Origin of the sequence: Metabacillus sp. KUDC1714, from assembly GCF_014217835.1 — a bacterium.
Taxonomy (GTDB): domain Bacteria; phylum Bacillota; class Bacilli; order Bacillales; family Bacillaceae; genus Metabacillus; species Metabacillus rhizosphaerae.
Genome location: NZ_CP055263.1, coordinates 2,062,501 through 2,120,171, shown reverse-complemented (window position 1 = coordinate 2,120,171; position 57,671 = coordinate 2,062,501). Strand labels below are relative to the sequence as shown.

Annotated in this window: 68 protein-coding genes, 2 rRNA genes, 2 pseudogenes and 2 other annotated features (2 of these 74 only partly in view); of the genes and pseudogenes, 1 reads left to right on the top strand and 71 read right to left on the bottom strand. The window is 38.0% G+C overall.

Going from position 1 to position 57,671, the window contains the following annotated elements:
- Positions 1–59 (top strand): annotated as a pseudogene (locus tag HUW50_RS10085) (tyrosine-type recombinase/integrase) (its annotated part extends 106 nt beyond the left edge of the window); the annotation flags it as partial.
- Positions 60–164: 105 nt separating this feature from the next.
- Here the strand turns inward: HUW50_RS10085 and rpsI are convergent.
- From rpsI to HUW50_RS09735, 71 genes and pseudogenes are all read right to left on the bottom strand, one after another.
- Positions 165–557, bottom strand: coding sequence for a 30S ribosomal protein S9 (gene rpsI / locus HUW50_RS10080; protein ID WP_066330395.1), 393 nt, complete (start codon positions 555–557; stop codon positions 165–167).
- 20 nt (positions 558–577) lie between these two features.
- The gene (rplM, locus tag HUW50_RS10075; protein WP_066330396.1) at positions 578–1,015 is read right to left on the bottom strand and encodes a 50S ribosomal protein L13; all 438 of its coding nucleotides are present in this window, start codon (positions 1,013–1,015) and stop codon (positions 578–580) included.
- Between the two features lie 153 nt (positions 1,016–1,168).
- On the bottom strand, positions 1,169–1,909 hold the full coding sequence (gene truA / locus HUW50_RS10070; protein ID WP_066330397.1) for a tRNA pseudouridine(38-40) synthase TruA: 741 nt from the start codon (positions 1,907–1,909) through the stop codon (positions 1,169–1,171).
- A gap of 9 nt (positions 1,910–1,918) precedes the next feature.
- Positions 1,919–2,716, bottom strand: coding sequence for an energy-coupling factor transporter transmembrane component T family protein (locus HUW50_RS10065; RefSeq protein WP_066330398.1), 798 nt, complete (start codon positions 2,714–2,716; stop codon positions 1,919–1,921).
- Entirely contained in the window at positions 2,713–3,579 is an 867-nt protein-coding gene (locus HUW50_RS10060) for an energy-coupling factor ABC transporter ATP-binding protein (protein ID WP_185653870.1), read from the bottom strand. The genes HUW50_RS10065 and HUW50_RS10060 overlap by 4 nt, the downstream gene beginning before the upstream one ends.
- Entirely contained in the window at positions 3,555–4,394 is an 840-nt protein-coding gene (locus HUW50_RS10055) for an energy-coupling factor ABC transporter ATP-binding protein (protein WP_066330400.1), read from the bottom strand. Before HUW50_RS10055 ends, HUW50_RS10060 begins: the two co-directional genes overlap by 25 nt.
- Before the next feature lie 246 nt (positions 4,395–4,640).
- A complete protein-coding gene (gene rplQ, locus HUW50_RS10050) occupies positions 4,641–5,036 on the bottom strand; it encodes a 50S ribosomal protein L17 (protein WP_066330401.1) in 396 nt (131 codons plus the stop codon).
- A gap of 118 nt (positions 5,037–5,154) precedes the next feature.
- Positions 5,155–6,099 (bottom strand): DNA-directed RNA polymerase subunit alpha, encoded by a 945-nt coding sequence (locus tag HUW50_RS10045; protein WP_066330402.1) that lies wholly within the window; start codon positions 6,097–6,099, stop codon positions 5,155–5,157.
- A 180-nt stretch (positions 6,100–6,279) separates the two neighbouring features.
- Entirely contained in the window at positions 6,280–6,669 is a 390-nt protein-coding gene (gene rpsK, locus HUW50_RS10040; protein WP_066330403.1) for a 30S ribosomal protein S11, read from the bottom strand.
- Between the two features lie 21 nt (positions 6,670–6,690).
- A complete protein-coding gene (rpsM, locus tag HUW50_RS10035) occupies positions 6,691–7,056 on the bottom strand; it encodes a 30S ribosomal protein S13 (protein ID WP_066330404.1) in 366 nt (121 codons plus the stop codon).
- Between the two features lie 22 nt (positions 7,057–7,078).
- The gene (gene rpmJ / locus HUW50_RS10030; protein WP_003156543.1) at positions 7,079–7,192 is read right to left on the bottom strand and encodes a 50S ribosomal protein L36; all 114 of its coding nucleotides are present in this window, start codon (positions 7,190–7,192) and stop codon (positions 7,079–7,081) included.
- 36 nt (positions 7,193–7,228) lie between these two features.
- A complete protein-coding gene (infA, locus tag HUW50_RS10025; protein ID WP_010191517.1) occupies positions 7,229–7,447 on the bottom strand; it encodes a translation initiation factor IF-1 in 219 nt (72 codons plus the stop codon).
- Positions 7,425–7,594: pseudogene (locus HUW50_RS27510) on the bottom strand (KOW domain-containing RNA-binding protein); the annotation flags it as partial. The pseudogene HUW50_RS27510 and the gene infA, both read right to left, overlap by 23 nt.
- 161 nt (positions 7,595–7,755) lie before the next feature.
- The gene (map, locus tag HUW50_RS10020; protein WP_066330405.1) at positions 7,756–8,502 is read right to left on the bottom strand and encodes a type I methionyl aminopeptidase; all 747 of its coding nucleotides are present in this window, start codon (positions 8,500–8,502) and stop codon (positions 7,756–7,758) included.
- Positions 8,489–9,151 carry an adenylate kinase gene (locus HUW50_RS10015; protein ID WP_066330406.1) on the bottom strand — a complete coding sequence of 221 codons (663 nt, stop codon included), beginning with the start codon at positions 9,149–9,151 and terminating at the stop codon, positions 8,489–8,491. Before HUW50_RS10015 ends, map begins: the two co-directional genes overlap by 14 nt.
- 59 nt (positions 9,152–9,210) lie before the next feature.
- The gene (gene secY, locus HUW50_RS10010) at positions 9,211–10,506 is read right to left on the bottom strand and encodes a preprotein translocase subunit SecY (RefSeq protein ID WP_066330407.1); all 1,296 of its coding nucleotides are present in this window, start codon (positions 10,504–10,506) and stop codon (positions 9,211–9,213) included.
- Positions 10,506–10,946, bottom strand: a complete 441-nt coding sequence (gene rplO, locus HUW50_RS10005) for a 50S ribosomal protein L15 (protein WP_066330408.1) — start codon at positions 10,944–10,946, stop codon at positions 10,506–10,508. Before rplO ends, secY begins: the two co-directional genes overlap by 1 nt.
- Positions 10,947–10,977: 31 nt before the next feature.
- Entirely contained in the window at positions 10,978–11,160 is a 183-nt protein-coding gene (rpmD, locus tag HUW50_RS10000; protein ID WP_066330409.1) for a 50S ribosomal protein L30, read from the bottom strand.
- Between the two features lie 13 nt (positions 11,161–11,173).
- Positions 11,174–11,674: a 30S ribosomal protein S5 gene (gene rpsE, locus HUW50_RS09995; protein WP_066330410.1), complete on the bottom strand. Its 501-nt coding sequence runs from the start codon at positions 11,672–11,674 to the stop codon at positions 11,174–11,176.
- 23 nt (positions 11,675–11,697) lie between these two features.
- The gene (rplR, locus tag HUW50_RS09990) at positions 11,698–12,060 is read right to left on the bottom strand and encodes a 50S ribosomal protein L18 (RefSeq protein ID WP_066330411.1); all 363 of its coding nucleotides are present in this window, start codon (positions 12,058–12,060) and stop codon (positions 11,698–11,700) included.
- A 33-nt stretch (positions 12,061–12,093) separates the two neighbouring features.
- Positions 12,094–12,633: a 50S ribosomal protein L6 gene (rplF, locus tag HUW50_RS09985; protein ID WP_066330412.1), complete on the bottom strand. Its 540-nt coding sequence runs from the start codon at positions 12,631–12,633 to the stop codon at positions 12,094–12,096.
- A gap of 29 nt (positions 12,634–12,662) precedes the next feature.
- Positions 12,663–13,061, bottom strand: a complete 399-nt coding sequence (gene rpsH / locus HUW50_RS09980; RefSeq protein WP_066330413.1) for a 30S ribosomal protein S8 — start codon at positions 13,059–13,061, stop codon at positions 12,663–12,665.
- A 31-nt stretch (positions 13,062–13,092) separates the two neighbouring features.
- Entirely contained in the window at positions 13,093–13,278 is a 186-nt protein-coding gene (locus tag HUW50_RS09975) for a type Z 30S ribosomal protein S14 (RefSeq protein ID WP_066330414.1), read from the bottom strand.
- Positions 13,279–13,302: 24 nt separating this feature from the next.
- On the bottom strand, positions 13,303–13,842 hold the full coding sequence (gene rplE, locus HUW50_RS09970) for a 50S ribosomal protein L5 (RefSeq protein ID WP_066330415.1): 540 nt from the start codon (positions 13,840–13,842) through the stop codon (positions 13,303–13,305).
- 25 nt (positions 13,843–13,867) lie between these two features.
- On the bottom strand, positions 13,868–14,179 hold the full coding sequence (gene rplX / locus HUW50_RS09965; protein WP_066330416.1) for a 50S ribosomal protein L24: 312 nt from the start codon (positions 14,177–14,179) through the stop codon (positions 13,868–13,870).
- Between the two features lie 36 nt (positions 14,180–14,215).
- Positions 14,216–14,584 (bottom strand): 50S ribosomal protein L14, encoded by a 369-nt coding sequence (gene rplN, locus HUW50_RS09960; protein WP_066330417.1) that lies wholly within the window; start codon positions 14,582–14,584, stop codon positions 14,216–14,218.
- A 39-nt stretch (positions 14,585–14,623) separates the two neighbouring features.
- Positions 14,624–14,887: a 30S ribosomal protein S17 gene (gene rpsQ, locus HUW50_RS09955; protein ID WP_066330418.1), complete on the bottom strand. Its 264-nt coding sequence runs from the start codon at positions 14,885–14,887 to the stop codon at positions 14,624–14,626.
- A 20-nt stretch (positions 14,888–14,907) separates the two neighbouring features.
- Entirely contained in the window at positions 14,908–15,111 is a 204-nt protein-coding gene (gene rpmC / locus HUW50_RS09950; RefSeq protein WP_066330419.1) for a 50S ribosomal protein L29, read from the bottom strand.
- Positions 15,101–15,535, bottom strand: a complete 435-nt coding sequence (gene rplP, locus HUW50_RS09945) for a 50S ribosomal protein L16 (protein WP_003225801.1) — start codon at positions 15,533–15,535, stop codon at positions 15,101–15,103. Before rplP ends, rpmC begins: the two co-directional genes overlap by 11 nt.
- Before the next feature lies 1 nt (position 15,536).
- Positions 15,537–16,193, bottom strand: coding sequence for a 30S ribosomal protein S3 (rpsC, locus tag HUW50_RS09940; RefSeq protein WP_066330420.1), 657 nt, complete (start codon positions 16,191–16,193; stop codon positions 15,537–15,539).
- A gap of 3 nt (positions 16,194–16,196) precedes the next feature.
- On the bottom strand, positions 16,197–16,541 hold the full coding sequence (gene rplV / locus HUW50_RS09935; RefSeq protein WP_066330421.1) for a 50S ribosomal protein L22: 345 nt from the start codon (positions 16,539–16,541) through the stop codon (positions 16,197–16,199).
- A 17-nt stretch (positions 16,542–16,558) separates the two neighbouring features.
- Positions 16,559–16,837: a 30S ribosomal protein S19 gene (rpsS, locus tag HUW50_RS09930; RefSeq protein ID WP_066330422.1), complete on the bottom strand. Its 279-nt coding sequence runs from the start codon at positions 16,835–16,837 to the stop codon at positions 16,559–16,561.
- A 57-nt stretch (positions 16,838–16,894) separates the two neighbouring features.
- A complete protein-coding gene (gene rplB / locus HUW50_RS09925; RefSeq protein ID WP_066330423.1) occupies positions 16,895–17,725 on the bottom strand; it encodes a 50S ribosomal protein L2 in 831 nt (276 codons plus the stop codon).
- 28 nt (positions 17,726–17,753) lie between these two features.
- Positions 17,754–18,041: a 50S ribosomal protein L23 gene (rplW, locus tag HUW50_RS09920; protein WP_066330424.1), complete on the bottom strand. Its 288-nt coding sequence runs from the start codon at positions 18,039–18,041 to the stop codon at positions 17,754–17,756.
- A complete protein-coding gene (rplD, locus tag HUW50_RS09915; protein WP_066330425.1) occupies positions 18,041–18,664 on the bottom strand; it encodes a 50S ribosomal protein L4 in 624 nt (207 codons plus the stop codon). Before rplD ends, rplW begins: the two co-directional genes overlap by 1 nt.
- A gap of 27 nt (positions 18,665–18,691) precedes the next feature.
- Positions 18,692–19,321: a 50S ribosomal protein L3 gene (rplC, locus tag HUW50_RS09910; RefSeq protein WP_066330426.1), complete on the bottom strand. Its 630-nt coding sequence runs from the start codon at positions 19,319–19,321 to the stop codon at positions 18,692–18,694.
- 41 nt (positions 19,322–19,362) lie between these two features.
- Positions 19,363–19,671, bottom strand: a complete 309-nt coding sequence (gene rpsJ, locus HUW50_RS09905) for a 30S ribosomal protein S10 (RefSeq protein ID WP_066330427.1) — start codon at positions 19,669–19,671, stop codon at positions 19,363–19,365.
- A gap of 457 nt (positions 19,672–20,128) precedes the next feature.
- Positions 20,129–21,319, bottom strand: coding sequence for an elongation factor Tu (gene tuf, locus HUW50_RS09900; protein ID WP_066330429.1), 1,191 nt, complete (start codon positions 21,317–21,319; stop codon positions 20,129–20,131).
- 113 nt (positions 21,320–21,432) lie between these two features.
- Entirely contained in the window at positions 21,433–23,511 is a 2,079-nt protein-coding gene (gene fusA, locus HUW50_RS09895) for an elongation factor G (RefSeq protein ID WP_185653869.1), read from the bottom strand.
- Positions 23,512–23,563: 52 nt separating this feature from the next.
- Positions 23,564–24,034, bottom strand: coding sequence for a 30S ribosomal protein S7 (gene rpsG, locus HUW50_RS09890; protein ID WP_066330431.1), 471 nt, complete (start codon positions 24,032–24,034; stop codon positions 23,564–23,566).
- Positions 24,035–24,081: 47 nt separating this feature from the next.
- Positions 24,082–24,504 (bottom strand): 30S ribosomal protein S12, encoded by a 423-nt coding sequence (rpsL, locus tag HUW50_RS09885; RefSeq protein ID WP_066330432.1) that lies wholly within the window; start codon positions 24,502–24,504, stop codon positions 24,082–24,084.
- A gap of 107 nt (positions 24,505–24,611) precedes the next feature.
- Positions 24,612–24,860 (bottom strand): 50S ribosomal protein L7ae-like protein, encoded by a 249-nt coding sequence (locus HUW50_RS09880; RefSeq protein ID WP_066330433.1) that lies wholly within the window; start codon positions 24,858–24,860, stop codon positions 24,612–24,614.
- Between the two features lie 120 nt (positions 24,861–24,980).
- Entirely contained in the window at positions 24,981–28,580 is a 3,600-nt protein-coding gene (gene rpoC, locus HUW50_RS09875) for a DNA-directed RNA polymerase subunit beta' (protein ID WP_066330434.1), read from the bottom strand.
- Between the two features lie 201 nt (positions 28,581–28,781).
- Positions 28,782–32,360, bottom strand: a complete 3,579-nt coding sequence (gene rpoB, locus HUW50_RS09870; protein ID WP_185653868.1) for a DNA-directed RNA polymerase subunit beta — start codon at positions 32,358–32,360, stop codon at positions 28,782–28,784.
- Positions 32,361–32,717: 357 nt separating this feature from the next.
- Positions 32,718–33,320 (bottom strand): class I SAM-dependent methyltransferase, encoded by a 603-nt coding sequence (locus HUW50_RS09865; protein WP_066330436.1) that lies wholly within the window; start codon positions 33,318–33,320, stop codon positions 32,718–32,720.
- A gap of 132 nt (positions 33,321–33,452) precedes the next feature.
- Positions 33,453–33,812 carry a 50S ribosomal protein L7/L12 gene (gene rplL / locus HUW50_RS09860; protein WP_066330437.1) on the bottom strand — a complete coding sequence of 120 codons (360 nt, stop codon included), beginning with the start codon at positions 33,810–33,812 and terminating at the stop codon, positions 33,453–33,455.
- Between the two features lie 64 nt (positions 33,813–33,876).
- On the bottom strand, positions 33,877–34,377 hold the full coding sequence (gene rplJ / locus HUW50_RS09855; RefSeq protein WP_066330459.1) for a 50S ribosomal protein L10: 501 nt from the start codon (positions 34,375–34,377) through the stop codon (positions 33,877–33,879).
- 49 nt (positions 34,378–34,426) lie between these two features.
- Positions 34,427–34,570, bottom strand: a sequence feature (ribosomal protein L10 leader region).
- 49 nt (positions 34,571–34,619) lie between these two features.
- Positions 34,620–35,318: a 50S ribosomal protein L1 gene (rplA, locus tag HUW50_RS09850; protein WP_066330438.1), complete on the bottom strand. Its 699-nt coding sequence runs from the start codon at positions 35,316–35,318 to the stop codon at positions 34,620–34,622.
- A gap of 111 nt (positions 35,319–35,429) precedes the next feature.
- Entirely contained in the window at positions 35,430–35,855 is a 426-nt protein-coding gene (rplK, locus tag HUW50_RS09845; RefSeq protein ID WP_026561207.1) for a 50S ribosomal protein L11, read from the bottom strand.
- 256 nt (positions 35,856–36,111) lie between these two features.
- Positions 36,112–36,645 (bottom strand): transcription termination/antitermination protein NusG, encoded by a 534-nt coding sequence (gene nusG / locus HUW50_RS09840; RefSeq protein ID WP_066330439.1) that lies wholly within the window; start codon positions 36,643–36,645, stop codon positions 36,112–36,114.
- A gap of 178 nt (positions 36,646–36,823) precedes the next feature.
- Positions 36,824–37,006, bottom strand: a complete 183-nt coding sequence (gene secE / locus HUW50_RS09835) for a preprotein translocase subunit SecE (RefSeq protein WP_066330440.1) — start codon at positions 37,004–37,006, stop codon at positions 36,824–36,826.
- A gap of 54 nt (positions 37,007–37,060) precedes the next feature.
- Positions 37,061–37,210 carry a 50S ribosomal protein L33 gene (gene rpmG, locus HUW50_RS09830; protein ID WP_083964568.1) on the bottom strand — a complete coding sequence of 50 codons (150 nt, stop codon included), beginning with the start codon at positions 37,208–37,210 and terminating at the stop codon, positions 37,061–37,063.
- A 95-nt stretch (positions 37,211–37,305) separates the two neighbouring features.
- Positions 37,306–37,962 carry an RNA polymerase sporulation sigma factor SigH gene (sigH, locus tag HUW50_RS09825; protein WP_066330441.1) on the bottom strand — a complete coding sequence of 219 codons (657 nt, stop codon included), beginning with the start codon at positions 37,960–37,962 and terminating at the stop codon, positions 37,306–37,308.
- 67 nt (positions 37,963–38,029) lie between these two features.
- Positions 38,030–38,539 carry an NYN domain-containing protein gene (locus HUW50_RS09820; RefSeq protein ID WP_066330442.1) on the bottom strand — a complete coding sequence of 170 codons (510 nt, stop codon included), beginning with the start codon at positions 38,537–38,539 and terminating at the stop codon, positions 38,030–38,032.
- 6 nt (positions 38,540–38,545) lie between these two features.
- Positions 38,546–39,289 (bottom strand): 23S rRNA (guanosine(2251)-2'-O)-methyltransferase RlmB, encoded by a 744-nt coding sequence (gene rlmB / locus HUW50_RS09815; RefSeq protein ID WP_066330443.1) that lies wholly within the window; start codon positions 39,287–39,289, stop codon positions 38,546–38,548.
- A gap of 18 nt (positions 39,290–39,307) precedes the next feature.
- Positions 39,308–39,715 (bottom strand): Mini-ribonuclease 3, encoded by a 408-nt coding sequence (locus tag HUW50_RS09810; RefSeq protein ID WP_185653867.1) that lies wholly within the window; start codon positions 39,713–39,715, stop codon positions 39,308–39,310.
- A gap of 158 nt (positions 39,716–39,873) precedes the next feature.
- A complete protein-coding gene (cysS, locus tag HUW50_RS09805) occupies positions 39,874–41,271 on the bottom strand; it encodes a cysteine--tRNA ligase (RefSeq protein ID WP_066330445.1) in 1,398 nt (465 codons plus the stop codon).
- On the bottom strand, positions 41,222–41,908 hold the full coding sequence (gene cysE, locus HUW50_RS09800) for a serine O-acetyltransferase (RefSeq protein ID WP_338789386.1): 687 nt from the start codon (positions 41,906–41,908) through the stop codon (positions 41,222–41,224). Before cysE ends, cysS begins: the two co-directional genes overlap by 50 nt.
- Positions 41,909–42,054: 146 nt before the next feature.
- Positions 42,055–42,309 (bottom strand) — a binding site (T-box leader).
- Between the two features lie 40 nt (positions 42,310–42,349).
- Positions 42,350–43,807, bottom strand: coding sequence for a glutamate--tRNA ligase (gene gltX / locus HUW50_RS09795; RefSeq protein WP_066330447.1), 1,458 nt, complete (start codon positions 43,805–43,807; stop codon positions 42,350–42,352).
- A 157-nt stretch (positions 43,808–43,964) separates the two neighbouring features.
- Positions 43,965–44,444 carry a 2-C-methyl-D-erythritol 2,4-cyclodiphosphate synthase gene (gene ispF / locus HUW50_RS09790; RefSeq protein WP_066330448.1) on the bottom strand — a complete coding sequence of 160 codons (480 nt, stop codon included), beginning with the start codon at positions 44,442–44,444 and terminating at the stop codon, positions 43,965–43,967.
- A 192-nt stretch (positions 44,445–44,636) separates the two neighbouring features.
- A complete protein-coding gene (gene ispD, locus HUW50_RS09785) occupies positions 44,637–45,311 on the bottom strand; it encodes a 2-C-methyl-D-erythritol 4-phosphate cytidylyltransferase (RefSeq protein ID WP_066330449.1) in 675 nt (224 codons plus the stop codon).
- A gap of 285 nt (positions 45,312–45,596) precedes the next feature.
- Positions 45,597–46,694, bottom strand: a complete 1,098-nt coding sequence (locus HUW50_RS09780; RefSeq protein WP_066330450.1) for a PIN/TRAM domain-containing protein — start codon at positions 46,692–46,694, stop codon at positions 45,597–45,599.
- 357 nt (positions 46,695–47,051) lie between these two features.
- On the bottom strand, positions 47,052–48,131 hold the full coding sequence (gene disA / locus HUW50_RS09775; RefSeq protein WP_066330451.1) for a DNA integrity scanning diadenylate cyclase DisA: 1,080 nt from the start codon (positions 48,129–48,131) through the stop codon (positions 47,052–47,054).
- A gap of 3 nt (positions 48,132–48,134) precedes the next feature.
- Positions 48,135–49,508: a DNA repair protein RadA gene (gene radA / locus HUW50_RS09770; RefSeq protein WP_066330452.1), complete on the bottom strand. Its 1,374-nt coding sequence runs from the start codon at positions 49,506–49,508 to the stop codon at positions 48,135–48,137.
- A 264-nt stretch (positions 49,509–49,772) separates the two neighbouring features.
- A complete protein-coding gene (gene clpC, locus HUW50_RS09765; protein ID WP_066330453.1) occupies positions 49,773–52,220 on the bottom strand; it encodes an ATP-dependent protease ATP-binding subunit ClpC in 2,448 nt (815 codons plus the stop codon).
- Positions 52,217–53,314 carry a protein-arginine kinase McsB gene (locus tag HUW50_RS09760; RefSeq protein WP_066330454.1) on the bottom strand — a complete coding sequence of 366 codons (1,098 nt, stop codon included), beginning with the start codon at positions 53,312–53,314 and terminating at the stop codon, positions 52,217–52,219. The genes clpC and HUW50_RS09760 overlap by 4 nt, the downstream gene beginning before the upstream one ends.
- A gap of 2 nt (positions 53,315–53,316) precedes the next feature.
- Positions 53,317–53,868 (bottom strand): protein-arginine kinase activator protein McsA, encoded by a 552-nt coding sequence (locus HUW50_RS09755; RefSeq protein WP_066330455.1) that lies wholly within the window; start codon positions 53,866–53,868, stop codon positions 53,317–53,319.
- Between the two features lie 15 nt (positions 53,869–53,883).
- Positions 53,884–54,345, bottom strand: a complete 462-nt coding sequence (locus HUW50_RS09750) for a CtsR family transcriptional regulator (protein WP_066330456.1) — start codon at positions 54,343–54,345, stop codon at positions 53,884–53,886.
- Between the two features lie 125 nt (positions 54,346–54,470).
- Positions 54,471–55,163: an MgtC/SapB family protein gene (locus HUW50_RS09745; RefSeq protein ID WP_157094362.1), complete on the bottom strand. Its 693-nt coding sequence runs from the start codon at positions 55,161–55,163 to the stop codon at positions 54,471–54,473.
- A 740-nt stretch (positions 55,164–55,903) separates the two neighbouring features.
- Positions 55,904–56,019 (bottom strand): 5S ribosomal RNA (gene rrf, locus HUW50_RS09740).
- Positions 56,020–56,099: 80 nt separating this feature from the next.
- Positions 56,100–57,671: ribosomal RNA gene (locus HUW50_RS09735) — 23S ribosomal RNA — on the bottom strand; it runs 1,359 nt beyond the window's last position.

The following is a 57,671-nucleotide window of genomic DNA, read 5'->3' as shown; positions in this document are numbered from 1 at the left end:
TAACAGATACGTTAAAAGAACAAACCGCCAAAAAATTTGAAAGGTACATTGAATTATAATATGTGGTCAAAAATTTTTCGTGGTCAAAATGTGGTCAAAACCACTTTTTAAGAATAAAAAAGACCCTTTCCACTAAGTGAAAAGAGCCTTCGAAACGTTGATAATTAACGTTTTGAGAACTGAGGTGCACGACGAGCGCCTTTAAGACCGTATTTTTTACGTTCTTTCATACGAGCGTCACGAGTTAATAGACCTGCACGTTTAAGAGTTGCACGGTATTCTGGATCTGCTTCTAATAAAGCACGAGAAATACCATGACGGATAGCGCCAGCTTGACCTGTAGTTCCACCGCCTGAAACGTTAACAAGTACATCGTAGTTACCTACAGTTTCAGTTAAGTTTAATGGTTGCTTAATATCTTCGATTAATGCAGCTGATGGGATATAATCTTTAATTTCACGATTATTTACAACGATACGACCTTCGCCTGGTACTAAACGTACACGAGCTACTGAGCTTTTACGACGGCCAGTACCGTAATATTGAACCTGTGCCAAATTAATAACCTCCTTTATAATTATCCGCGAAGTTCGTAAACTTCAGGTTGTTGTGCTTGATGTTGATGCTCACTACCAGCATATACATGTAATTTTTTAGCCATTTGACGTCCTAAAGATCCTTTTGGAAGCATTCCCTTGATTGCTAATTCAAGCATTTTTTCAGGGTAGTTCGTACGCATTTCCAATGCAGTTCTTGATTTTAAACCACCAGGAAATTGACTATGACGGTAGTAAATTTTATCTGTTAATTTTTTACCTGTTAATTCAATTTTCTCAGCGTTGATAATGATCACATGATCTCCTGTATCAACATGTGGTGTATATGTTGGTTTATGCTTACCACGTAAGATAGATGCAATTTCACTTGAAAGACGACCTAAAGTCTTGCCTTCAGCATCCACTACGTACCATTTACGTTCGATAGTTCCAGCGTTTGCCATAAACGTTGTACGCATGTTTATTCCCTCCTAGTAAATTAAAATATATTGGTTCTTACTTCTATTTCATAACACGATAAGTTTCCGGGGCTTATTCGTGGGGTTGAAATACATACCATTAGATATGATATAACTTAAAGAGCATAATGTCAAGAAAATGTTACACCTGGTTTAGTTGTCATAATGAACTTTCCATAAATATAATCCATGACCAGGGACAGTTTTACCGCTTAAGCTCCTGTTACGCCCCTCAATTATTACAGGAATACTATTGGGATCTGTATAACCTTGCCCTACATCTAGCAATGTCCCTACTAGGATTCGTACCATATTATACAAAAAACCACTACCAATAAAACTAAAAATAATTTCTGAATCATCTTCAATAATCTCAATTGAATAGATCGTTCTTACTTTATCGTCTACCTCGGTTTTTGCCACACAGAAGCTTGTAAAATCATGTGTCCCACATAAATGGTTACAAGCTTGTCTAATCGCGCTCAAATCAAGCTTATACTGGTAATGGAAGCTATAATTTCTCTTAAAGACATCCTTCACCTTTTGTTGATTAATACGATAGCGATATTCCTTAGCAGTCGCATTAAAACGCGCATGGAAATCTGGATTTACATAGCTAGCTTCTATTATCACAACATCCTCAGGAAGTAAGCTATTCAAAGCATATGGCCACTTTTCCTCAGGGATGTTTAAACAGGAATCAAAATGAAATACTTGTCCATGAGCATGAACCCCTGCATCGGTTCTTCCTGATGCATGAACTTTTATAGGTTGTCCTTTATGGAGCTTTAGTAAAGCTTCTTCAATTTCGCCTTGAACCGTTCTTTTGTTTGGTTGGACCTGATATCCACTAAAATGTGTGCCGTCATAAGAAACAATACATTTTACTCTCATCTTCTGCTCCTATGTCCGTAAATAAATTAATACTAACCCTAAAGCGACTAGTAACGAAATTACTGAAGTGTCTAGAATGCCCCATTTTAACTGCCTCAGCTTAGTTCTGCCTTCTCCACCCTTATATCCTCTAGCTTCCATTGCTGTAGCAAGCTCCTCAGCCCGTTTAAATGCACTTATAAAGAGAGGAACTAGTAAAGGTACAACAGCCTTCAAACGGTCTTTAACGGGGCCGCTAGTGAAGTCTACGCCACGTGCCATCTGTGCCTTTAATATCTTATCTGTTTCTTCCATCAATGTCGGTATAAAACGTAATGAAATTGACATCATTAATGCAAGCTCGTGTACTGGCAACCCTAGTTTTTTAAGTGGAGCCAACAAGCTTTCCATTCCATCAGTAATTTCGATTGGTGTGGTTGTTAGTGTTAATATTGTTGTCATTAAAATCAAATATAAAAACCGTAGTGAAATATAAATCCCTTGTTTTAGTCCTTCTTCATATATACGAAAAAAACCTAAATCTAATAGGATTTCTCCTTCCTTTGTAACAAAAAGATGAAGAATAAACGTAAATAAAATGATCCATAATACAGGCTTAAGACCTTTTAGTAGAAAACTCACTGGTAATTTTGTGAGTGCCACTATAACCAATGTGAATATTCCGAGTACAAAGTAAGTTAAAAGATTATTCGCCAAAAATACAATAAAAACGAACACAAAAATCATCATTAATTTTGATCGTGGATCCATCCTATGAATAAGCGATTGACCAGGAACATATTTCCCTATAATAATACTATCCATCATAATGGGTTCACCTCACCCATTAAAGCCTTTATCTGAGCAACAGTATCATCAATTGTTAATGGAATCTCGTTAAATGATAAACCCCTATCGATTAATTGACGTTGAAGTTTAACTGTTTCAGGTAAATCCAGCCCTAGAGCTGACAACTTATCTGCTTTACTAAATATTTCTTTTGGAGTACCGTGCATTTCAATTGTTCCCTTATGCATAACAATGATCTCATCGGAATATTTAGCCGCATCCTCCATACTATGGGTAACAAGGATAATCGTTAGATTTTGCTCCTTTTGCAATCGATAGAATAGGTCCATAATCTCTTTTCTACCTCTAGGGTCCAGACCTGCAGTTGGCTCATCTAAGACAAGAACTTCAGGACCCATTGCCAATACACCGGCAATCGCAACCCTTCTCATTTGACCACCACTTAAATCAAAGGGTGATTTTTGCAGAATTGATTCTGGTAATCCAACAATTTCTAAAGTCTGTCGTGCTTTTATGATTGCAGCTTCTTCACTTACGCCAAAATTCATCGGGCCAAACGCAATATCCTTTTCAACTGTTTCTTCAAAAAGCTGATGCTCAGGAAACTGAAAAACAATCCCAACAAGGCTCCTTACTACCTTTAGATGCTTTTGTTTTTTTCCCGCCTCAATAATGTGTTCTCCAATTTGAATTGATCCCTTTGTAGGCTTTAATAGTCCATTCAAATGCTGAAGAATCGTTGACTTACCAGAACCAGTATGTCCAATGATCGATAAATACGTTCCCTTCTTAACCGATAGATTTACATCATAGAGAGCAAGTCTTTCAAATGGTGTTCGAGCCTGATAACGATATTCTAAGTTTTTGATTGTAATGTCCAAAGCTCATTCACCAGACCTTCCTCAGTTAAATGGTTGTTTTGAATAGGAACTCCTGCAGCTCTTAATTTCTTGCTTAACTGAAAAGGGAAAGGTAAATCTAGACCAATCTCTACAAGCTTATCATCAAGCATAAAAACCTCTTCAGGTGTACCTTCTGCGAACTTGTGTCCACCATTCATAACAATCATTCTATCAGCTTTTGATGCTTCTTCTAAGTCATGAGTAATTGATATAACAGTTAGATCTCCCTGATTATTTAACTCACGTACTGTTTGTATAACTTCACTTCTACCAAGTGGGTCTAACATAGATGTTGCTTCATCTAAAATGATGATGTCAGGTTGAACAGCAATTACCCCGGCAATCGCTACACGTTGTTTTTGCCCCCCTGAAAGATGATGTGGTTCATTCTCAAGAAAAGCGTCCATTTTCACCTGCTTAGTAGACCACTCAATTCTATTAACCATCTCATCTCGTGGTACACCATTATTCTCCAGACCAAAGGCAACATCGTCCTTAACGGTTGCACCAACAAACTGATTATCTGGATTTTGAAAAACCATGCCAACATGATTTCTAATGTCCCAAATCGTTTTATCAGATAGTTCAATCCCACAGACTTTAACCTTACCCTTATCAGGTATATATAGCCCGTTTAAAATACGTGCTAAAGTAGATTTACCAGAACCATTATGCCCAACAATAGCAAGCCACTCACCCTGTTTAACATTAAGCGAAACATTTTCTAGGGCAGGAGCAGCTTCCTGATGATAATGGAAGGTTACATTTTCTACATCTATGATTGTTTGACTCATTGCTCGTCTCCCCTAAACTCTTTCATACTAATATAAGCGCAAGCGCCTTACTCAGCCTCTATCAAAATAGACGACGTGAATAGAAGATTCGCGGCATGTTTCCCCCAATCCTATTCACGCGTCCTAAAGAGCTAGGCGCCTAAGCTAAGCACTGAAACTATGAATTAGAATGTAATTCTAATCCTATAAAAAAAGGGCATTGATCCAGTTTTGCAACTGTCACGCCCTTGTAGTAAAAAAGTAATATTAAACTAATTCAATGATAACCATTGGTGCACCGTCACCGCGGCGAGGTCCAAGTTTCATGATACGAGTGTAACCGCCTTGACGATCTTCGTATCGTGGAGCAATATCACTGAAAAGCTTTTCTAAAGCATATTTTGGTTTTTCCTTCTCTTTACCTTCTTCAGTTGTAGTAGTTACAACCTCTGCCACTTCGTTACGTACATAAGAAGCAGCTTGACGGCGAGCATGAAGATCTCCGCGCTTTCCTAATGTAATCATCTTTTCAACAGTAGAACGTAATTCTTTCGCACGAGCTTCAGTTGTTTCGATGCGCTCACTGATAATTAAATCAGTTGTTAAGTCACGTAGCATAGCTTTACGTTGAGCACTAGTACGACCTAATTTTCTGTATGACATGTGATGTCCCCTCCTTCGTTGTATAATGTATGTTTTTTAGAACATGTTAATATAACGTGATAGAAACAAATGATCTATTGAAACATACGAAAACGCTAGTTAATTTTCTAACTAGTCGTCAGTCGTCTTTTCGAAGACCTAAACCTAGTTCTTCTAATTTTGCCTTAACTTCTTCAAGAGATTTACGACCTAGATTACGAACCTTCATCATATCTTCTTCTGTTTTATGAGCAAGCTCTTGTACTGTATTAATACCAGCACGTTTTAAACAGTTGTAAGAACGAACAGACAAGTCTAGTTCTTCAATCGTCATCTCAAGAACTTTTTCTTTTTGATCCTCTTCTTTTTCCACCATAATTTCTGCATTTTGAGCTTCATCAGTAAGCCCAACAAAAATATTTAAGTGTTCTGTGAGAATCTTTGAACCTAAAGCAATTGCTTCTTTCGGTCCAGTACTACCATCTGTCCAAACATCAAGTGTCAGCTTATCATAGTTAGCAATTTGACCAACGCGTGTTTTCTCTACCTGGTAGGAAACACGTGCAACTGGTGTGAAGATTGAATCAATTGGAATAACTCCAATTGGTTGATCCTCTCTTTTGTTTGAATCAGCTGGAGTATAACCACGTCCACGCTTAGCTGTTAGTCTCATTCTAAAGCTAGCATCTGATGCAAGAGTTGCAATATGAAGTTCTGGATTTAGAATTTCTACATCACTATCATGAGTAATGTCAGAAGCTGTTACACTTCCTTCGCCTTGAACATCAATCTCAAGCGTCTTTTCTTCATCTGAATAGATTTTAAGAGCAAGCTTTTTAATGTTTAAGATAATCGAAGTAACATCTTCAACAACACCTTCGATCGTTGAAAACTCATGAAGTACGCCATCTATTTGGATCGATGTTACAGCGGCACCAGGGAGTGAGGATAAGAGGATACGACGTAAGGAGTTACCCAAAGTAGTACCATATCCACGCTCAAGTGGCTCGACGACGAATTTACCATATTTGGTATCATCGTTGATTTCAACCGTTTCGATTTTTGGTTTTTCAATTTCTATCATCTATAAACCCTCCTTCAAAACGTCGAAACCCCGGCTAGACTAGAAATTTGATAAAACGTCTAACCGAAATTCCCCATTCAAAAGTTCCCGAATGTGCACAACAACAAAGTGATTCTGCTAGAACTTATATACTGTATCATAACCCATTATAGACAGAGATACAAAATCTATACAGAAAATTTACACACGACGACGTTTTGGCGGACGGCATCCATTATGTGGAACTGGTGTAACATCTCTAATAGCAGTTACTTCTAAACCTGCAGCTTGAAGTGAGCGAATTGCTGCTTCACGTCCTGCACCTGGTCCTTTAACTGTAACTTCTAGTGTTTTTAAACCATGCTCCTGTGATGCTTTTGCTGCTGTTTCAGCAGCCATTTGTGCAGCGAAAGGAGTAGATTTACGAGAACCTCTAAAACCTAACGCACCAGCACTAGACCATGAAATTGCATTACCATGAGTGTCTGTAATAGTAACAATCGTGTTATTGAAAGTTGAACGAATATGAGCGATTCCACTCTCAATATTCTTTTTCACACGACGTTTACGAGTGTTCGTTTTACGTGCCATTACTGGTTAACCTCCTTTACATTATTTTTTCTTGTTTGCAACAGTACGACGTGGTCCTTTACGCGTACGAGCATTATTTTTCGTGTTTTGTCCACGAACTGGTAAGCCACGACGGTGACGAAGACCGCGGAATGAACCGATCTCGATTAGACGTTTAATGTTTAAAGAGATTTCACGACGAAGATCTCCTTCAACTTTAAGCTTATCGATTACATCACGAATTTTTCCTAACTCTTCTTCCGTTAAATCACGTACACGAGTATCTTCAGAAACTCCAGCTTGTGCTAGAACTTTCTCAGCAGTTGGACGTCCGATACCGAAGATATATGTTAATGAAATGACAACACGTTTGTCACGAGGAATATCAACACCTGCAATACGAGCCATTAAGCTTGCACCTCCTTATAGATTAACCTTGTTTTTGCTTATGTTTAGGATTCTCACAAATAACCATGACTTTGCCTTTTCTGCGAATGACTTTACACTTTTCACAAATCGGTTTAACAGATGGTCTGACTTTCATGATCTTAATACCTCCTTAGTAGTACGGAGTGCTAAATTATTTAAAACGGTACGTAATTCTTCCACGAGTTAAATCATATGGAGATAATTCTACCGTTACTTTGTCTCCAGGTAAAATACGAATGAAATGCATGCGAATCTTTCCAGAAACATGCGCTAATACCGTATGACCGTTCTCAAGTTCTACCTTGAACATTGCATTTGGCAATGTTTCAATGACAGTGCCTTCTACTTCAATTACATCGTCTTTCGCCATCGAACTGTTCTCCCTTCTCAAAATCAGTAACTTGCTCATTGACAAACTTAATGTTGAACTTCCATTTGTCACACGACCTGTTTCCACTATACTGTTCTGAACTTCCGGAGATACTCAGGTAAAGAATTCTAGATGATGAACATTCTTCTACTTGGAGAGTCAAATTATCACTTCTCTCCATAAGCATTTTAAACGAAATGACATCCGAAAATTCCAATCAATATGGCATATAGTACTTGACTAAATTAAGACAAATTGACATATGCATGGAATCGAATTAGGTTCGTTCAAGCAATGTCACCTTCTGGTTAGGCTTTTGTTAGGATTTCATAGCCATTTTCAGTAATAGCAACTGTATGTTCAAAATGAGCACACATCTTGCCATCAACTGTAACGACCGTCCAATCATCTGCCAATGTTTTAACATAACGGGTACCCGCATTTACCATTGGTTCAATAGCTAATACCATCCCAGGCTTAAGCCTTGGACCTTTATTAGGTGGACCATAATGGGGAATTTGCGGATCTTCATGTAATTCTTGCCCAACACCATGACCGACATATTCTCTAACAACAGAAAAATCATGTTCTTCAACATAAGTTTGAATTGCATGAGAAATGTTTGAAAGTCTTTCACCTGGTTTAGCTTCTTTAAGTCCTATATATAAAGACTTCTCAGTAACATCTAAAAGTTGCTGAGTTTCATCAGAAATTGTACCTACAGCATAGGTCCAAGCAGAATCACCATGATAACCATTGTATTTAGCACCAATATCGATGCTAATTATATCTCCTTCACGCAATACGCGATCACCAGGTATTCCATGAACGAGCTCTTCATTAACAGAAGCACAAATGCTCCCGCGGAAACCATTATACCCTTTAAAAGATGGAATTGCATCACATCCGAGAATATACTTTTCGGCAATTGCATCCAATTCTTTTGTAGAGATACCAGGTTTTATATATTTTTGCAGCTCTTGGTGTGTTAAAGCAACAATTCGACCAGCTTCTCGCATAATCTCAAGTTCACGCTGAGTCTTACAAATGATCATGCACTAATCCTCCAAGCAGCTGATTAACGTCAACAAAAACTTTATCTATATCCTGTTCACCATTAATATTTCTTAAATAGCCTTTATCGTTATAAAAGTTTAATAATGGCTCAGTTTGCTTAAGGTTAACTTCTAAACGATTTGCAACCGTTTCTTCGTTATCGTCTGCACGTTGGTAAAGCTCTCCACCACATTTATCACATTCACCTTGAGATCCAGGCGGATTGAATATTAAGTGATAAGTTGCTCCACAGTCTTTGCAAATACGACGACCCGTTAAGCGCTCCATAAGGATATTTTTATTTACTTCAATGTTGACTACATAATCAATCTGTTTGCTTAGTTCTGCTAGAATACCCTCAAGCGCATCTGCTTGAGCAACAGTTCTAGGAAAACCATCTAAAAGGAACCCATTTTGGCAATCATTCTTTCCCAAACGTTCACGAACAATACCTATGGTCACTTCATCTGGTACAAGTTCACCTTTGTCAATAAATGACTTAGCTTGTAAACCTAGTTCTGTTTCTTCTTTCATAGCAGCTCTGAACATATCTCCTGTTGAGATATGAGGGATGTCGTATTTTTCGACAATACGTTCAGCCTGAGTACCCTTACCAGCACCTGGAAGGCCCATCAATACTAAATTCATTTGTATTCCCCCCCTCAGTCTCTATTTTGAGGGAATGGGAAGTGTTTCCCATAACCTCATTACTTAATAAAGCCTTTATAATGACGTTTCACTAACTGACTTTCAAGCTGTTTCATTGTCTCAAGGGCAACCCCAACAACAATCAACAAACTTGTTCCACCAATCTGAGCAGATTGAGGAAGATCAGCAAACTTAATGAAGAAAACAGGAAGAACAGCTATAGCTGCTAAGAAAAGAGAACCGACAAAAGTTAGACGATATAATACCTTTGTAACATATTCCTGCGTACTCTTACCTGGACGAATACCAGGTATATAGCCGCCTTGCTTCTTCAAGTTTTCTGCCATTTGTTCCGGGTTAACTTGAACAAATGTATAGAAGTATGCGAAAGCAATAATTAATGCTATATAGATAATCATCCCAATAGGCTGTGTGTAATCAAATGTTTTCTGGATCCAATCAGTCACATCATTAGGGCCAAAAAATGCTGCAATCGTTGGTGGTGTAATGATGAATGACACCGCAAAGATAACAGGGATAACGCCAGCGGGATTAACTTTCAATGGAAGATGAGTCGATTGACCACCAGCCATATTGTTATTATTCCCAGAACGCTTAGCGTATTGAATTGGTATCTTACGAAGTGCTTGTTGAATGAAGATAACTCCAACCACAACTGCTAATATTGCCAATAAAAGAATGACGACTGTGACTATTCTAATAAATAGTTGGTCACCCGCATCTTCAAATTGTTGTGCATAGATTTGGTTAATTGTTGAGGGAATTCCTGCAACGATCCCAGCAAAGATGATAATGGAAATACCATTTCCTACACCTTTAGAAGTGATTTGTTCTCCTAACCACATTAAAAATGCTGTACCAGCTGTTAATACAATCGCAATTAGCAAGTATGTTCCGATGCCAGGATTCTCAATTAATAATCCACCTGACTGTGTATTAAAACCATAGGACATACCTAACGCCTGGATGAAACCTAATATTATCGTAAAGTATCTTGTAAATTGAGCGAGCTTACGACGCCCAACATCACCTTGTTTTGACCATTCAGTGAACTTCGGAACAACATCCATCTGCAGGAGCTGAATGATGATCGAAGCAGTGATATATGGCATAATCCCCATCGCTAAGATTGAAAAATTATACAATGCACCGCCACCGAATGTGTTTAAGATTCCGAATACATTAAGCTCATCCTGTGCTTGAAGAACATCTGCATTGACATTTGGCACAGGAATGAACGTACCAATACGAAATACCACTAACATTAAAAGGGTGAATATGATCTTACTTCTAATATCACCCACGCGCATAAAATTGGAGATTGTTTTTAACATTAGATCACCTCAACTGAACCGCCAGCAGATTCAATAGCTTCTTTAGCAGAAGCAGAGAATTTGTTAGCTTTTACAGTAAGTTTTTTCTCTAATTGACCATTACCAAGAATTTTTACACCAGATTTTACATTGCTAACAATACCTGTTTCAAGCAATAATTCTGGAGTAACCTCAGTGCCTTCTTCAAAGCGGTTTAGCGTCTCAAGGTTTACAATAGCAAAGTCCTTGCGGTTAATGTTCGTAAAACCGCGTTTAGGTAAGCGTTGGAACAAAGGAGTTTGACCACCTTCGAATCCAGGACGAACTCCACCACCAGAACGGGCGTTTTGTCCTTTATGACCTTTACCAGCTGTTTTACCGTTACCAGAACCAGTACCACGACCAACACGATTACGTGTTTTACGTGAACCTTCTGCTGGTTTCAACTCATGAAGTTTCATCGGGACACCTCCTTATTAATTTTTGTTACTTTTATTGTTCTTTAACTGTAACTAAGTGAGCAACTTTATTAATCATACCGCGAATCGCAGGATTATCATCTTGTACTACAGTTTGATGTAACTTTTTTAGTCCAAGTGTTCTAACAGTAATACGTTGATCTTCAGGACGACCAATTACACTGCGAGTGAGGGTAATTTCTAACTTATTCGCCATTTTAGTTCCCTCCTTATCCTAACAGTTCTTCTACCGTTTTTCCACGTAACTTAGCAACATCTTCAGCACTCTTTAATTCACTCAATCCTGAGATTGTAGCACGAATCATATTAATTGGAGTGTTTGAACCTAAAGATTTTGAAAGAATATCTGCAACACCTGCTAATTCTAATACCGCACGAACAGGTCCTCCAGCGATAACTCCAGTACCTTCAGAAGCTGGTTTTAAAAGAATATTTCCTGCTCCAAATTGACCGATAATTTGGTGAGGAATTGTAGTACCTACCATAGGTACTTCAATTAGATTTTTCTTAGCATCTTCAATTGCTTTACGAATCGCTTCTGGTACCTCTTGTGCTTTACCAGTACCGAAACCTACATGACCGTTTTTATCTCCAACAACAACAAGTGCTGCGAAACGGAAACGACGACCACCTTTAACAACTTTGGCTACGCGGTTAACGGTAACTACGCGTTCTTCAAGCTCTAATTTGTTTGGATCAATACGACGCATTCTTTATGTCCCTCCTTTTCCGATTAAAATTCAAGTCCAGCCGTACGTGCTGCTTCAGCTAGTGCTTTAATACGACCATGATATAAGTATCCACCGCGATCAAATACGACAGATTTAACACCTTTTTCAATAGCACGATTTGCTACTAATTCTCCAACTTTTTGAGCAGCTTCAAGATTGCTTTTAGAATCAAGATTAAAATCTTTATCTAGAGTAGAAGCACTTACTAAAGTAACTGAATTTGTATCATCAATAACTTGTGCATAGATGTGTTGGTTGGAACGATATACGTTTAGACGAGGACGTGTAGTTGTACCAGTTAACTTAGAACGAACACGCGCATGTCTCTTTTTACGTACAGCATTTTTATCAGCCTTATTTATCATTTAAGTCACTCCTTTCTTATCATCTAGGCGATATTACTTCGCAGTTTTACCTTCTTTACGACGTACATGTTCGCCTTCGTAGCGAATACCTTTACCTTTATAAGGCTCTGGTGGACGAACGTCACGAATGTTAGCTGCAATTGCACCTACACGTTCTTTGTCAGTACCTTTAACAAGAACCTTAGTTTGAGTCGGTACTTCGATTTCGATACCTGTCTCAGGTGTGATCTCAACAGGGTGAGAGTAACCAACATTAAGAACTAATTTATTTCCAGATTTAGAAGCACGGTAACCGACACCGATAAGTTCTAAGCCTCTTTCGAATCCTTTAGAAACACCCTCTACCATGTTACCAAGTAGACTACGTGTTGTACCGTGAAGTGCACGGTGTTCTTTAACATCAGAAGGACGACTTACAGTTAAGACGTTCTCTTCGATAGTGATTTTAATATCAGAGTTGAATGTGCGAGTTAACTCACCTTTAGGACCTTTAACCGTTACTGTATTATCATCAGCGATAGTAACTGTAACACCTGCAGGAATTTCAAGTGGTTTCTTTCCAATACGAGACATTCATTACACCTCCATTCATTTTGAGCTTATTACCAAACGTATGCTAATACTTCTCCACCAGCTTGTTTTGCACGAGCTTCTTTGTCAGACAAAACGCCTTGAGAAGTTGAAACGATCGCAATACCTAATCCGTTAAGTACACGTGGTACTTCATCAGCTTTTGCATATACACGTAAACCAGGCTTACTGATTCTTTTAAGACCAGTGATTACGCGCTCATTGTTAGAACCGTATTTTAAGAAAATACGAATGATGCCTTGTTTGTTGTCTTCTACATATTCTACATCACGAACAAAACCTTCACGCTTTAGAATTTCAGCGATTTCCTTTTTGATTTTAGAAGCAGGGAACTCAAGCTTCTCGTGACGTACCATATTCGCATTACGAATGCGAGTAAGCATATCTGCAATAGGATCTGTCATAACCATATCAAAATAACCTCCTTCCCGATTTACGGTTTTACCAGCTAGCTTTTTTCACGCCTGGAATTTGACCTTTATAAGCAAGTTCACGGAAACAAATACGGCAAAGCTTAAATTTGCGTAGTACTGAGTGTGGACGACCGCAACGTTCGCAGCGAGTATACTCTTGTACTTTGTGCTTTTGCGTGCGTTTTTGCTTAGCAATCATTGATTTTTTAGCCACAATTTCGCCTCCCTTTACTAGCGATTATTTTTGGAACGGCATACCGAACTGTGTTAATAGTTCGCGTGCTTCTTCATCAGTATTCGCAGTAGTTACGATAACGATATCCATACCACGAACTTTATTTACTTTATCATAATCAATCTCAGGGAAGATTAATTGCTCTTTCACACCTAAAGTGTAGTTACCGCGTCCGTCAAATGATTTCTTTGATACGCCACGGAAGTCACGTACACGTGGTAATGAAACAGAAACTAACTTATCTAAGAATTGGTACATACGCTCACCGCGTAATGTAACTTTTGCACCAATTGGCATACCTTCACGTAAACGGAAGCCAGCGATTGATTTTTTTGCTTTAGTTACAACAGGTTTTTGACCAGTGATTTGCGCTAACTCTTCAACAGCAACATCTAGTGCTTTTGAATTTGATACAGCATCACCAACACCCATGTTGATAACGATTTTTTCTAATTTCGGAGCTTGCATTACTGATTTGTAAGAAAACTTACTCATTAATGCAGGTGTAATTTCTTTTTGATACTTTTCTTTAAGGCGGTTCATGACATAGACCTCCCTTCCTTATTTACTATTTATCTAAAGTTTCACCAGATTTTTTTGCTACACGTACCTTTTTATTGTCTACCACTTTATAACCAACACGAGTTGGTTCACCTGATTTAGGATCAAGTGGCATAACATTTGATACATGGATAGGTGCCTCTTGGCTTAAGATCCCACCTTGTGGGTTAACTTGTGATGGTTTTGAGTGTTTTTTCACAACATTTATACCTTCAACAAGTACGCGATCTTTTTTAGGATAAGAAGCAAGTACTACGCCTTGTTTTCCTTTATCCTTGCCAGAGATAACCATTACTTTATCACCTTTTTTAACATGCATCCTAGTTGCACCTCCTTAGTAAGGCAATCAGATTTATTATAGAACTTCTGGAGCTAAAGAAACAATTTTCATAAAGTTATTTTCACGTAATTCACGTGCAACAGGTCCGAAAATACGTGTGCCACGTGGGCTCTTGTCATCACGGATGATAACACATGCATTTTCGTCAAATTTGATGTAAGAACCGTCTGTACGACGAGCTCCACTCTTTGTACGAACAATTACAGCTTTAACAACTTCACCTTTTTTGACAACGCCACCTGGTGTTGCTTGTTTAACCGTACAAACAATTACATCTCCGATATTAGCAGTTTTACGACCAGAACCGCCTAATACCTTAATTGTTAATACTTCACGAGCACCAGAGTTGTCAGCGACTTTTAAACGAGATTCTTGTTGGATCACTTATGTTACCTCCCTTCGGAATTAACTATCCGAACAAAATTAAATGATAATAGATTCTTCTACGATTTCTACTAGACGGAAACGCTTAGTAGCTGATAATGGACGAGTTTCCATTACTCTTACGATATCACCAATTTTTGCTTGGTTGTTTTCATCATGTGCTTTGTATTTCTTAGAGTATTTTACACGTTTGCCGTATAGAGAGTGTGTTTTGTAAGTTTCAACAAGAACAGTAATTGTCTTATCCATTTTGTCAGAAACAACACGACCAGTATACACTTTACGTTGGTTACGTTCACTCATTCGATAAACCTCCTCTCTTATTAATGATTATTAGCTGCGATCTCTCTTTCACGGATAACAGTTTTCATACGAGCGATCGATTTACGAACTTCACGGATACGAGCAGTATTTTCTAATTGTCCTGTCGCTAGTTGAAAGCGAAGGTTAAATAACTCTTCTTTAAGTGATTTTACTTTTTGTTCTATTTCAGCAGTGGTAAGGTCACGAATTTCATTAGCTTTCATTAGATTCACCACCAATTTCTTCACGTTTTACGAACTTCGTTTTGATCGGTAATTTGTGAGATGCTAAACGTAAAGCTTCACGTGCTACCTCTTCAGAAACACCAGAAATTTCGAATAATACTTTACCAGGTTTTACAACTGCTACCCAACCTTCTGGAGCACCTTTACCTGATCCCATACGTACCTCTAGAGGTTTTGCAGTATAAGGTTTAGAAGGGAAGATTTTAATCCAAACTTTACCGCCACGTTTCATGTAACGTGTCATCGCAATACGAGCTGCTTCAATTTGACGGTTCGTGATCCAAGAAGCTTCTAAAGCTTGGATACCGAATTCACCGAAATGTACTTCAGTACCACCTTTAGCACGACCACGCATTTTTCCACGGTGCTCTCTACGATATTTTACGCGTTTTGGTAATAACATATTATTTTCCTCCTTCCTCAGTTTTCTTCTTAGTAGGAAGAACCTCTCCACGATAGATCCAAACTTTTACGCCTAATTTACCGTAAGTTGTATCAGCTTCTGCTGTTCCGTAATCGATATCAGCACGAAGTGTGTGTAGTGGAACTGTTCCTTCACTATAATGCTCTGCACGTGCGATATCTGCTCCACCTAAACGACCAGATACTTGTGTTTTGATACCTTGTGCACCTGCGCGCATTGCACGTTGAATAGTTTGTTTTTGAGCACGACGGAAAGAAATACGATTTTCTAATTGACGCGCAATGTTTTCAGCAACTAATTTAGCATCTAAATCAGCTCTTTTGATTTCTAAAATGTTGATGTGCACACGTTTACCAGTTAATTGGTTAAGTGCTTTACGTAATGCTTCAACTTCAGTACCACCTTTACCAATTACCATACCAGGTTTAGCAGTGTGGATTGTAACATTTACACGGTTTGCAGCACGCTCGATCTCAATTTTAGAAACAGATGCATCATTAAGACGTTTGCTAATGTATTCACGAATTTTAATATCTTCATGTAAAAGAGTTGAGTAGTCTTTACCAGCGAACCATTTTGACTCCCAATCACGAATAACTCCAATACGAAGACCGACTGGATTTACCTTTTGACCCACGGATTATCCCTCCTTCTTTTCTGATAAGATGATTGTGATGTGACTTGTACGTTTATTAATTGCACTCGCACGACCCATAGCACGTGGACGGAAACGTTTAAGAGTTGGACCTTCGTTTGCAAAAGCTTCAGTTACAACTAAGCTATTGATGTCCATTTCATAGTTATGCTCAGCGTTTGCCACTGCTGATTTTAATACTTTTTCTATGATTGGAGAAGCAGCCTTTGGCGTATGATTCAAAATCGCTACTGCTTCGCCTACTTGCTTACCTCGAATAAGATCCAGAACTAAACGAGCTTTACGAGGAGCAATACGAACTGTTCTTGCGACAGCTTTAGATTGTTGCATTTAAATGCCTCCTCTCATTAACGTCTTGTTTTTTTGTCATCACTTGCATGACCTTTGTACGTACGTGTAGGTGCAAACTCACCAAGTTTGTGTCCTACCATGTCCTCAGTTACATAAACAGGAACATGTTTACGTCCATCATAAACAGCAATAGTGTGACCAATGAATTGTGGGAAAATTGTAGAACGACGAGACCAAGTTTTAATAACTTGCTTCTTTTCAGTTTCATTTAACGCTTCAACTTTGCTTATTAAATGATCATCAACGAATGGTCCTTTTTTTAAGCTACGGCCCATGATTGTACCTCCCTTCGCGATCGTGCTACGGTTCGACTGAACCGTAGTTCAATCACGTTATTTTTTACGACGACGCACGATAAACTTATCTGATTTATTTTTCTTCTTACGAGTTTTAGCACCAAGAGTTGGTTTACCCCAAGGAGACATTGGTGATTTACGTCCGATTGGAGCGCGTCCTTCACCACCACCGTGTGGATGGTCATTAGGGTTCATTACAGATCCACGAACAGTTGGGCGTTTGCCTAACCAACGAGAACGACCTGCTTTACCAATGTTGATAAGTTCATGTTGTTCATTACCAACTTGACCTACAGTTGCACGACAAGTTGCAAGAATCATACGAACTTCACCAGAGTTTAAACGTACAAGTACGTATTTACCTTCTTTACCCAATACTTGAGCAGAAGTTCCTGCGGAACGAACTAATTGTCCGCCTTTACCAGGTTTTAATTCAATGTTGTGTACCACAGTACCAACAGGAATATTTTGTAATGGTAATGCATTCCCTACTTTAATGTCTGCTTCAGGACCAGACATAATTTCTAAACCTACTTTAAGGTTTTTAGGTGCAAGGATATATCTTTTTTCACCATCAACGTAGTTGATTAGTGCGATGTTTGCAGAACGATTTGGATCGTATTCGATTGTAGCAACGCGTCCTGGTATACCATCTTTGTCGCGTTTAAAATCGATCACACGATATTGGCGTTTGTGTCCGCCGCCTTGGTGACGAACTGTTAATTTACCTTGGTTATTACGTCCACCTTTTCTATGAAGTGGCGCAAGTAATGACTTTTCAGGTTGGTCTGTAGTGATTTCAGCGAAATCAGATACTGTCATACCACGTCGACCATTTGAGGTTGGTTTATATTTTTTAATCGCCATATCGATATCCCTCCTTTTCTATTAAAATTTATACTTCAAATAATTCGATTTCATTGCTGTCTGCAGCAAGCTTAATGATTGCTTTACGACGACGATTTGTTAAGCCGCTATAACGACCAACGCGTTTGAATTTACCTTTATAGTTCATGATGTTTACTTTTTCAACTTTAACACCAAAGATTGACTCGATCGCATCTTTAACTTCAGTTTTATTAGCCTTAACATCAACTTCAAACGTATATTTTTTCTCAGCCATAAGATCTGATGAACGTTCAGTGATTACGGGGCGCTTAATAATATCACGAGGATCTTTCATTATGCAAGCACCTCCTCTACTTTTTGCACCGCAGCTTTCGTCATAATAAGCTTATCATGGTTAAGTACATCAAGTACGTTTACTCCATTAGCTGTAACTACTGTTACATTAGGAATATTACGTGATGATAATGCAACATTTTCATTGTTGTCAGCTGTCACGATTAACGCTTTTCTCTCAACAGAAAGACCTTTAAGTACTGCAGCCATTTCTTTTGTTTTTGGAGCGTTTAAAGTTAAGTCCTCTAATACAACAATGCTGTTATCAACTACTTTTGATGATAAAGCTGATTTGATCGCTAAACGGCGAACTTTTTTAGGTAATTTATATGAATATGAACGTGGAGTTGGTCCAAATACGACACCACCACCGCGCCATTGTGGCGAACGGATAGATCCTTGACGAGCACGACCAGTACCCTTTTGACGCCAAGGTTTACGACCTCCGCCTGCTACTTCAGAACGATTTTTTACTTTGTGAGTTCCTTGACGTAAGGAAGCTCTTTGCATAATAACCGCTTCAAATAATACGTGCTGATTAGGTTCGATACCAAATACAGAATCATTAAGTTCGATTTCTCCAACGTTTGATCCAGATTGGTTTAATAATGCTACTTTCGGCATTATCCAATTCCTCCTTTCCTAAAGAAATTATTTAGATTTCACTGCGCCTTTTACAGTAATAAGTGCTTTTTTAGGTCCTGGAACGTTACCTTTAATAAGTAATAGATTACGTTCAGCATCTACTTTTACAATCTCTAAGTTTTGAACAGTAACACGTTCTCCACCCATACGACCTGGTAAAAGTTTGTTTTTAAATACACGGTTTGGAGCTACAGGTCCCATTGAACCTGGGCGACGATGATAACGAGAACCGTGAGACATAGGTCCACGAGATTGTCCGTGGCGTTTAATAGAGCCTTGGAAACCTTTCCCTTTAGAAATTCCTGTTACATCTACTGTTTCACCAGCAGCGAAAATATCAACCTTGACTTCTTGACCAACTTCGTATGCATCTAAGCTAGCTTCACGAAGTTCTTTAACGAAGCGCTTAGGTGCAGTATTAGCTTTACTAACGTGTCCTTTTTCAGGTTTGTTAGCTAACTTTTCGCGTTTATCTTCAAATCCTAACTGAACAGCTGTATAACCATCAGTTTCAGCAGATTTCTTTTGTAGAACAACGTTTGGAGTAGCTTCAATTACTGTTACAGGAATTAAATCACCGTTTTCTGCAAATACTTGCGTCATACCAATTTTTCTTCCTAAGATTCCTTTGGTCATGAGTCACACCTCCTATAAAATTTCATTATTTATTTTAATTATTAAAGTTTGATTTCAATGTCAACACCAGATGGTAAATCTAAACGCATTAATGCATCAACAGTTTGTGGTGTTGGGTTGATGATATCAATTAAACGCTTATGCGTACGCATTTCGAATTGCTCACGAGAGTCCTTATATTTATGAACCGCACGTAGGATTGTGTATACTGATCTTTCTGTTGGTAACGGAATTGGACCAGATACATTTGCACCAGAACGTTTTGCAGTTTCTACAATTTTCTCAGCAGATTGATCAAGAATTCTATGATCATAAGCTTTCAAACGAATACGAATCTTTTGTTTTGCCATTATTTTCCCTCCTTTTCGCCTATTTTTAAAATAGACATTTTCTCAGCAAGAATTTTCCCTACGCACGCCATGGCAAAGCGGCCGTGTGTATCGGCAACCTCCTGCTTCATCGCAGTCAAAGACCAACATTGTCTATTATACATAAAAGTCGTGATAGATGCAAGAAAAAAAATAAATTAAACTTATAATCTTCTTGCGCACTTTTCCTATTATACATAGATTGTATACTAATATCAAGAAAAGCTATGATGGTTTTATTTTCTAACTAATTGTAGTGCAAAATCTTATTAAAATAGTTATTAATTTTTGTAGTAACATTTTTTTAACTTCAATACTTTCCTGTTGATCAAAAGTAATTGTTTAATAAAATTTTTTAAGTTTAATAACTACTGAAAAAAACATACAAAAAGGCGAGCAATAAATGCTCGCCTTTTTTATTTCTTCTATAGAAGAAAGATTATTCTTGGATAGTAGCAACTACGCCAGCGCCTACTGTACGTCCACCTTCACGGATTGAGAATTTAGTACCTTCTTCAATCGCGATTGGAGCGATAAGTTCAACTGACATTTCTACGTTATCTCCAGGCATAACCATTTCAATGCCTTCTGGAAGTTGGCAGATACCAGTTACATCAGTTGTACGGAAGTAGAACTGAGGACGGTAGTTAGTGAAGAATGGAGTGTGACGTCCACCCTCTTCTTTTGATAAAACGTATACTTCTGCTTTGAACTTTGTGTGTGGAGTGATTGTGCCTGGTTTAGCAAGAACTTGTCCACGTTGGATATCATCACGAGAAACCCCACGAAGAAGTGCACCGATGTTATCGCCAGCTTCTGCAAAATCAAGAAGTTTACGGAACATTTCAACACCTGTTACAGTTGTTGATTTTGGCTCTTCTGTAAAACCGATGATGTCAATAACTTCACCAACTTTAACTTGTCCACGCTCAACACGACCTGTAGCAACTGTTCCACGACCTGTGATTGAGAATACATCCTCAACTGGCATCATGAATGGTTTGTCAGTGTCACGTTCTGGAGTTGGGATATACTCATCAACTGCATTCATTAACTCAACGATTTTTTCTTCCCAATCAGCTTCACCCTCAAGAGCTTTAAGAGCAGAACCTTTGATTACTGGTACATCGTCACCAGGGAAATCGTACTCAGAAAGTAAGTCACGTACTTCCATTTCAACTAGTTCTAATAATTCTTCGTCATCAACCATGTCACATTTGTTTAAGAATACAACAAGGTAAGGAACACCTACTTGACGAGATAAAAGGATGTGCTCACGAGTTTGTGGCATTGGACCATCAGCAGCAGATACTACTAAGATTCCGCCATCCATTTGAGCAGCACCAGTGATCATGTTTTTAACATAGTCAGCATGTCCTGGGCAGTCTACGTGTGCATAGTGACGAGTTTCAGTTTCATACTCAACGTGTGCAGTTGAGATAGTGATTCCACGCTCGCGCTCTTCAGGAGCAGCATCGATCATATCATATGCCATAGCAGCACCTTTACCACTGCGTTTTGCAAGTACAGTAGTGATTGCAGCTGTTAATGTAGTTTTACCATGGTCAACGTGTCCGATTGTACCAATATTAGCATGCGTTTTGGATCGGTCGAATTTTTCTTTAGCCATTCTAAAAATCCTCCTTAGAGTTTAATTATTTTAGGATATATGTAACAGAAAGTGATCACATCACTCTCTGTTCTCACATAAGTAGTTATACTTCATCAAAGGAGTAAAATCAATTACTCACCTTTATTTTTTTTAATTATTTCTTCTGAAACTGATTTTGGAACCTCTTCATAGTGATCAAAGTGCATTGTAAATACTCCGCGACCTTGTGTACTAGAACGTAATGCAGTAGCATATCCAAACATTTCAGAAAGTGGAATCATTGCACGTACAACTTGTGCATTACCACGAGCTTCCATACCTTCAACACGTCCACGACGAGCTGTGACTTGACCCATGATATCACCCATGTATTCCTCTGGTACTACTACTTCAACCCTCATAACAGGTTCAAGGATAACTGGGCTACATTTAGAAACAGCATTTTTAAGTGCTAAAGAAGCTGCAATCTTAAATGCCATTTCACTTGAGTCAACATCATGGTATGAACCATCAACTAATGCAGCTTTTACATCAACTAATGGATATCCAGCAAGTACACCGTTTTGCATTGCATCTTCAAGACCAGCTTGAACTGCAGGTACATATTCACGAGGTACTACACCACCAACGATTTTGTTCTCAAACTCAAAACCATTACCTTCTTCGTTAGGTTCAAATTCGATCCATACGTGTCCAAATTGTCCACGACCACCCGATTGACGTGCAAATTTACCTTCTACTTTTGCACCTGCACGGAATGTTTCACGATATGCAACCTGAGGAGCACCAACATTAGCTTCAACTTTGAATTCACGTTTCATACGATCAACAAGAATATCTAAGTGAAGTTCACCCATACCAGCAATAATTGTTTGACCAGTTTCTTGATCAGTATGAGCTCTGAATGTTGGATCTTCTTCTTGAAGCTTTTGTAAAGCAGTTGTCATTTTATCTTGGTCTGCTTTAGATTTTGGTTCAACAGAAAGTTGAATTACTGGCTCTGGGAATTCCATAGACTCAAGGATAACAAGGTTTTTGTCATCGCATAAAGTATCACCAGTCGTTGTATCTTTCAAACCTACAGCAGCTGCAATATCACCAGAGTAAACCATTGAGATTTCTTCACGGCTATTTGCATGCATTTGAAGGATACGACCTACACGCTCACGTTTACCTTTTGTTGAGTTTTGAACATAAGATCCAGAACTTAACGTACCAGAGTAAACACGGAAGAATGTAAGCTTACCAACATAAGGGTCTGTCATTACTTTGAAAGCTAATGCAGCGAATGGTGCATCATCGCTAGATTCACGAGTTACTTCTTCATCTGTATCAGGAACAATACCTTTAATTGCAGGTACGTCTAATGGTGATGGAAGGTAATCGATAACTGCATCTAACATTTTTTGAACACCTTTATTTTTGAAAGCTGATCCACAGATTACAGGATAAAATTCAACATTAACAGTACCTTGACGAATTGCAGCTTTTAGCTCTTCGTTAGTGATTTCCTCACCACCAAGGTATTTCTCCATTAATTCTTCATCTAGTTCTGCTACTGCTTCAACTAGGCTTTCACGGTATTCGTTTGCTTGTTCAAGGTATTCCTCAGGTATTTCCTTATCTTGGATATCAGTACCTAAGTCATTGCCATAGAACGTCGCTCTCATTTCTACCAAGTCGATGATTCCTTCAAATTGATCCTCAGCACCAATCGGTAATTGGATTGGGTGAGCATTAGCTTGAAGACGCTCATGAATTGTTTTAACAGAATATAAGAAGTCTGCGCCGATTTTGTCCATTTTGTTAACAAAAACAACACGAGGAACTCCATAAGTTGTAGCCTGACGCCAAACTGTTTCTGTTTGCGGCTCAACACCTGATTGAGCATCAAGAACAGCTACAGCACCATCAAGTACACGTAATGAACGTTCAACTTCAACTGTGAAGTCTACGTGTCCAGGTGTATCGATGATGTTAACACGATGTCCTTTCCACTGCGCAGTTGTTGCAGCGGAAGTAATCGTGATTCCACGTTCTTGTTCTTGCTCCATCCAGTCCATTTGAGATGCACCTTCATGAGTTTCACCAATCTTGTGAATACGACCAGTGTAATATAGTACACGCTCAGTTGTTGTTGTTTTTCCAGCATCAATATGAGCCATGATACCAATATTACGAGTGTTTAATAAGGAGAACTCTCTTGCCATTGGGTAATTTCTCCTTCCTCATAGGAAATTTAGTATAGTTAAACTGTATTGATTACCAGCGATAGTGAGCAAATGCTTTATTTGCTTCAGCCATTTTATGTGTATCTTCACGCTTCTTAACTGCTGCTCCAGTGTTGTTAGCAGCGTCAAGAATTTCGTTAGCTAAACGCTCTTCCATCGTTTTTTCTCCGCGAAGACGCGCATAGTTTACTAACCAACGAAGACCTAAAGTAGTACGACGATCAGGGCGTACTTCTACAGGTACTTGATAGTTAGCACCACCAACACGACGTGCTTTAACTTCAAGAACTGGCATGATGTTTTTAAGTGCTTGTTCAAACACTTCCATTGCATCTTTTCCAGAGCGTTCTTTAATTAAATCGAAAGCATTGTAAAGTACAGATTGTGCTTTACCTCTTTTTCCGTCGATCATAATTCTGTTTACTAAACGTGTAACAAGCTTTGAATTGTAAAGTGGATCTGGTAATACATCTCTTTTTGCTACAGGACCTTTACGTGGCATGTTATGTTCCTCCCTTCATGCTGATTTCATTTTATTTAAAAATTATATTATTTTTTTGCAGCTTTAGGACGTTTCGTACCGTATTTAGAACGACCTTGCATACGTCCATCAACACCAGCAGTATCAAGCGCACCACGAACGATGTGGTAACGTACCCCCGGTAAATCCTTTACACGACCACCACGGATAAGAACAACACTATGTTCTTGTAAGTTGTGACCAATACCAGGAATATATGCTGTAACTTCGATTCCGTTAGTTAAACGAACACGAGCATATTTACGAAGCGCTGAGTTAGGTTTCTTTGGCGTCATCGTACCTACACGAGTACACACACCACGTTTTTGAGGTGATGATACATTCGTTTGCTCTTTTTTGAAGCTGTTGTAACCTTTGTTTAGCGCAGGTGATTTTGATTTCTCAACTTTACTTACGCGACCTTTACGTACTAATTGGTTAATAGTAGGCATTATGGTTTTCCTCCCCTCATCAATTTAATACCACACATCCAGGTGGTTCATATTTGGGCAAAAACAAAGTTTCTGCAAAATGAATTCACATATCGCAAAAACAGCTTTTACTGGATTATAGCTACAGCTGCAGCTCCAACTTCTATTCCACAAGCTTTACCAAGCTTTTTCATAGAAGAAACTTTTGTTAAAGGAATATGCTGTTGTTCTGCTGTTTGAATAATCTTTTGGACAATTCGTTGTTCAGCATCTTCAGCAATGATCATTTCTCTAACCTCATTATTTAATAGAGCTTTAACTGATTGCTTAGTACCAACAATAATTTTTTGTGCCTGAGATACTTTTTCATAAGACATATTTATATATCCTCCAAAGCAAACAGGTTGTGATTAAGCACCTTGAATATAGTAACATTGAAAGAGATGGATGTCAACATTACTCTCGAAAAACTTTTAACATCCATCTCTTCACTTTTATTAATCTACTGAAACAGCTTCTTCCATTTGTTCAACTTTAGAAATTGGTTCAGCTTGACGATACCTTGGCATTCCTGTTCCGGCTGGTACAAGTTTACCAATAATAACATTTTCTTTAAGCCCTAATAGTTCATCACGTTTCCCTTTAATTGCTGCATCTGTAAGAACACGAGTTGTTTCTTGGAATGATGCTGCAGATAAGAAGGAATCAGTTTCAAGTGATGCTTTTGTTATACCAAGTAATACAGGTCTACCTGTTGCAGGTCGTTTACCCTCTAATAATACTTGCTTGTTGGCATCTGTAAATTGATGAACATCAAGAAGTGTACCTGGTAAAACATCTGTATCACCAGCATCCATAACTCTAACTTTACGGAGCATTTGGCGTACCATAACCTCTACGTGCTTATCTCCAATTTCTACCCCTTGCATACGGTAAACTTTTTGAACTTCACGTAATAGATATTGTTGCACTGCTTGAAGATCCTTAACTTTAAGTAATTCCTTCGGATCAATAGAACCTTCTGTTAAAACTTGACCACTCTCAATTTTATCACCTTGAGTTACCTTTAAGCGAGCATTATATGGTGCAGTGTATGAACGAGATTCGACATCACCTTGAATAACAATTTCTTGCTGTTTATCACGCACTTCATTTATTTCAGCTACAACACCACTAATTTCGGAAATAATTGCTTGACCTTTAGGGTTTCTAGCCTCAAATAGCTCTTGAATACGAGGTAAACCTTGAGTGATATCGTCTCCTGCTACCCCACCAGTATGGAAAGTACGCATTGTTAACTGTGTACCAGGTTCACCGATAGATTGTGCAGCGATAATTCCAACTGCTTCTCCAACCTCGACTTCACTACCTGTTGCAAGGTTTCGTCCGTAACATTTTTTACAAACACCATGTCTTGTGTTACATGTAAATGCAGAACGAATCCATACATGATCAATACCAGCATCAATAATTTCTACAGCGATATCTTCAGTGATTAACTCGTTTTCATTAACGATGATTTCACCTGTTTCAGGATGTTTAACAACCTTACGGCAATATCGACCGATTAAACGTTCATCAAGTTTTTCAATAATTTCTGTACCTTCTCTAATTGACTCCGCACGTATTCCTCGATCTGTTCCACAGTCATCATCACGAATGATAACATCCTGGGCAACGTCAACAAGTCGACGTGTTAAGTAACCAGAGTCAGCAGTTTTCAAGGCTGTATCTGCAAGACCTTTACGAGCTCCATGTGTAGATATGAAGTACTCTAAAACTGTTAAACCTTCACGGAAACTAGATTTAATCGGTAATTCAATAATACGTCCGGCTGGGTTGGCCATTAGACCACGCATTCCAGCAAGTTGTGTGAAGTTTGATGCATTACCACGGGCACCAGAGTCACTCATCATAAAGATTGGGTTACGTTTATCAAGAGATGCCATCAATTTTCCTTGAATGTTATCTTTTGCCGCACTCCAAATCGATATAACGCGCTCATATCGCTCGTCCTCAGTAATTAAACCTCTTCTAAATTGCTTTAATACATTATCAACTTTATTCTGACCTTCGCCAATAATCTCTTGCTTTTCTTTTAAAACGATAATGTCAGAAACACCAACAGTAATCCCTGCTTTAGTGGAGTATCTGAATCCAAGATTCTTAAGACGATCTAGCATTTTTGAAGTTTCAGTTATATGGAACTTCTTGAAGATCTCAGCGATAATCTTCCCAAGAATACCTTTTTTAAATGGAGCTATTTCTTCTTGTGCTGCAATATGCTCCTTAACATTCACGCTTGTTTCAACAAAATAATTATCTGGTGTTTTTTCTTCAATGTTTTGTTTAGTCGGCTCATTCATATACGGGAATGATTCCGGTAAAATTTCATTGAAAATTAACTTTCCAACTGTGGTAATTAGTAACATTTTGTTTTGCTTTTCGGTAAAGGATTGTTTATTCAAAGTACCAGCATTAACAGCCACACGTGTATGTAAATGTACATAACCGTTTTGATATGCAAGTAGTGCTTCATTTATATCATTGAAAATCATACCCTCACCAATTGCACCCTCACGCTCTAATGTTAAGTAATAGTTACCTAACACCATATCCTGAGAAGGAGTAACAACTGGCTTACCATCCTTAGGGTTAAGAATGTTTTGAGCAGCAAGCATTAAAATACGCGCTTCAGCTTGTGCTTCAGCTGATAACGGAACGTGAACCGCCATTTGGTCACCATCAAAGTCCGCATTATATGCAGTACATACAAGTGGATGCAGACGGATCGCACGCCCTTCAACTAAAGTAGGTTCAAATGCTTGAATTCCTAATCTATGAAGAGTAGGTGCACGGTTAAGCAATACTGGATGTTCCTTAATCACAGATTCTAAAACATCCCATACCTCTGGTTGCACTCTCTCAATTTTACGTTTCGCACTTTTTATATTATGAGCTAATCCTTTTTCAACTAACTCTTTCATTACGAATGGTTTGAATAACTCAAGGGCCATTTCTTTAGGTAATCCACATTGATACATTTTCAGGTTTGGTCCAACAACGATTACCGAACGACCTGAGTAGTCAACACGTTTACCCAATAGGTTTTGACGGAAACGTCCTTGTTTCCCTTTCAGCATATGAGAAAGGGATTTTAACGGACGGTTACCTGGTCCTGTAACAGGTCGACCACGACGTCCATTATCAATAAGAGCATCAACTGCCTCTTGTAGCATACGCTTTTCGTTTTGAACAATGATACTAGGAGCGCCTAAATCTAATAAACGCTTAAGACGATTATTACGGTTAATAACACGTCTGTATAAGTCATTTAAATCAGATGTTGCAAAACGACCACCATCAAGCTGTACCATTGGACGAAGCTCAGGTGGAATAACAGGAAGAACATCAAGAATCATCCATGATGGATGATTACCAGAATTACGGAATGCTTCAAGAACTTCTAGACGCTTAATTGCACGCGTTCTTCTTTGTCCTTGAGCTGTTTTTAGTTCTTCTTTTAGAGCGTCAACTTCTTTATCTAAATCAATATCAGATAAAAGCTTTTTAATAGCTTCTGCACCCATAGATGCTTGGAAAGTATTACCGTATTTTTCGCGATATGCACGGTATTCTTTCTCAGATAATAGCTGTTTTTTCTCTAATGGAGTATCACCTGTGTCTGTTGTTACGTATGAAGCAAAATAGATTACTTCTTCTAAAGCACGAGGAGACATGTCTAACACTAAGCCCATACGGCTAGGAATACCCTTAAAGTACCAAATATGTGAGACAGGAGCAGCTAATTCAATATGTCCCATTCTCTCACGTCTTACCTTGGCACGAGTAACTTCAACTCCACAGCGATCACATACTACACCTTTATAACGTACTCTTTTATATTTACCACAATGGCATTCCCAGTCTTTAGTTGGCCCGAATATGCGTTCACAAAACAAACCATCTTTTTCTGGCTTCAGTGTACGATAATTAATCGTTTCTGGTTTCTTAACCTCACCAAAAGACCAAGAACGAATCTTGTCTGGTGAAGCTAAGCCGATGCTCATATATTCAAAATTATTTACATCTAACAAGGGGCCTACCTCCCTTTTCGTCTTCAGGTTCTACCCTATTTTAAAAGATTCGAAAGAATAAGTTTTAACTAAATTTTATGTCTAGCTATTGCGCTAAACCTCAAGGGTATAGACACTCATGAATGAAGAACATGAAAACCTCTTTATTCATAAGCATCTATATTACTTATGGCTTTAGCAAAGCTCTTTCAGTATTTATTATTATTCTTTCACTACTGTGTCTTTTTCTAACTCAACAGCTTCAGGCACTGTATCCACTTGTTCATTTATTGATAGACCTTCTGCTTGTTGTGATTCTTCATCATCATCAAGGTCTCTCATTTCGATCTCTTTTTCGTCACTTGAAAGCATTTTTACATCCATACCTAAACTTTGAAGCTCTTTAATTAATACTTTAAATGATTCAGGAACACCTGGTTCTGGAACATTTTCACCTTTAACAATCGCTTCATAAGTTTTTACACGACCAACAACATCATCTGATTTAACAGTCAGAATTTCTTGAAGAGTATAAGCAGCACCATAAGCTTCAAGTGCCCAAACCTCCATCTCTCCAAAACGCTGACCACCAAATTGTGCTTTACCACCAAGTGGTTGCTGTGTAACTAATGAGTATGGACCAGTTGAACGAGCATGTAATTTATCATCAACCATGTGAGCTAGCTTGATCATATACATGATTCCAACTGATACACGGTTATCAAATGGTTCACCTGTACGACCATCGTAAAGCACAGTCTTAGCATCACGTGCCATACCTGCTTCTTCTAACGTTGACCATACATCCTCTTCCCTCGCACCATCAAATACAGGAGAAGCAACATGAATACCCAATTTACGAGCAGCCATTCCTAAGTGTAGCTCTAGTACCTGACCGATATTCATACGTGAAGGAACTCCAAGCGGATTTAACATGATATCAACCGGCGTTCCATCTGGTAAGTAAGGCATATCCTCTTCTGGGAGAATACGTGAAATAACACCCTTGTTACCATGTCGTCCAGCCATTTTATCTCCTTCAGAGATTTTACGCTTTTGAACGATATATACACGGACTAATTGATTCACACCTGGTGGTAATTCATCTCCATCTTCACGATTAAATACCTTAACGTCAAGGATGATTCCTTCCCCACCATGTGGTACACGCAATGAAGTATCACGGACTTCACGAGCTTTTTCACCGAAGATTGCATGTAAAAGTCGTTCTTCTGCTGTAAGCTCAGTTACCCCTTTAGGTGTAACTTTACCAACAAGTAGATCACCGTCTTTTACTTCTGCACCAACTCGGATAATTCCACGCTCATCTAAGTTTCTTAACGCATCTTCCCCAACATTAGGGATATCACGAGTGATTTCTTCAGGTCCTAACTTCGTATCACGAGATTCTGACTCGTATTCTTCAATGTGAATAGATGTATAAACATCATCCTTCACAAGTCTTTCACTCATGATAATTGCATCTTCATAGTTATATCCATCCCAAGTCATGAAAGCAACCATAACGTTTCTTCCTAATGCTAGTTCACCTTTTTCCATCGATGGACCATCAGCAAGGATTTCACCTTTTACGACTTCATCACCTTCACTAACAATTGGACGTTGGTTGTAGCAAGTTCCTTGGTTAGAACGAATGAACTTCAACATACTATATTTATCTAAATTACCTTTAACTTTTTGACCATTTACATCCTCATATCGGCGAACCCAAACATTTTTGGCTTCCACTCGTTCAACAATACCAGGATGTTTACAGATAACTGCAGCACCTGAGTCTTTACCAGATACATATTCCATACCTGTTCCGACAAATGGAGCCTCTGGATTCATTAATGGTACTGCTTGACGTTGCATGTTTGCACCCATTAATGCACGGTTCGAGTCATCGTTTTCTAAGAAAGGAATACAAGCTGTTGCAGCAGATACTACCTGCTTAGGTGATACATCCATGTAATCTATGCGGTCTCTATTAATAACTGTATTCTCGCCACGGAAACGTGCAACGATATCAGTATCAATAAATGAACCATCATCAGCTAACCTAGCATTTGCTTGGGCAACAACGTAATTATCTTCTTCATCAGCAGTTAAGTAGTCAATACGAGATGTTACTTTTCCTGTCTCTGGATCAACTCTACGATATGGTGTTTCAATAAACCCAAATCTGTTTACTTTTGCATAAGATGACAGCGAGTTAATCAAACCGATGTTCGGACCCTCAGGAGTCTCGATTGGACACATACGGCCATAGTGTGAGTAATGTACGTCACGCACTTCAAATCCTGCACGTTCACGAGTTAAACCACCAGGTCCTAATGCTGATAAACGACGTTTATGAGTTAACTCGGCTAATGGATTCGTTTGATCCATGAACTGAGATAATTGTGAGCTACCAAAGAACTCTTTAATAGACGCAATAACAGGACGAATGTTAATTAATTGTTGCGGAGTAATTGTATTCGTATCCTGAATTGACATTCTCTCACGAACTACACGTTCCATCCTTGATAAACCAATTCTAAATTGATTTTGTAATAATTCTCCGACTGAACGCAATCTACGATTTCCTAGGTGATCGATATCGTCTGTATCACCAACACCATGTAATAGATTAAAGAAATAGCTAATAGAAGATAAAATATCAGCAACAGTGATGTTTTTAACAGCTTCTTCTACATACGCATTTCCTAAAACATTAATAACCTTTTCACCTTCAGGATCATTCGGTGCGTAGATTTTAATAGATTGAAGAGTTATCTCGTCGTCAGTCACTCCACCAGATGGGTGCTCTTTTTTGAATCCTACACCACTTTCAAGGTTTGGCATGATTCGATCTAATGTTCTTCTATCAATCATTGTTCCTTTTTCAACTATGATTTCACCTGTTTCCGGATCAACTAGTGTTTCTGCTAAACGTTGATTGAAAAGGCGATTCTTAATATGAAGCTTTTTATTAATCTTGTAACGCCCAACATTTGCTAAATCATAGCGTTTTGGATCAAAAAATCTTGAGTCTAATAAACTCTTCGCGTTATCAACTGTTGGTGGTTCACCCGGGCGAAGACGCTCATAGATTTCAAGCAGGGCTTTTTCAGTACTTTCCGTATTATCTTTATCAAGAGTATTACGTAAGTACTCATTCTCACCCAATAAGTCGATGATTTCTTGATCAGAGCCAAACCCAAGAGCACGCAATAAAACCGATACAGGTAATTTACGTGTACGATCGATTCGTACATAAACTACATCTTTTGCATCTGTTTCGTACTCTAACCAAGCTCCACGGTTTGGAATAACAGTCGCAGTAAAGCCTCTTTTACCATTTTTATCAACTTTACCACTGAAATATACACTTGGGCTACGGACTAACTGAGACACGATAACGCGCTCTGCCCCGTTAATTACAAATGTACCTGTTTCTGTCATGAGAGGAAAATCTCCCATAAAGACATCTTGATCTTTTACTTCACCAGTTTCCTTGTTAATTAAGCGCACCTTTACACGTAATGGCGCAGAATAGGTAACATCGCGCTCCTTTGATTCCTCAACGGAGTACTTAGGATCTCCTAAGCTATAATCAATAAATTCTAGCGAGAGGTTACCAGTGAAATCCTCAATAGGAGAAATATCCTGAAACATTTCTCTCAAGCCCTCATCAAGAAACCATTGATAGGAAGAGGTTTGAATTTCAATAAGATTTGGTAATTCTAACACTTCACTAATGCGTGCATAACTTCTACGTTGGCGGTGTCGTCCATACTGAACTAGTTGACCTGTCAACTCATTCACCCCTCAAATCAAGCGTAATAGATCTTGCGTTGTACCATTATGTATACCTTAAATTTTTTAGACAGACGAATAAGAGAACTCACATATGATCATTCTCTTTAAAATCAATATCTTAATATACAACCTATGAAATCTGAAATAAAAACAAAGGGAAATCAAGTACAAACGCAAGGAAAAAACAAAAAATAAAAAGGGTTTCATCCTAGAAAACCACAATTTGAATCGTACTATTGATTTTATAATTATCTCCATAAAACTAACTTTTATACATCAATTTACCTAAAAATTAGACAGTTATGGAAATTATATATTGGCATTTTATAATATTAACATAGTAGGAAAATTGAGTCAACATTTTTTAGCTTTAATGATATAATAGCCTTTTTTCTTTTCGACAACTTCAACTTCCTTAAACATTTCTTCTAATTTATCAATTGCTGATGGTGCTCCTTGTTTCTTTTGAATAACAATCCACAACTCACCGTCTTCAACTAAATGCTTAAAGCTATCTTCAAAGATTGAATGAACAATCTTTTTGCCAGCTCGTATAGGAGGGTTCGTTAAGATCGCCATATATTTGCGATCTGCTTTTATTTTTTGAAATAAGTCACTTTGAAAGATTGTCACATTTTCAACCGAATTGAGAGCTGCATTATCAATCGCTAATTCAATTGCCCGCTCATTGATGTCGATTAAGTCAACATGCCTATTATAGTGTTTCGCAATCGATAGACCTACTGGCCCATATCCACAACCAACATCCAAAATATCTCCTTTGATATCAGGTAGTGTAAATGCTTCTATTAAAAGCCGCGACCCAAAGTCAACTTCATTTTTCGAAAACACCCCCCGATCACTTTGAAAAGTAAAGAGGTGCCCCTTTAAGGTAAATTCCCACGTTTTGCGTTTACTTTGAACTGTAGGTTTTTGAGAATAATAATGGTTATTCATCTTTATTCCTCCTCTTTCAGGAGTTTAGGGTTTACATTTTTATTTCTTTTTATACATTTAGCCGCTATTTTATTTCACTATAAATAAAAAGCTCGCCATCACTAGCGAGCTTTTTAACAAGTTGCGTTATAATTACTTAACCTCTACAGAAGCGCCAACTTCTTCAAGTTTAGCTTTTAATTCTTCAGCTTCTTCTTTAGTAACGCCTTCTTTGATTGCTTTAGGAGCGTTATCAACTACTTCTTTAGCTTCTTTTAAGCCAAGGCCAGTTGCTTCACGTACAACTTTGATAACTTTGATTTTTTGTCCGCCAGCACTTGCAAGTATTACGTCAAATTCAGTTTGCTCAGCAGCAGCTTCGCCACCAGCAGCAGCAACAGCTACAGGAGCTGCAGCAGTAACACCAAACTCTTCTTCGATTGCTTTAACTAAGTCGTTTAATTCTAAAACAGTCATACTTTTAACTGCTTCAATGATTTGTTCTTGAGTCATTATAATTTCCTCCTTGTTTTTCCTTTTAATGTTTTATTACTAAATGAATAATAGGCTAATTGAATTATGCGCCTTGTTCTTCTTTTTGATCTGCAACAGCTTTAGTAGCAAGTGCAAGGTTACGGATTGGAGCTTGAAGAACGCTAAGCAACATAGAAAGTAAACCTTCGCGTGATGGAAGTTCAGCAAGAGCTTTAACTTCTTCAACTGTAGCGATATTACCTTCAATTACACCAGCTTTGATTTCAAGTGCTTCATGCTTTTTAGCGAAGTCATTTAAAATTTTTGCTGGAGCAACAACATCCTCAGAACTGAATGCAATCGCATTCGGACCAGTTAAGGCGTCATTAAGACCAGTAAGTTCAGCTTGTTCTACAGCACGGCGAGTCATCGTGTTTTTGTATACTTTGAAGTCGATACCTGCATCACGTAATTGCTTACGTAGTTCAGTAACTTCACCTACAGTTAATCCACGGTAGTCTACAACGATAGTAGATTTGCTTTCACGAAATTTAGTAGTAATCTCGTCAACGATCTGTTTCTTTTGTTCGATAATTGCGCTCATTGTTACACCTCCTGTAGTTTCATGTGTGACACTATTACCGTTCGGTGATGGCTGCATGGAAAAACCTCCACGATAGACATGGAGGTTTGTATATACAACAACAAGCAAACAAATGCTTTATTCGTAAATACACCTCGGTAGGGATTTAAGCTTTACAAGCACCTACTGTCTACGGTATAGCGATATTTATTTAAAACAACATTGCTAATTATATATAAACTATTTCACTAAGTCAATAGTTATTATTTTACAGAAAAACTTGAAGTGTCAACTTTAACGCCAGGTCCCATTGTAGAAGTAGTATTAACACTCTTCATATAAGTTCCTTTTGCTGCAGCTGGTTTTGCTTTTAATAATGTTTCGAAAACTGTTGTGAAGTTTTCAACTAGTTTGCTATCGTCAAATGATACTTTACCGATAGGAACATGGATGATACCAGCTTTATCAAGACGGTATTCAACCTTACCAGCTTTAATTTCATTAACAGCTTTTGTAACATCAAATGTTACAGTTCCAGTTTTAGGGTTTGGCATTAAACCTTTTGGTCCTAATACACGACCTAATTTACCAACTTCACCCATCATGTCTGGTGTCGCAACGATTACATCGAAGTCAAACCAACCTTGTTGGATTTTAGTGATATAATCAGCATCACCAACGAAATCTGCACCAGCAGCTTCAGCTTCTTTCGCTTTCTCGCCTTTAGCAAATACTAATACACGTTGAGTTTTACCAGTACCATTAGGAAGTACTACTGCACCACGAATTTGTTGGTCAGCTTTCTTAGGGTCAACTCCTAAACGGAAAGCAACTTCTACAGTTGCGTCAAACTTAACAACACTAGTTTTTTTAACTAGTTCCACTGCTTCTTGAACCGCATAAAACTTAGTACGATCTACAAGCTTAGCAGCTTCTACTAACTTTTTACCTCTTTTAGCCATTTTTATTTCCTCCTTAGTGGTTTTAGCGGAATAACCTCCCACGAATAAAGGTTGCGAACTTGTTTTTAAGCAAACTCGCAACCCCAAAAAACATTCGAATCTAATAAAAAATTAGTCTTCGATAACGATACCCATGCTACGTGCAGTACCTTCAACCATACGCATTGCTGATTCAACGCTTGCTGCGTTTAAATCAGGCATTTTTGTTTCAGCTATTTCACGTACTTTGTCACGCTTAACTGTCGCTACTTTATTACGGTTTGGTTCACCAGAACCAGACTCAATTCCAGCCGCTTTTTTAAGAAGAACAGCAGCAGGCGGAGTTTTCGTAATAAATGTAAATGAACGGTCTTCGAATACCGTGATTTCAACTGGAATGATTAAGCCAGCTTGATCAGCTGTACGAGCGTTAAATTCTTTACAGAATCCCATGATATTAACACCAGCTTGACCTAATGCAGGACCAACTGGTGGAGCTGGATTAGCTTTAGCTGCAGGAATTTGCAATTTTACAATTTTAATTACTTTTTTAGCCACGAGACACACCTCCTTAAGTCCGTGATGTGGTAATTGGGTTATACCCTCCCACTCATCTAAGCCATTCGTAATATGAATGGTTAAAATTTGGGCAACAAGTCAAATCAAGTTTATTGACGAGCTTACCTACCCATATCGATTCAGAAATAACTGTATTTCTGATCAGTGTAAAAACATAATTCTGTCTCATAATCCTGAGACATACTGACCTATGAAAGTTTAACACTTTTCATAATTGATTTCAAGTTTTTTTAGATTATAATTTACTTACCTGTTCAAAGTCCAACTCTACAGGTGTTTCACGTCCAAACATATTAACAAGAACTTTAAGCTTATTTTTATCTTGATCAATTTCTTCGATCGATCCAGTAAAGTTTGCAAACGGTCCTTCTGTGACCTTCACTGTTTCTTTCAATTCGTAATCAAATTCAACTCTACGCTCATCCATACCCATGCGTTTTAAGATGAAACTCACTTCATCAGGTAATAGAGGTGTTGGTTTTGACCCATGACCAGACGAACCAACAAACCCAGTTACTCCGGGCGTATTACGAACAACATACCAAGAATCGTCAGTCATTACAATCTCAACTAGTACATATCCAGGGAAGACTTTTTTCTTTACAACTTTCTTTTTGCCGTCCTTATAATCTGTTTCTTCCTCTTCAGGTACTACCACACGGAATATTTTATCTTCCATGCCCATAGATTCTACACGTTTCTCTAGATTTGCTTTTACCTTATTTTCATAACCTGAATATGTGTGTACAACATACCAATTCTTTTCCATAGTGTCAGGACAACTTGTCCTTCCCTCCCCACAGTAGATTTTATACTAAACGCACCAATACGAAAATCTATATTATTCTACATGAATACTAAATCTTTTTTAAACAATGAAAAAACCCGTTTAACGGGTTTTGCAGAGAAAGATTAATATTTTCTATTATAGCACGATTTTCCATCTGTTATTCAAAAATTAAACGAATTAAAGAAGAAATACCTAAGTCAATGACCGCAAAGAAAACACCAACAAATACTACAGTGGATACAACCGTAATTGTATACCTTGTCAATTCTTTACCTTTCGGCCAACTAACCTTCTTCATTTCACGAGATACATCTCGGAAAAAATTAACTAAACGTTGCATGAATGCTACCTCCAGGAATAATAGGGAAACTTCGTATAAAATAATTTATGAAGACTACTTTGTTTCACGGTGGTTCGTATGCGAATTACAGACTTTACAAAATTTATTGACTTCTAACCGTTCATTTGTGCTCGTTATATTTTTCATTGTAGTATAGTTTCTACTTCCACAGGAAGTACAAGCCAACGTTACTTTTTTTCGCATTTCCTCACCTACCGTTTCACTTTTATTCCATAAAACTGTATCATAGTGAGGTTTTTTCGTCAATAAACGATCAAATTCAGCCTAATTTTTGATTTTCACAAACTAATTTCTCTTAATTCTAAATACCGTTCAAGTTTTCTCTTTACACGCTGCAATGCATTATCGATGGACTTCACGTGTCTATTTAATTCTTCTGAAATTTCGTGATATGAACGGCCGTCTAAATATAAGACCAGCACCTTTCGTTCTAAATCACTTAATAATTCACCCATCTTAACCTCAATGTCATCAAATTCCTCTTGATTAATGATGAGCTCTTCAGGGTCCATAACTTTTGCACCGGAAATAACATCCATTAATGTCCGATCCGATTCTTCATCATAAATCGGCTTGTCCAATGATACATAAGAATTTAACGGAATATGTTTTTGACGAGTAGCGGTTTTTATAGCGGTAATGATTTGCCTGGTAATACATAATTCAGCAAATGCCTTAAATGAAGTGAGCTTGTCCTCTTTAAAGTCACGAATGGCTTTATATAAACCAATCATTCCCTCTTGAATAATATCCTCTCGATCCGCACCAATTAAAAAATACGATCTTGCTTTTGCTCGTACAAAATTTCGATATTTAGTAATTAAGTAGTCAAGTGCTTCACTATCTCCATTATGCACGAGTTCAACCACTTGTTCGTCTTCCAATAATCCAAATTCTTCCCTGTTGACCTTACCCTTGTTGAATGGTGAATTCAAGCCGATCCCCCCGACCGCACACAAGATAACAATATTATACAGCATGCATTTTGTAAGCGTCAACCAACTATAAATTCCCCCTGCGCCACTTCTCTAGCTTTTCCATGACATCATCAGGAAATAATATTTTTGAAGATGGACGTTTTTCCTCAATCTTTTTCACTCTGTGTTTAATTCTACCTTCTATGGAATCCATCTCATTCAACAACTCTCTCGCTGATTTACGAAGTGCACCTTGCCCAAATATCGCCCATTGTTCAGTAAAATCCGATGTAGCAACATGAACTTGAGTTTTAATATTGTTTAATGATATTGCTAGCTTTTCAATACGCTCATCTGCAGTCTCGTTCTCTCGAGTGAAAATAACCTCTACTCGATAGTTTTTTTGCTTTTTTTCAATTCCTTTTACAAGGTGTGCATCAAAAACGATAATAACTCGGTAACCAGTATAGGCTTGATATTCAGCCATTTTTTCAATTAATTGATTTCTTGCCTCAGAAAGATTGTCCTTCTTAAGCCTTTGTAAAAAGGGCCAAGCCCCGATAATGTTATATCCATCAACTAATAGGATATCCATTTCATTCTACTCCCCTAAAGGGTGTCGCTTTCTGTATACCTCATACATCAAAAGGCTTGCTGCAACAGAAGCATTTAATGATGTAACATGTCCCACCATTGGCATTTTAATTAAGAAGTCGCATTTTTCTTTAATAAGACGACCAATTCCTTTTCCTTCACTTCCTATAATGAGGGCTAGTGGCATTTTTCCGTCTAAATTACGGTAATCATCCGCACCTTTGGCATCTGTTCCTACGATCCAAACCCCTCGTTCTTTTAATTCTTCTATTGTTCTCGCCATGTTTGTTACACGGGCAACGGGGATATATTCAATTGCACCAGTAGAAGCTTTAGCGACTGTAGCCGTTAATCCTACTGCTCTTCTTTTAGGAATCACGATTCCATGTGCACCAACAGCGTCTGCTGTTCTCATAATTGATCCTAAATTATGTGGATCTTCAATTTCATCTAATAACAGTAGGAAAGGTAGTTCACCTCTTTTTTCTGCATTAAGTAAAATATCATCAACATGAACATATTCATAAGCAGCTACTTGTGCCACCACACCTTGGTGATTACCTTCCACCATTTGATCAATTTTCTTCTTTGGCACAAAGTTGATCGTTACACCTTTTTCTTTTGCAAGCTTCGTTATTTGCTGTGCTTGTCCTTTTAATGAATTTTCAGCAACCCATATTTTATTAATATCTCGAGATGACTTTAACACCTCTATTACAGGATTACGTCCAATAATATAATCTTGATCCATTAGCCTTTCCTCCTTTCTTTAATCATTAATAAACTCAAATGAAGCATGTATCAGTTCTTCCATTCGATTATGCTTTTTTTCTAAATAAAGATGTCCGATCAACGCTTCAAACGCTGTACTATATCGGTATGTTTGTACATCTGTGTTTTTCGGAATTGTCCCTGATTTTGCATTTCTCCCCCGTCTAATAACAGCTAATTCTTCTTCAGTAAAGCTCTCTGATGAGAATAAATGATGCAAAATACTAGCTTGAGCTTTTGCAGAAACATACCTTTTCGCTTGGTTATGAAGCTGGTTTGGTCGTATATTCCCTTTGGCTATAAGGTGATGCCTTACATAAATTTCATAGACAGCATCACCTATATAAGCCAATGCTAAGCTATTCAAAAGCTTCGAATCTTTAATTGTTTCAAAATCTAAAAACATGATGTTCCTCTTTTCTATACAAATGCCAAATGGCGTTTAGCAACAATTCCAAAAATGAAGGATAGACGGAACCATCGCTACAAGTCCCGCTCTATTCGCCTTAATCAACGTTAAAACTCTTACTATCTTTATTCCCTCATATCTAAAAACATAATCAATTAACTACGTTTCCATCTTGTTCCTTGAGGCGTATCCTCTAAAATAATATTTAAGTCTTTTAATTTATCACGAATTTCATCTGCTAATGCAAAATTACGGTCTTTTCTAGCTTGAATACGTTGCTCAATCATTAAGTCAATTTCATCATCCAGAAGATCTGCCTGTGCAAATTTAACACCTAACACTGCTCCTAATTGATCGAACTCATTAAGAAAAGCTTGAATGACTTCCTCTGACGTATTTTGTTCCTGTAAATAGTAGTTCGCTTGTTTTGACAAGTCAAACAGAACAGATATTGCATTAGCTGTATTAAAATCATCATCCATCTCTTTTTTAAACTGAAGATGATATTCGTTGATTTTACTAAGCCACCATCCATTGTTATCAGTCAAATTTGTGCTACTATTCTTTCGGTGTTGAAGATTAACATAAGATGTAGTTAATCGTTCAAATGCATTTTTTGTACTTTCCAATAAATCTTGTGAAAAGTTGATTGGATGTCGATAATGGACAGATAGCATAAAGAAACGAACAACTTGTGGGTCAATTTCTTTAATGATATCGTGGACTAATACGAAATTTCCTAATGATTTAGACATCTTTTCATTATTTATATTTATATAACCATTATGCATCCAGTACTTTGCAAATGGTTTTTGATTTAAAGCCTCTGATTGAGCAATTTCATTCTCATGGTGTGGGAAGGTTAAATCTTGGCCACCTGCATGTATGTCTATCGTATCTCCAAGATATTTTTTTGCCATAGCTGAGCATTCTATATGCCAACCAGGTCGACCATTCCCCCAAGGACTTTCCCAGGAAATTTCTCCTTCCTTCGCCGCTTTCCACAAAACAAAATCCAGCGCATCAAGTTTCTTCTCTCCTACACCAATCCGGTTACCTAAACGTAGTTCATCAATTGACTGATGTGAAAGCTTACCATACTCCTTAAATTCTCTTGTTTTATAATAAACATCTCCACCAGCCTCATAAGCATATCCTTTATCAATCAATGCTTGAATAAAGTCAATGATAATATCAATGCTTTCGGTAACACGTGGGTGAATTGTAGCCCGCTTGCATCCAAGTGCCGAAACATCTTCAAAATAAGCATCGATAAAGCGCTCTGCAATTGTTGGTACATCCTCGCCAAGTTCATTTGCTGCTTTAATTAATTTATCATCAACATCAGTAAAGTTAGATACAAAGTTTACTTCATATCCACTATATTCTAAGTATCTTCTTACTGTATCGTAAACGATTGCTGGTCTGGCATTTCCTATATGAATATAATTATAGACTGTTGGACCACATACATACATTTTCACTTTCCCTGCTTCAAGTGGTTCAAACGTTTCCTTTTGCCTTGTTAGCGTATTGTACAACTTTATTGTCATGTTCACTCGTTCCTTTCCTTAACTGTTGTACTTCATTTCTTAAGCTTGAAAGCTCTGACTCTAACTCTTTAAAACGATCTGCAACTGGATCTGGTAAATCACAGTGATTTAGATCTTGATCAACCCGTCTACCGTTTTGTATGACTACTCTACCTGGAATTCCCACAACAGTTGAATGATCTGGAACATCCTTCAGTACAACAGAACCTGCTCCTATTTTAGAGTATGCACCAACAGTGATAGATCCTAACACTTTTGCTCCTGTGGCAATTAATGCATGATCTTTAATTGTAGGGTGCCTTTTACCTTTTTCCTTACCAGTTCCACCTAGAGTAACTCCTTGGAAAACCGTAACATTATCACCAATTTCACAGGTTTCACCGATTACGACTCCCATACCGTGATCAATAAAAAACCTGCGACCAATTCTTGCAGCAGGATGGATTTCAACTCCTGTAAAAAATCGGCTAATTTGAGAAACTGTTCTCGCTAAGAAGAAAAGTTTCTTTTTGTAAAATGCATGAGCAATACGATGACCCCAAATCGCATGTAATCCAGAGTACGTTAATATGACCTCAAAGTAGTTTCTAGCAGCTGGATCTTGTTCGAACACGACCTCTACATCTTCTTTCATCATGCTAAACACGACTATCCCTCCAATCATCACTTTTGTTTAATTTTTCACTTTAGCCCTAAAGGTAAGGACTATTCCAGTTTCCCAATCCCATTTGCGCCGTAAAATAAGGTAATTGTAGGTACAAAAAAAAGCGTCTCTGTAAAAAATACAGAGACGCTTGTTATGCGCGGTTCCACTCTGTTTAGGTATGAGAAGCTTAATCACGCACTAAGACGCCTCATGACCTCAACTTTGGCTCTTTAACGTAGAGCGATACGCTTTTACTTACTAATCACGTGTGGACGTTTAGCAAAAGACTCAAAGGTGCATTTCAAGAATTACTTCACATAAACCTCTTTCAGCCAATGGAGGTTTTCTCTAAAAAGGAAGTAAATCTTTACTCTCCTTATCAACGTTTTAACTATTGGTTTAACCCTACTATATTACATTTTTGATAAAAAGTTAACTAATAATATTTTCTAATCTTGAAATCACTTTACTTTTACCTAAAACCGCTATTGATTTCGGTAAATCAGGACCGTGCATTTGACCAGTAATGGCAACACGAATTGGCATAAACAAGTTCTTGCCCTTTTGACCAGTAGCCTTTTGGACAGCTTTAATTGAGGCCTTTACATTGTCTGCTGAAAAGTCTTCAACAATTTTTAGCTCATTAATAAATGCTGATAACACTTCAGGAACCTGTTCACCTTCTAGAACTGCTTTTGCTTCCTCATTGTATGTGATGTCCTCTTTGAAGAACAATTCAGTTAAGCTTACAATTTCTGCACCATAGCTCATTTGTTCTTGATAAAGAGCAATTAGCCCGTGAATTCTTTCAGCTTCTTCCTCACTCATATTATCCGATACTTTACCAGCTTTTATTAAGTGTGGTAAAGATAGAGAAATAAGTACGTCTAACTCTAATTGCTTAATATATTGGTTATTCATCCAAGCAAGCTTTTGTGTGTCAAAAACAGCAGGAGATTTGGATAAACGAGCAGGATCAAAAATTTCAATTAGTTGCTCTTTATTATATACCTCTTCTTCTCCACCTGGAGACCAACCAAGAAGAGCAATAAAGTTAAATAAGGCATCTGAAAGGTAACCTAGTTCCTCATATTGCTCAATAAATTGAATAATTGATTCGTCTCGTTTACTTAGCTTTTTACGATTTTCATTGACAATTAACGTCATATGTCCGAATACAGGAACATCCCATCCAAAGGCTTCATAAATCATGATTTGCTTTGGTGTATTCGAAATATGATCTTCGCCACGTAATACATGAGAAATTTCCATTAAGTGATCATCAACTGCTACCGCAAAATTATAGGTAGGTGTACCATCTTTTTTGACAATAACGAAGTCACCCATACCTTCTGATTCAAATGAAATGTCACCTTTCACCATATCTTTGAAGCGAAATTCTCTATTTGCTGGAACTCTAAATCGAATGCTCGGCTGTAACCCTTGATCTTCAAGGCTCTTTTGCTCTTCGACTGTTATGTCCGCATGCTTTCCAGAATACTGTGGTGTCTCACCACGAGCAATTTGTTCCTCACGTTCTTTTTCCAATTCCTCTTCTGTACAATAGCATTTATAAGCCAAACCTTTTTCTAGTAGTTGCTCATAATATTTCTTATAGATTTCATTTCTTTCAGACTGGCGGTATGGGCCATACTCTCCACCAACATCTACACTCTCATCCCAGTCAATTCCAAGCCACTTTAAATACTTTAATTGACTTTCTTCTCCACCTTCAATATTTCGCTTTTTATCGGTATCTTCAATACGGACAATGAATTTCCCGCCTTGATTTTTTGCGAATAGATAGTTAAATAATGCCGTTCTCGCATTTCCAATATGTAAATGCCCAGTAGGACTTGGGGCATAACGTACCCTTACTTCATTTGCCATATCGTAAACCTCCACAATTTTCTATGAATTTATCACTAATTTAACCTTTTGAAAGGAATCCCTTTGTATGAACTTGTATATCCTTTTCCCAAATTATTAAATTGGCCAGAATTAATTTTATCACCAAAAATAATAAGATACAAAAAAATAAATCAACTTACTTTCGTTTCTGAATCAAAACCGTTGCCTGTGACGCAATCCCTTCTTGTCTGCCGGTAAAGCCTAGCTTTTCTGTTGTTGTTGCCTTCACATTCACCTGGGAAATATCTGCTTCAAGCAATTCAGCGATACGTTCTCTCATGTTACCTATATGTGGAGCCATTTTCGGTTTTTGCGCGATGATTGTACAGTCTATGTTTCCTAACTCATATCCTCTTTCTTTTACAAGCTTCCAAACATGGATTAGTAACTTAGCCGAATCTGCATCCTTGAAGTTTGGATCGGTATCAGGAAAATGTTTTCCGATGTCTCCTTCTGCAATTGCTCCTAAACAAGCATCTGCAACAGTATGTAATAAAACATCCGCATCTGAATGACCTAACAATCCTTTTTCATACGGAATTTCAATCCCACCAATTATTAAAGGGCGACCTTCAACTAATTGATGAACATCGTAGCCTTGTCCAATTCTAATCATCATTTTTCCTCTTTTCGCTTACTATTGGTATTTTATCGATTAGTTCTGTTAAACTTGTTTGTTGATTTGCTCTGTAGGTGTTCGCTTTCCGCGGAATGTCCAGAATCCTCCCGCAGAAGTACACATATCCGTCCCAATCAACAAAGTGCCAAATCAACGGTGAGCTTTAACAGAGCCTATAGATTAAAGTTTTTACTTACCCATAATAGCCTTTGCTATTAGTAAGTCCTCTGGTGTCGTTAATTTTATATTTGTATAATCACCTAGCACGATTGAAACTGGCTTTCCTGTTCGTTCAATAAGACTTGCATCATCTGTTCCAAGATAATTATCTTTATTAGCTTGGTGATGAGCGTCAATAACAAGAGACGGAATAAATGCCTGTGGAGTTTGCACTGACCACAAGGTTGATCTCTCTACAGTTTCTACGACTACACCATTTTCAACCCGCTTGATTGTGTCCTTTACTGGAACTGCTAATGTTGCCGCTCCTGTTTCTTGCGCTTTATGTACTAGATCCTCAATTTTTTTATGCGAAATAAAAGGACGTGCCCCGTCATGAACGAGAACAATCCCTTCGTCATCAACAGCCTGTAAACCGTTATACACACTAAACTGTCTTTCACTCCCACCCGCTACTATAGATTTTATTTTGTTTATATGATAATCATTGAAAAGTTTTTGAAATACGTCTCTTTCTTGCTCATTAATTACTAATATAATACCCGAACAATTTGAATGTTCTTCAAACACCTTTAATGTATGAATGATAATGGGAGCTTGTTCGAGCTCAATAAACTGCTTGTTTTTTCCAACATTCATTCGTTTGCCTTGTCCAGCAGCAGGAATGACGACTTGATAGTTCATTATGTCTACTCCTTCAAAAATTCTGTATACCATCATCATAAAAGATTAGCCTGAATATGTAAAACAGCCCATGAAACATTAGTCACCTAATGTACCACGGGCCTGTTAAAAAAGCGCAAGACGCCGATATCGACAAGAAGAATAAGACAAGTCGGAAGGTTATACATTAACCTTCTGGACGAATGGCATAAGAAGATTCCTCTCAAGAAGATAGCGCCTAGAGCTAGACATGAAAGCTAAGTACAAATAAATTATCTTCATATCCCTTTTAAATATTTATATTTTTTACAATGCTTTTTCTAATAATTTTGGTTTTGCAAAAATCATTCTACCTGCAGACGTTTGAAGAACACTTGTAACAAGGACATCAATATGTTTTCCGATATAATTACGTCCGTCTTCTACAACAATCATTGTACCATCATCCAAATAGGCGATTCCTTGATTATGCTCTTTCCCATCCTTGATTACCTGAACATTCATTTCTTCTCCAGGTAACACGACAGGTTTAACAGCATTTGCTAAATCATTGATATTAAGTACATGAACCTTTTGTAATTCACAAACTTTATTTAAATTAAAATCATTTGTAACGACAACTCCGGAAGTTATCTTCGCTAATTTCACTAATTTGCTATCAACTTCTTGAATTTCCTCAAAATCACCTTCATAAATTTCTACATTAATTGCAAGCTCTTTTTGAATTCGATTAAGAATATCAAGACCCCTACGACCTCTGTTTCGTTTTAATACATCAGATGAATCAGCAATATGCTGAAGCTCCTCTAAAACGAATTGGGGAATAACAATAGTTCCTTCTAAAAAGCCAGTTTGACAAATGTCAGCGATTCTACCATCGATGATAACACTTGTATCTAATATTTTCAGTTTTTTATCCTCAGTTTCAACCTCTTCATCCGCAGATCCCTTTTTCTTACCGATTCGATTTGGCACGGAAAATAAGTTAATTAATTCATCTTTTTTCTTAAACCCAATTTGGAAACCTAGATATCCGAGCAGTAATGTTAAAAAGATTGGAATGATTGTATTAAATATTTGATATTGAATATCTTTTAAAGGAATAACAATAAGAAAAGCAATAATAAGACCAAAGATTAATCCTAAACTACCAAATAACACATCTGTAACAGGAGCTTTAACAACAGCCTCTTCTAATACTCGAATCCAATTCACAACGTAATCTACTAACCAAAATGTTGCAACAAAAAAGACAACTGCACCTAATACAGCTAAAGTATAAGGTGTATTAATAAAAGGTATGTCCTGCATATTTAATAACTCAAGTAGCTCTGGCATGAAAAAGATCCCTAACATACCACCTACACTCAAAAATAACAGTTGTATAATGCGTTTAATTAACATACCTTCACCTCCTTTTAACGATATAACTACTTTATCCTACTTCTAGGACATGTGAAATAAAAAATTAAAAATGTAAAAAGATTGATACATTGTTGTAATTTTACAAACAATTTGACTGCGATACTTGCTTTTCTTTGTATAAGGTTAGACATTGTAATGCCTTCACACCAACTCTTATATGGTCTGGTGATGGGAGTTTTATGAAGCTAGATTCAATTCGTTTTTAAATGAGTTTGTAATAAATATGATAGCTTAACCTAAGATCCCACTTCCTTTATACACACGTAAAAATCAATTTTAATATACCCTAAATTAATGAGTTTAAAACCATAAAAATGAAAGTTTCATTAAATATTCTTATATGTGACGATCAATTAAAAGTTGATCTTGTAACCTTTTCAATCCTTCAATAATCTTTTTCGCCCTCACCTCTCCTATACCATCAACCTCATCTAACTCTTCTACGGATGCGCGCAAAATAAGTTTCAAATTTTTATAGGTTGTCACTAAATTTTCAATAATGATCGTTGGGAGCCTAGGAATTTTATTTAACATTCGATACCCTCTTGGCATAACTGGGCTATCTATATTTGTAAATGAGGAGAAACCTAGTAATTTAAAAAGAACAGAATCCTCTAAAAGTTCAAAGCTTGAAAGGTCCTGGAGCTGTTTAAGGAATCGATAAGGATCAACAGCTTTATCATTTGCGTAATCTTTTATTAATAAAGCAGCTTCTTCTTCTAGTCCAGATAGTAACTCAGCTAATTGTAACCTAATAAGATGGCCTTCTGCTCCTAGTTCATTCACATAATCATTTATTTCATCCTTTATACGTAAGACCATTTCAATCCGATGCAACACTTGTAAAACTTCCTTAAACGTAACAAGTTCCTCTAGCTCTAATGCACCTAATGTCGAGATTGATTGATCAAGAACAAGCTTATATTTTTCTAACGTTTGGATCGCTTGATTAGCCTTCGTTAATATGACACCAATGTCTCTAAGCGCATACCTTAATTCACCATGATAGAGAGTAATAACATTTCTCCTTTGGGAAATGGCAATCACTAAGTTGCCTGTTTGTTTAGCCACCCGCTCTGCGGTTCGATGCCTCATACCAGTTTCTGATGAATATATTGATGAATCTGGAACCAACTGGGCATTTGCATACAAAATTTTATTACCCGAATCACTTAAGATAATGGCACCATCCATTTTTGCTAACTCATATAAATGTGCCGAGGAGAATGAACATTGTATAGAAAAGCCACCATCAATAACTTCTTTTACTTTTTCGTTGTGACCAACAACAATTAAACCACCTGTTTTAGCACGTAAGACATTCTCAATTCCTTCCCTTATTGGTGTTCCAGGTGCAACGAATTGTAAAATTTCATTTAACGTCCGTTCACCTGATATACTCTCTATCTTTGTCATGTACTATCCTCCTAACGTTTTATGGAGAGCCTCCGCTACATTCTTCACTCCAATAATCTCGATATCATCTGGAGGGTTCCATCCACCTATATTTGCCTCTGGAATAATCGCCCTTTTAAAACCAAGCTTTGCTGCCTCCATTACTCTTTGTTCAATCCTAGAAACTCTACGGACTTCACCAGTTAACCCCACTTCACCAATAATGACATCAGTTGGTTTTGGGGGTGCATCCTTAAAACTTGATGCAATGCTTACAGCAACTGCTAAATCGATAGCAGGTTCATCAAGCTTCACTCCACCAGCAACTTTTAAATACGCATCTTGATTTTGAAGAAGCAAGCCAACTCGTTTTTCTAAAACTGCCATTAATAAAGGTACACGGTTGTGATCAATTCCTGTTGCCATTCTTCTAGGGTTACCGAAGCTAGTTGGTGAAATTAAGGCTTGAATCTCGACAAGAACAGGTCTCGTTCCCTCCATTGAAGCTACAACAGTTGAACCAGCTGCGCCTTTTGATCTTTCTTCTAGAAATATTTCTGAGGGATTTTGCACCTCTTCTAGACCAGATTCCTTCATCTCAAATATTCCCATTTCATTTGTTGAACCAAACCGATTCTTTACAGCACGTAATATACGATACGTATGATGTCTTTCTCCTTCAAAATATAGAACAGTATCAACCATATGTTCCAATAATCTCGGTCCAGCGATTGACCCTTCTTTCGTTACATGACCCACAATAAAGATGGCAATACCTTTTGTTTTCGCAATTCTCATAAGTTCTGCAGTAGATTCTCTTACCTGTGACACACTTCCAGGAGCAGAGCTTATTTCGCTATGGAATACTGTTTGGATTGAATCGACAACCACAAATGCAGGGTTTGTTTCTTCAATCGCCCTTGAAATAAAACTTAAATCTGTTTCAGACAAAACAAATAGTTTATTTGCTTTAACCCCTAAGCGGTCAGCCCTTAGTTTTGTTTGTTTTACTGATTCTTCTCCTGAAATATACAATACATCATTTCCATTTTCAGCTAACTGTGATGATACTTGCAGTAAAAGTGTAGACTTGCCAATCCCAGGATCTCCACCAATTAATACAAGGGAGCCCTTAACAATACCGCTTCCTAAGACACGGTTAAATTCTTTTAGATTTGTAAAAATCCTTGGTTCTTGGGTTGTTTCTATATTTGTAATCGGAGAAGGCTTTTGTACCGTTTGGGTGGAATGAGCAAAAACCGCCTTCCGAGGTGAAGTAGGCTTTAAAACTTCCTCTGTCATTGTATTCCATTCACCACAACCCGGACATTTCCCCATCCATTTAGGTGATTCATATCCACATGTTTGACAAATAAACTTTACCTTCGTTTTAGCCATATACGTGTTCCTCTCTTATAGATACCAAGTAGTCAAGCTAATTATGATTCCTATCCTTAATTATAAGAAATAATGGAGACTTTGAGGAGCATTATTAGAAAGTGCAAGTGCCTAGGTCTGTCCCAACACAATAGGATGTACATGGGAATGTAAGAACTCAGCACTGAAGCTATAAATGATAACTTTATATAAAAATTTTAACTTTTTATTTATATAAAGAAAGTGAGGCACACTTTACGCGGTATGCCTCAACTTACAGTCTTGTTATTTAGTTTTAACTTCTTCTTTTTCAGTTGTTTTTACAACAAATTCACCATTATCTACATCTAGAATTATCTTATGACCTTTATTAATATTACCTCTTAATAATTCTTCAGAAAGACGATCTTCAACATTTTTCTGAATAGAACGACGGAGCGGTCTAGCACCGTATTCAAGATCAATTCCTTCATCTGCAATTTTTTCTATAGCAGAGTCTGTTAACTCTAATGATAGGTCCTGTTCTTTTAATCGTTTTGTTAATTGGTCAGACATTAGCGAAACAATTTCTTTTAAATGTTTCTTTTCTAATGAGTGGAATACAATAATCTCATCAATACGGTTAATGAACTCAGGTCGGAATGCGCGTTTTAACTCATTCATTACTTTGCCTTTCATATCCTTGTAATTTTGAGTTTCATCTTGAATGTTAAATCCAACATATTTATTACGCTTCAACTCACTTGCCCCAACATTAGATGTCATAATTAAAATTGTATTTCTAAAGTCTACTGTACGCCCCTTAGAGTCTGTTAGCCTTCCATCCTCTAATACCTGCAGAAGGATGTTAAAAACATCAGGATGAGCCTTTTCAATTTCGTCTAAAAGCACAACAGAGTATGGCTTTCTTCTCACCTTTTCAGTTAATTGACCACCTTCTTCATAACCTACATAGCCAGGAGGTGAACCAACTAAACGAGAAGTGGAGTGCTTCTCCATATACTCTGACATATCGATGCGAATCATCGAATCTTCATCACCGAAAATTGATTCTGCCAATGCCCTAGCAAGCTCAGTTTTACCTACACCTGTTGGTCCTAAGAAAATAAATGATCCAATTGGACGTTTAGGATCCTTTAACCCAGCTCGTGCACGACGAACTGCTTTTGCTACAGCAACTACAGCTTCTTCTTGACCAATAACTCTTGAATGTAAAAGACTCTCCATATTTAACAGCTTATCTGTTTCTGTTTGTGCTAATCTTGAAACTGGAACACCGGTCCAACTGGAGACTACCATCGCAATGTCTTCGACTGTTACTTCAGTATTCTCTTGACCTTGTTTTTCTTTCCATGTTTTCTTCGTTTCTTCAAGCTGTTCACGTAATCTTTGCTCCGTATCACGTAGGGATGCCGCTTTTTCAAACTCCTGACTTTGTACAGAAGCATCTTTTTCTTTGCGGATTTCATCAAGCTTTTGTTCTAGCTCTTTTAAGTTTGGTGGTGTCGTGAATGAACGTAATCGTACCTTTGAGCCAGCCTCATCAATTAAATCAATCGCTTTATCTGGTAGGAAGCGATCAGAAATATAACGATCAGATAATTTTACAGCAGCATCAATTGCTTCATCTGTAATCGATACTCTATGATGCGCTTCATAGCGGTCACGCAAGCCTTTTAAGATTTGAACACTTTCTTCAGCTGTTGGCTCATCGACCTGAATTGGTTGGAATCTACGTTCTAATGCAGCATCTTTCTCAATGTATTTTCGGTACTCATCAAGTGTAGTTGCACCAATACACTGTAATTCACCCCTAGCTAATGAAGGTTTCAAAATGTTAGAAGCATCGATTGCTCCCTCTGCACCACCAGCACCAATCAATGTGTGTAACTCATCGATAAATAGAATAATATTACCAGCTTGGCGGATTTCATCCATCACTTTTTTAAGTCTATCTTCAAATTCACCACGGTATTTTGTACCAGCAACTACAGTACCCATATCAAGTGTCATTACGCGCTTATCACGTAAGATTTCAGGAACCTCATTCTGAACGATTTGTTGAGCTAGCCCCTCTGCTATTGCTGTTTTACCAACACCTGGCTCACCAATTAAGACTGGGTTATTTTTTGTACGGCGACTTAATACTTCAATAACACGTTGAATTTCTTTACTTCTCCCGATAACTGGATCTAAACTTCCTTCTCTCGCAATCGAAGTTAAGTCTCTTGCAAGACTATCAAGTGTAGGTGTATTAGCATTGGTCATACCTCCACCTTGATGATTTGAAGATGTTTCATTACTGCCCAATAGCTGAAGAACCTGTTGTCTTGCTTTATTCAAGCTTACACCTAGATTGTTAAGGACTCTTGCCGCAACACCCTCACCTTCACGTATAAGTCCTAACAAAATATGTTCTGTTCCTACATAAGAATGACCTAACTTTCTTGCTTCATCCATTGATAGTTCAATTACTTTTTTAGCTCTAGGTGTGTAGTGGATTGTTTGAGAAGCATCTTGACCTCTTCCAATTAAACCTTCTACCTCTTTTTGGATCTTTTCTGGGCCTAGTCCTAATGCAAGTAAAGCCTTAGCTGCAATCCCTTCACCTTCACTAACTAGCCCCAGTAAAATATGTTCTGTACCTATATTGTTATGTCCTAAACGAACTGCTTCTTCTTGTGCTAAAGCAAGTACCTTTTGTGCGCGCTCTGTAAATCTTCCAAACATCATGATTCATCATCCTCCATCCATTTATTACGTTCCATTTCTAAGTTTAGCCGCTCTCTTATTAAAGCAGCTCGGCGAACATCTCTTTCATTTGGACGTAATGGTCCACCAAAATATTGTTGTAAAAATCCAGGTTGAGTTAAAATCATAAGTTCATTGAGAATATTACGAGATATATCTTTAATAATTCCTAAATCAATTCCCAATCTAACATCAGACAAACATTTTGCTGTCTCATTCGATTCAATTATTCGGCTATAAGTCAAAGTTCCGAATGATCTATACACTCTGTCTTCTAGCTGGTTTTGGGATGAGTTGTAAAGAGCTTCACGAGTAGCTCTTTCTTGGGTAATTAATTGTTGAACCACACTAATAAGATCTTCAACAATATCTTTCTCAGACTTACCTAATGTTATTTGATTTGAAATCTGAAAAATGTTGCCGATGGCCTCACTACCCTCACCATATATGCCTCTTACTACTAATCCAAGCTGATTAATTGCTGGGATAATTCTATTAACTTTTTGGGTAAGTACTAATGCAGGTAAATGCATCATGACCGATGCCCTTAATCCAGTCCCCACATTCGTAGGACAACTGGTTAAGTATCCCCTTCTTTCATCAAAAGCGTAGTCTACCTCTTCTTCAATCCAATCATCTAACTTGTTCGCCATATCCAACGCTTCCTCAAGTTGAAATCCTGGAAATAAACATTGAATCCGGATATGGTCCTCTTCATTTAACATTATGCTAACTTCCTCATTTTCAGAAAGTAAACATCCACCATAAATAGAGTTATCAGCTAGATTAGGACTTATTAGATGCTTTTCTACTAAAACCCTTTTCTGAATGGGCTGCATATCGTTCATCTTAAGCAGCTCCAGCTGACCAATTTCCTGAAATGTTTTATTTGCATATGTTGTTTCAAAGAAGTTAAGAACTTCTTGTGATTCTTCATTTGTAGAAACTGTAGGAAATTTAAACTGTTCCATATTACGTGCTAAGCGAATCCGACTACTTAATACAATGTCCGAATCCGGTCCTTCTTGACTCATCCAAGCACTCATTGCCTTATTCATAAAATTTTGGAGTGACATGATTATGATCCCTCCTCATGAAAGCTACTTATCCTTTTCTCAAGAGATCTTATTTGATCTCTTACTTTAGCAGCTTGCTCAAACTCTTCCTGTACAATGAATTCATGAATTTTAGTTTTCAGCTCATCTATTTGCTTGCGGATATGAATATCTCCCCCTATTCGCTCAGGGATTTTTCCTGAGTGAACAGTGTTCCCGCCATGAACTCGTTTAAGTATTGGGGTTATATGATTTTTAAAAGTAGGATAACAATTTGAACAGCCAAATCTTCCAACCTTTTTAAACTGATGTAAGGTCATTTTACATCGATCACATTGTGGTACATCACTAGCTTTAAAAACATTTTGTTCCTCTGTATTAGCAATATCAGATTCCATGTTAAGCAATCCAGTTAATAAATTATTTAAAGAAAATCCTGTGTTAACATTAAACATAAAAAGTTCACTATTTTCATGTGCGCAATGTTCACATATGTGGACTTCCGTTTTTTCTCCATTAATCACTTTTGTAAAGTGAAACGTTGCCGGTCTTTCATTACACTCCTGGCAGATCATCCGTCTCCCCTACTTTCACTTATATTTCAATGAAGTTATCATGGCCTTAAACATCCTTGCCCTTAATTCGTCCCTATGAGGGAGCTCAATATAAAGGACTGAACGATCAATTACACTTAACATTAATTTAGCTTCGCGGGAAGAAATAACTTCCTCACTTACAAGCCGACCTATAATGTCCTCAGCAGATGCCTGGGAAAGGCGGTGATGAATCAAGTGTAAGATTTGATCTAAGAGGTGTGCCTGATTATTTGCGCGAACCTTAATAATCCGAATATAGCCGCCTCCGCCACGCTTACTTTCAACAACGTAGCCTCTTTCAATTGTAAACCTTGTATTAATAACGTAATTGATCTGTGAAGGCACACACTGAAATTTATCTGCAATTTCACTTCGTTTAATCTCGACTATTTCCTTGCCACTACTATCTAGTACCTTTTTCAAATACTGTTCAATAATGTCTGAAATATTTCTCACTCAACCTCCCCCTCACTGACTTTGACTATATTTGACTTTAATATTACTATAAAACGAACAGAAAAATTTTTCAACTTTTCTGTTTCAATTTAAATATTGCCAAAATAAGAGGAAGTAAAACGTATTTAAAATATTTTTTCCACTTCGTGATTCTCTACCAGTATCTTTTCTAAATCAGTATGTGAAACAGAAGATATATCAATATCTAATTGATAATGAAACACAACATTGCTATCTTTATCTTTCCTACAAGATGTCATTACTATCTTATGGGTTGTTACATCATATGATGTTAATTTTTGAATTACTTGATCAATCGTAGTCTTGCGGGAATCTACGGATATTTTCATTTTCCTCCTTGCCCTTTTAACATTCATATAATTTTCAAGTTGATTTAAGAATATTAAACACATTAAAACCATTGCTGTAGTAAAAAATGCTACTACATACATTCCGGCACCTATAACTAAACCTAAACCAGCCACGATCCATATTGATGCAGCTGTCGTTAGCCCTCTTACAGTTGCACCCTTTACTAGAATCGTTCCACCACCTAAAAACCCTATACCACTAATAACATATGATGGAATCCTAGCTGGATCAAACCGTATATTAGGATCATTATCTATATAACTTTTGAAACCATATAGAGATAAAATCATCATTAAACAAGATCCTATTCCCACTAGTAAATGGGTTCGAAATCCTGCTGGATGATTTTTAAATTCACGTTCCAATCCAATTACTCCACATAAAAGGGTCGCTATAAATATACGAGCAAACATGGTATATGTATCTTGATTTAATAATTCAAGCATATTCATTCATTTCGCCTCTTTAGCTTTAAATATGTGATCTTATATATATATACTCAAATGTCTGTCTTCAAAACACAATTATCGAATAATTTTCAATGAATATTTTTGATCCTTTTATATTTTTAGGACATTAAATTACTCTAAAAGTATTGCTCAATACTATTGAATTAAATAGAAATTCGTCAGTTTTATGTAGATTTAGTATCTGGAAGCTATAAGTTGGATAATAATTTTCTAGTCATTTTTTCTTGGGACTTTTTAAAACGATTAGACTTCTTGAACAACTTAGGGTAATAAAAAGTTCATAGGCAGAGAAGGTTCTTTATATATACAAAAAAGACCAGTATCTCTACTGATCTTTTTCTCTCTTACCTGGCAACGTCCTACTCTCACAGGGGGAAACCCCCAACTACCATCGGCGCTGAAGAGCTTAACTTCCGTGTTCGGATATCGGCTTGCGATAAGCGGCGAATCTCTTCGTCAGCTTGTTCATTCAGATCCTCATGTGCCAAGAACGCACATTCCGGTCCTCACTCTCTGCGCTTCCTTACTTGCACAGGATGTGCTGACTTCTACGTTGCCACAGGACGTGGCGGTTTTTAGTAGAAGTTCCTTTATATGCTTCTCCCAAGCCTCAGGCTAGTAGGTTAAATTTGACTTCATTTTTAAATGATTAAACCTTGCTGTTTAGAAGAAATATATAAAAAAGACCAGTATCTCTACTGATCTTTTTCTCTCTTACCTGGCAACGTCCTACTCTCACAGGAGGAAACCCCCAACTACCATCGGCGCTGAAGAGCTTAACTTCCGTGTTCGGCATGGGAACGGGTGTGGCCTCTTCGCCATCATTACCAGATAATTTATGAAATTGAAGGGATGTTCCTTCAAAACTAGATAACGATTCACAATTCAATTCACTTCATTTAACGCTTTTATTAGGTTAAGTCCTCGATCGATTAGTATCTGTCAGCTCCACACGTCACCGCGCTTCCACCTCAGACCTATCAACCTGATCATCTTTCAGGGATCTTACTAGCTTACGCTATGGGAAATCTCATCTTGAGGGGGGCTTCATGCTTAGATGCTTTCAGCACTTATCCCTTCCGCACATAGCTACCCAGCTATGCCTTTGGCAAGACAACTGGTACACCAGCGGTGCGTCCATCCCGGTCCTCTCGTACTAAGGACAGCTCCTCTCAAATTTCCTACGCCCACGACGGATAGGGACCGAACTGTCTCACGACGTTCTGAACCCAGCTCGCGTACCGCTTTAATGGGCGAACAGCCCAACCCTTGGGACCGACTACAGCCCCAGGATGCGATGAGCCGACATCGAGGTGCCAAACCTCCCCGTCGATGTGGACTCTTGGGGGAGATAAGCCTGTTATCCCCGGGGTAGCTTTTATCCGTTGAGCGATGGCCCTTCCATGCGGAACCACCGGATCACTAAGCCCGACTTTCGTCCCTGCTCGACTTGTAGGTCTCGCAGTCAAGCTCCCTTGTGCCTTTACACTCTACGAATGATTTCCAACCATTCTGAGGGAACCTTTGGGCGCCTCCGTTACATTTTAGGAGGCGACCGCCCCAGTCAAACTGCCCACCTGACACTGTCTCCCAGCCCGATAAGGGCTGTGGGTTAGAATTTCAATACAGCCAGGGTAGTATCCCACCGACGCCTCCACCGAAGCTAGCGCTCCGGCTTCTCAGGCTCCTACCTATCCTGTACAAGCTGTACCAAAATTCAATATCAGGCTACAGTAAAGCTCCACGGGGTCTTTCCGTCCTGTCGCGGGTAACCTGCATCTTCACAGGTACTATAATTTCACCGAGTCTCTCGTTGAGACAGTGCCCAGATCGTTACGCCTTTCGTGCGGGTCGGAACTTACCCGACAAGGAATTTCGCTACCTTAGGACCGTTATAGTTACGGCCGCCGTTTACTGGGGCTTCGGTTCAAAGCTTCGCTTACGCTAACCTCTCCCCTTAACCTTCCAGCACCGGGCAGGCGTCAGCCCCTATACTTCGCCTTGCGGCTTCGCAGAGACCTGTGTTTTTGCTAAACAGTCGCCTGGGCCTATTCACTGCGGCTTTTCCGGGCTATTCACCCTAAAAAGCACCCCTTCTCCCGAAGTTACGGGGTCATTTTGCCGAGTTCCTTAACGAGAGTTCTCTCGCTCACCTTAGGATTCTCTCCTCGCCTACCTGTGTCGGTTTGCGGTACGGGCACCTCTCACCTCGCTAGAGGCTTTTCTTGGCAGTGTGGAATCAGGAACTTCGGTACTATAGTTCCCTCGCCATCACAGCTCAGCCTTATACGACAACGGGATTTGCCTCGTTGTCAGCCTAACTGCTTGGACGCGCATATCCAACAGCGCGCTTACCCTATCCTTCTGCGTCCCCCCATTGCTCAAATGGTGAGGAGGTGGTACAGGAATTTCAACCTGTTGTCCATCGCCTACGCCTTTCGGCCTCGGCTTAGGTCCCGACTTACCCTGAGCGGACGAGCCTTC

Coding starts and splice junctions, on each gene's coding strand:
- rplF (WP_066330412.1), bottom strand. CDS start 12,633: ATGTCTCGTATTGGAAAGAAACCACTTGAAATTCCTGCAGGTGTTACA.
- HUW50_RS09820 (WP_066330442.1), bottom strand. CDS start 38,539: ATGGATATCCTATTAGTTGATGGATATAACATTATCGGGGCTTGGCCC.
- rplO (WP_066330408.1), bottom strand. CDS start 10,946: ATGAAACTTCATGAGTTGAAACCAGCAGAAGGTTCACGTAAAACACGT.
- radA (WP_066330452.1), bottom strand. CDS start 49,508: ATGGCTAAAACGAAGGTAAAGTTTATTTGTCAAACATGTGGATATGAA.
- cysE (WP_338789386.1), bottom strand. CDS start 41,908: ATGATGAAAGAAGATGTAGAGGTCGTGTTCGAACAAGATCCAGCTGCT.
- rplR (WP_066330411.1), bottom strand. CDS start 12,060: ATGATAAATAAGGCTGATAAAAATGCTGTACGTAAAAAGAGACATGCG.
- nusG (WP_066330439.1), bottom strand. CDS start 36,645: ATGGAAAAGAATTGGTATGTTGTACACACATATTCAGGTTATGAAAAT.
- HUW50_RS10065 (WP_066330398.1), bottom strand. CDS start 2,716: ATGATGGATAGTATTATTATAGGGAAATATGTTCCTGGTCAATCGCTT.
- cysS (WP_066330445.1), bottom strand. CDS start 41,271: ATGACAATAAAGTTGTACAATACGCTAACAAGGCAAAAGGAAACGTTT.
- HUW50_RS09755 (WP_066330455.1), bottom strand. CDS start 53,868: ATGATCTGCCAGGAGTGTAATGAAAGACCGGCAACGTTTCACTTTACA.
- HUW50_RS09745 (WP_157094362.1), bottom strand. CDS start 55,163: ATGCTTGAATTATTAAATCAAGATACATATACCATGTTTGCTCGTATA.
- infA (WP_010191517.1), bottom strand. CDS start 7,447: ATGGCGAAAGACGATGTAATTGAAGTAGAAGGCACTGTCATTGAAACA.
- rpsH (WP_066330413.1), bottom strand. CDS start 13,061: ATGGTTATGACAGATCCTATTGCAGATATGCTTACTCGCATTCGTAAT.
- rplV (WP_066330421.1), bottom strand. CDS start 16,541: ATGCAACAATCTAAAGCTGTCGCAAGAACAGTTCGTATTGCTCCTCGT.
- HUW50_RS10055 (WP_066330400.1), bottom strand. CDS start 4,394: ATGAGTCAAACAATCATAGATGTAGAAAATGTAACCTTCCATTATCAT.
- fusA (WP_185653869.1), bottom strand. CDS start 23,511: ATGGCAAGAGAGTTCTCCTTATTAAACACTCGTAATATTGGTATCATG.
- rpmG (WP_083964568.1), bottom strand. CDS start 37,210: ATGCGAAAAAAAGTAACGTTGGCTTGTACTTCCTGTGGAAGTAGAAAC.
- HUW50_RS09880 (WP_066330433.1), bottom strand. CDS start 24,860: ATGTCTTATGAAAAAGTATCTCAGGCACAAAAAATTATTGTTGGTACT.
- rpsE (WP_066330410.1), bottom strand. CDS start 11,674: ATGCGTCGTATTGATCCAAACAAATTAGAGCTTGAAGAACGCGTAGTT.
- rplJ (WP_066330459.1), bottom strand. CDS start 34,377: ATGAGCGCAATTATCGAACAAAAGAAACAGATCGTTGACGAGATTACT.
- rplB (WP_066330423.1), bottom strand. CDS start 17,725: ATGGCGATTAAAAAATATAAACCAACCTCAAATGGTCGACGTGGTATG.
- rpsM (WP_066330404.1), bottom strand. CDS start 7,056: ATGGCTCGTATTGCAGGTGTTGATATTCCTCGTGACAAACGTGTTGTC.
- rpmD (WP_066330409.1), bottom strand. CDS start 11,160: ATGGCGAATAAGTTAGAAATTACCCTCACTCGCAGTGTAATTGGTCGT.
- rpsQ (WP_066330418.1), bottom strand. CDS start 14,887: ATGAGTGAACGTAACCAACGTAAAGTGTATACTGGTCGTGTTGTTTCT.
- truA (WP_066330397.1), bottom strand. CDS start 1,909: ATGAGAGTAAAATGTATTGTTTCTTATGACGGCACACATTTTAGTGGA.
- ispD (WP_066330449.1), bottom strand. CDS start 45,311: ATGAACTATCAAGTCGTCATTCCTGCTGCTGGACAAGGCAAACGAATG.
- rplL (WP_066330437.1), bottom strand. CDS start 33,812: ATGACTCAAGAACAAATCATTGAAGCAGTTAAAAGTATGACTGTTTTA.
- rpmJ (WP_003156543.1), bottom strand. CDS start 7,192: ATGAAAGTCAGACCATCTGTTAAACCGATTTGTGAAAAGTGTAAAGTC.
- HUW50_RS09780 (WP_066330450.1), bottom strand. CDS start 46,694: ATGTTAATTAAACGCATTATACAACTGTTATTTTTGAGTGTAGGTGGT.
- tuf (WP_066330429.1), bottom strand. CDS start 21,319: ATGGCTAAAGAAAAATTCGACCGATCCAAAACGCATGCTAATATTGGT.
- HUW50_RS09810 (WP_185653867.1), bottom strand. CDS start 39,715: ATGTTTTTAGATTTTGAAACAATTAAAGATTCGAAGCTTTTGAATAGC.
- disA (WP_066330451.1), bottom strand. CDS start 48,131: ATGACAAAGATAGAGAGTATATCAGGTGAACGGACGTTAAATGAAATT.
- rpsS (WP_066330422.1), bottom strand. CDS start 16,837: ATGGGCCGTAGCTTAAAAAAAGGACCATTCGTTGATGATCATTTAATA.
- HUW50_RS09760 (WP_066330454.1), bottom strand. CDS start 53,314: ATGTCACTCCAAAATTTTATGAATAAGGCAATGAGTGCTTGGATGAGT.
- secE (WP_066330440.1), bottom strand. CDS start 37,006: ATGCAACGTTTAGTTAATTTTTTCCGAGATGTATCTCGTGAAATGAAG.
- ispF (WP_066330448.1), bottom strand. CDS start 44,444: ATGATTAGAATTGGACAAGGCTACGATGTTCATCAATTAGTTGAAGGT.
- HUW50_RS10045 (WP_066330402.1), bottom strand. CDS start 6,099: ATGATAGAAATTGAAAAACCAAAAATCGAAACGGTTGAAATCAACGAT.
- rlmB (WP_066330443.1), bottom strand. CDS start 39,289: ATGGATCAAGATTATATTATTGGACGTAATCCTGTAATAGAGGTGTTA.
- clpC (WP_066330453.1), bottom strand. CDS start 52,220: ATGATGTTTGGAAGATTTACAGAGCGCGCACAAAAGGTACTTGCTTTA.
- rplD (WP_066330425.1), bottom strand. CDS start 18,664: ATGCCGAAAGTAGCATTATTAAACCAATCTGGATCAAACGTTGGAGAA.
- rplM (WP_066330396.1), bottom strand. CDS start 1,015: ATGCGTACAACGTTTATGGCAAACGCTGGAACTATCGAACGTAAATGG.
- rplQ (WP_066330401.1), bottom strand. CDS start 5,036: ATGTCATACAGAAAATTAGGTCGTACTAGTGCTCAACGTAAAGCTATG.
- HUW50_RS10015 (WP_066330406.1), bottom strand. CDS start 9,151: ATGAATTTAGTATTGATGGGCCTTCCAGGTGCTGGTAAGGGTACTCAG.
- rpsK (WP_066330403.1), bottom strand. CDS start 6,669: ATGGCACGTAAAACGAACACTCGTAAACGTCGTGTGAAAAAGAATATT.
- map (WP_066330405.1), bottom strand. CDS start 8,502: ATGATCATTTGTAAGACTCAGCGTGAACTTGAGATTATGCGAGAAGCT.
- rpsJ (WP_066330427.1), bottom strand. CDS start 19,671: ATGGCAAAACAAAAGATTCGTATTCGTTTGAAAGCTTATGATCATAGA.
- rplX (WP_066330416.1), bottom strand. CDS start 14,179: ATGCATGTTAAAAAAGGTGATAAAGTAATGGTTATCTCTGGCAAGGAT.
- rplC (WP_066330426.1), bottom strand. CDS start 19,321: ATGACCAAAGGAATCTTAGGAAGAAAAATTGGTATGACGCAAGTATTT.
- rplE (WP_066330415.1), bottom strand. CDS start 13,842: ATGAACCGCCTTAAAGAAAAGTATCAAAAAGAAATTACACCTGCATTA.
- HUW50_RS09865 (WP_066330436.1), bottom strand. CDS start 33,320: ATGAATAACCATTATTATTCTCAAAAACCTACAGTTCAAAGTAAACGC.
- rplW (WP_066330424.1), bottom strand. CDS start 18,041: ATGAAAGATCCTCGTGATATTATTAAGCGCCCCGTAATCACTGAACGT.
- rpsL (WP_066330432.1), bottom strand. CDS start 24,504: ATGCCTACTATTAACCAATTAGTACGTAAAGGTCGCGTAAGTAAAGTT.
- secY (WP_066330407.1), bottom strand. CDS start 10,506: ATGTTAAAAACAATCTCCAATTTTATGCGCGTGGGTGATATTAGAAGT.
- gltX (WP_066330447.1), bottom strand. CDS start 43,807: ATGGCAAATGAAGTAAGGGTACGTTATGCCCCAAGTCCTACTGGGCAT.
- rpmC (WP_066330419.1), bottom strand. CDS start 15,111: ATGAAAGCTAATGAAATTCGTGACCTTACCACTGCTGAAATAGAACAA.
- rplP (WP_003225801.1), bottom strand. CDS start 15,535: ATGTTATTACCAAAACGCGTAAAATATCGTAGAGAGCACCGTGGAAAA.
- rplA (WP_066330438.1), bottom strand. CDS start 35,318: ATGGCTAAAAGAGGTAAAAAGTTAGTAGAAGCTGCTAAGCTTGTAGAT.
- rpsG (WP_066330431.1), bottom strand. CDS start 24,034: ATGCCACGTAAAGGTCCTGTAGCAAAAAGAGATGTATTACCAGATCCA.